Genomic DNA, 57,501 nt, shown 5'->3' with positions numbered 1-57,501 from the left:
GCCCTGCTCGCCGCGGCCGCCGTCGGCACCCTCGCGGTGGGCGGCCTGTTCACCGCCTTCCCGACCCTGTCCTGGGACCCCTGGCCGGACGCGTACATCTTCGTCGGCACCGTCGTCGCCATGTACGCCCAGGCACGCGGCATGGTCGAGTTCTGGTTCGCCTGGCTGCTGGTCGACCTGGTCGGCGTCCCGCTGAACTTCGCCAACGGCTTCGCCTTCTCCGGCTTCGTCTACGTCATCTACGGCGCGCTCGTCCTGTGGGGCCTGCGCGACTGGTGGCTGCGCTCCCGCACCGCGGCGCGGCCCGTCCCGGAAGGAGCGCCCGCATGAGCACGGCACCCATCCTCTACAGCACGGACGGCTACGAGGACCTCACCCTCGACCCCGTCGCACAGGCTGTCGCCGACATCGCCGCCGGCCGCCCGGTCGTGGTCGTCGACGACGAGAACCGCGAGAACGAGGGCGACCTCGTCATCGCCGCCGAGAAGGCGACCGAGGAGATCGTCGCCTTCATGATGAGCGAGTGCCGCGGCCTGATCTGCGCCCCCATGGAGGGCGAGGAACTGGACCGGCTCCGCCTGCCGCAGATGGTCGACGACAACACCGAGTCGATGAAGACCGCCTTCACCGTCTCCGTGGACGCCACCGCCGCGCACGGCGTGAGCACCGGCATCTCCGCCTCGGACCGCGCCACCACCCTCCAGCTCCTGGCGAGCGGCACCGCCGAGCCGGCCGACCTGGTCCGCCCCGGGCACATCTTCCCGCTGCGCGCCCGTTCCGGCGGCGTGCTCGTCCGAGGCGGCCACACCGAGGCCGCCGTCGACCTCGCCCGCCTCGCGGGCCTGCGCCCGGCCGGCGCGATCGTCGAGATCGCCGGCGAGGACGGGCGCATGTTGCGGTTGCCCGAGCTGATCCCGTTCGCCCGCAAGCACGGGCTGACGATCATCTCCATCGAGGACCTCGTCTCCTACCGCCGCAGCGAGGAGCCCACCGTCCGCCGCGAGGCCGAGGTCCGGCTGCCCACCCGGCACGGCGAGTTCACGGCGTACGGCTACCGCTCCACCGTCGACGGCGTCGAGCACGTCGCCCTCGTGCACGGCGACATCGGCGACGGGAAGGACGTCCTGGTCCGCATCCACTCCGAGTGCCTCACCGGCGACGTCTTCGGCTCCCAGCGCTGCGACTGCGGCCCCCAGCTGGACGCCTCCCTGGACCGCATCCAGGCCGAGGGCAGGGGAGTGGCCGTCTACCTGCGCGGTCACGAGGGACGCGGCATCGGCCTGATGTCCAAGCTGCGCGCCTACGAACTCCAGGAGCGCGGCCGGGACACCCTCGACGCCAACCTGGAACTCGGCCTGCCCGCCGACGCCCGCGACTACGGCGCCGGCGCCCAGATCCTCACCGACCTCGGCGTGCGCGCCGTGCGCCTGATGACCAACAACCCGGACAAGAGCGACGCCCTCGAACGGCACGGCATCGAGGTCACCGGCCGCGAGCCGATGCCCGTCCAGGCCGGCGAGCACAACCTCCGCTACCTGCGCACCAAGCGGGACCGGATGGGACACGACCTGCCCTGGCTGGACACGACGCCCGTGTCCACCTGCGGCAACCAGTAAGCAAGGGACACGAGGAGAGACGTGAGCGGCAAGGGTGCACCGGAGCTGTCCGTACGCAACGTGGGCGACCTGCGGGTCGCCGTCGTCGCGGCACAGTGGCACGACAAGGTGATGGACGGACTGGTGGACGGCGCCCTGCGCGCCCTGCGCGAGCTGGGCATCGACGAGCCGACCCTGCTCAGGGTCCCCGGCAGCTTCGAACTCCCGGTGGTGGCCAAGGTCCTCGCGGGCCGCGGCTACGACGCGATCGTCGCCCTCGGCGTCGTCATCCGCGGCGGCACTCCCCACTTCGACTACGTGTGCCAGGGCGTGACCCAGGGGCTCACCCAGGTCTCGGTCGACACCGGTGTCCCCATCGGCTTCGGCGTGCTCACCTGCGACACCGAGGAGCAGGCCCTGGACCGGGCCGGCATCGAGGGCTCCCGCGAGGACAAGGGCCACGAGGCGGTGACCGCGGCCGTCGCCACGGCGGCCACGCTCCGCTCAGTATCCGAACCGTGGCGTTAGGCCGGTCGGCACTACGCGTAAAGTGGGCGCCACCATGTCCAATAAGACTTTCGAGGAGCTCTTCACCGAGCTCCAGCACAAGGCCGCGAACGGCGACCCCGCCACCTCCCGCACCGCCGAGCTGGTGGACAAGGGGGTCCATGCCATCGGCAAGAAGGTCGTCGAGGAGGCCGCCGAGGTCTGGATGGCCGCCGAGTACGAGGGCAAGGAGGCGGCGGCCGAGGAGATCTCCCAGCTGCTGTACCACGTCCAGGTGATGATGGTCGCCCGCGGGATCTCCCTGGACGACGTCTACGCCCACCTGTAAAGCCGAACCCCCTTTTCTCCACCCCTTCACACAAAGGAAGCCGACCTCATGCTGCGCATCGCCGTCCCCAACAAGGGTTCCCTCTCAGGCCCCGCGGGGGACATGCTGCATGAGGCCGGCTACCAGCAGCGCCGCGAGTCCAAGGAACTGCGCGTCGTCGACCCGACGAACGAGGTGGAGTTCTTCTACCTCCGCCCCCGGGACATCGCGATCTACGTCTCCTCCGGCAAGCTCGACATCGGCATCACCGGCCGCGACCTGCTGATCGACTCCGGTGCCGACGCCGAGGAGATCCTCCCGCTCGGCTTCGCCCGTTCCACCTTCCGCTTCGCCGGCAAGCCGGGCACCGCGAACGGCATCGAGGACCTGGGGGGCCGGACCGTCGCGACCTCCTACGAGGGCATCGTCGCGGCGCACCTGGCCGACCGGGGCGTCGACGCCTCCGTAGTCCACCTCGACGGCGCCGTCGAGACCGCCATCGAGCTCGGTGTCGCCGAGGTCATCGCGGACGTCGTCGAGACCGGAACCTCCCTGCGCAACGCGGGCCTGGAGGTCTTCGGCGAGCCCATCATGAAGTCCGAGGCCATCGTGATCCTCCCCCAGACTTCGTCCGGGGGTGCCCCCAGCTCGGGCGCGGAGCCCGACGACACCACCGAGCCCAAGGTGCAGCAGTTCCTGCGCCGCCTCCAGGGCGTCCTGGTGGCCCGGACGTACGTGATGATGGACTACGACTGCCGGGTGGAGCAGCTGGAGAAGGCCGTCGCGCTCACGCCCGGCCTGGAGTCCCCGACCGTCTCCCCGCTGCACAACGAGGGCTGGGTCGCCGTCCGCGCCATGGTCCCGGCCAAGGAGGCCCAGCGGATCATGGACGACCTGTACGAGATCGGTGCCCGGGCCATCCTGACCACGGCCATCCACGCCTGCCGCCTCTGAACGGCCGTCCGCACCGTCGCCTGCGAGCACCACCCGGAGCCACGTCATGCCCGACACCACGCCAGGTACCACGCCGGACCTGCCCGCCCTGCCCGTCACCTTCCGGCCGGGGCGCACCCGTGTGGTCCTGTCCGTCCTCGCCGTCGGCACGTTCGTGACCATCTCGGCGGTCGGCATGCTGCTGGACGGCCTCGGCACGGGGGAGCGCCTCAGCTTCGCGCTGACGGCGCTCGTCCTCGCCGGGGTCCTGTTCCTGCTGGCCAGGCCCCGGATCACCGCCGACGACGCGGGCGTCACCGTCGTCAACCTCACCACCAAGCGGCGCCTCGCCTGGGCCGAGATCCTGCGGGTCAACCTCCGGCAGGGCGACCCCTGGGCCTTCCTGGACCTCAGCGACGGCACCAGCCTGCCCGCGCTCGGCATCCAGCCGGGCATCGCCCGGCAGCGCGCCATCCAGGACGCGCGTGCTCTGCGCGCCCTCGCCGAGGCCCGGTCCGGCGCCGCCCCCGAGGCGCCCCGCGGCTGACGCGCGGGCAGCGCCCCTGCCGCGGGCACCCTTCTCGTGATTGATCTGGGAACGAGGACGCGGCCGTCGCGTCCTCGCCCCTGTCGCTCCACCCGGTGCGCGGGGGTTCCCGCTGTCCGAGGAGTGACTCCCTCCGGCGATGGACGGTGCGTCCCGCGGTACCTGCGCCGCCCCCCCCGCTGTGACTCCCCACAGGCGGCGGCAACATGACCACCCCCTGCTGCTCCTCGCGGCCGCGTTCCCGCTGATCCTCGCCAACGGCTCCTTCGTCGCGGCCGAGTTCGGCCTGGTGACCGTCGAACGACCGGACGCCGAGCAGGCCGCCGCCGACGGTGACCGGCGCGCCCGCCGGGTCGTCGAGTCCCTCAAGGAGCTGTCCTTCCGGCCTCCGCCCGCACCCCCGGCGAACTGGTCTCCCTGGCCCGGCACTCCGCCCGGGCCGGCGCCCTGGAACAGGACACCGCCGGCCCTCTTCGTACGGACCCTGTCCCTGGGCGAACTGACCGCGCAGCACGTCATGACCCCGCGCGTGAAGGTCAGCGCCCCGCACTCCTCGGCCACCGCCCAGGATGTCGTCAACCTGACCCGCGCCACCGGCCTGTCCCGCTTCCCCGTCCACCGGGAGAGGATCGACGAGATCGTCGGGCAGGGTCCACCTGCGTTCCTCCGTGGATACCCGTGCAACCTCAACGACGTCTCCTCCGTACCCCTTGCAGCAGACACTTCGGCACCTGCAGAACGCGTTCACCCACTTCTTCGGCAAGCGGGCCAGGTACCCGCGCTTCAAGTCGCGGAAGAAGTCGCGGAAGTCGGCCGAGTACACCACCAGTGGTTTCCGCTTCCGCGACGGGAGACTGACGCTGGCGAAGATGGCCGGCCCGCTGGACATCGTGCGGTCGCGGCCCCTGCCCGAAGGGGCATCGCCGTCCACCGTGACCGTCTCGCGGGATCCGGCGGACGCTGGTTCGTCTCCCTGCTGTGTGACGACCCGACCGTGAAGCCGCTCCCGGCAACCGATACGGCGGTCGGCGTGGACGTGGGCCTGGAGCACCTGCTGACCCTCTCCACCGGGGAGAAGATCGCCAATCCCCGGCGTGAACGCGCCGACCGTGCCCGCCTGGCGAAGGCCCAGCGTTCCCTTGCCCGCAAGGCGAAGGGCGACGGAGCCGACCGGGCCAAGGCCCGCCGCGGGGCTGGCCGTGTCTGTCTGTGGAGCTGGTGCAAGACCTCAACGGACTCCCGCTCGACGACGCGCTCACGGTGATGCGCCGAGCGGCCACCCACCTGGCCCAGGTGACGGACGCGTCGGGAAGGGTCCTGGGCCTGGTCGCCCTGGAGGACGTACTGGAGCTGCTGGTGGGAGAGGTCGGGGACCCGGCCCGCAGAGAGGTCACGCTGGCGACCTAGGGCCGGCCGGGGCGGCGCCTCACAGTCCCGGAGGGTCCTGCGGCCCCCGCCCCGACAGCACCTCCCCGTACGCCTGCATCAGATCCGGCAACCGCAACGTGGCCAGGTCGTCCCGGGTCAGCACCCCGGGATACACCGACAACCGCAGATCCCGGTACGCGCAGCTCTTCTCGTACAGCGTCCGCAGGAACCGCCCGTTCCCCAGCTCGTCGATCCAGCCCTGGTCCACCACGTGCCCCGCGATCGACCGCAGCTCGTCGAGTGCCTCCTCGTCCCACCCGTCCCCGTTCTCGGCGGCGAGGACCTCGCCGATGGAGGTGAGTTCCAGCGGCCGGTACGAGGGGAAGTCGACCCGGGTGGTGAAGCGGGAGGAGAGCCCCGGGTTGGCGGTCAGAAGCCGGTCCATGCCCTCCGGATAGCCGGCCAGGATCACCACCAGGTGGTCGCGGTTGTCCTCGGCCCGCTTCAACAGCACCTGGAGGGCCTCGTCGCCGTACGCGTCGCCCTTGCCGTAACCGGAGTTGGACAGGGAGTACGCCTCGTCGACGAAGAGGACGCCGCCGAGCGCGGAGTCGATCAGTTCATTGGCCTTCACGGCGGTCTGGCCGAGGTACTCGCCGACCAGGTCGGCCCGCTGAGCCTCCACGAGGTGGTCGCCGCCGAGCAGGCCGAGGGCGTAGAAGACGCGGCCCAGGATGCGGGCCACGGTGGTCTTGCCGGTGCCGGAGGGGCCGGAGAAGACGAAGTGACGCTTGGGCGGCTGGACCGGCAGGCCCTGGCCGGCCCGCAACCGAGCCATGTTCAGCTGCGCGGACAAGGCCTTGACCTGCCGTTTCACCGGATCCAGCCCCACCATGCGCTCCAGCTCGGCGAGTGCCTCCTCCAGTAACGCGGGGTCGGTGGGCCCGGTGGGCAGGGACGGATCCGGTCCGTCGGCCTTCTCCCGCACGGAAGGTCCGGTCAGCGAGGGCAGCGCAGTGGTCAGCGGCGGCTCGGGGGCGGAGAGCTTGAGGCCGCGCTCCTCGGTGCCGAAGAGGGGGTCGAGTCCGTCGACACCGTCCAGGCCGTCCGGTCCCATACCGGCCTGCGCGAGCCCCGCGAGGTCGGCGGCGTCGTCGTAGCCGTCGCTCTCGGCGATCGCCGCCAGCCGGGCCGAGGTGTCCATGAAGGCGGGGTCGACGCGGTGCACGGCCCGGTACAGCGGCAGCGCGGCGGCGCTGCGGCCCGTGCCCTCGTGCGCCCGCGCCAGCCAGTACCGCAGTTCCTTGCGCTGCGGCTGCTCGCTGCGGCACCGCATGAGGGCCGCCGACAGCAGGGGCTCGGCCTGTCCGTACATCTCCAGGCGTACCCGGGCCATGCCACTGAACAGTCCGGCCTCGATGCCCAGCAGGGGATCGCCGAGCAACGGGTCGGTGTGCCGGACGAGCTGTTCCCAGTCCTTGACGAGGTAGGCGCGGCAGGCGTGCAGGAAGCGGACCTGGGGGTCGGCGTCCACCGGCGGCAGGCCGGCCAGCGCCCGGTCCAGCTCCGGGACGTGGCGGCCGTCCAGCCAGTGGGAGGCGTGCGCCAGCAGCAGATCGCGCGGGTGCTCCAGTACGGGCTGCACCCACCAGCCCAGCCAGTACCAGGAGTTGAGCGTACGGCGATGGCGGGCGCGCTGTTCGCCGAAGCGCTCCCGGTGCCGGAACATCCTGAGCAGCGCGTTGGTGGTGTCGACGCGCAGCGCGTGCAGACCCAGCCAGCCGTCGGCCATCGCGGGATCGACGCGTACCGCGGTGCGGAACTCCTCCTCCGCCTGCGGATAGGCTCCCATGGTGTAGGCGTCCACGCCGCGCAGCCAGGCGAGGTCGGCCGGGGCCTGCGGGCCCTGCGTGCCGAAGTCCATGCCGTCCCCCACGTACCGTGCCCCCGTCGGTATGCCGCCGAGCCGTCGCCCGTCGGCCGCCTCGGTCAACGGCTGCGCCGTGGACCGGAGTTGCAAGGTGCGCGCGGCAACCGCCCGTAGGTCGCACCGAGGTGCATCGTACCCGCGGCGGTCTTTCCTCCGAAGGGTGCCGGGACAGGCCGTTGCGCCAGGTGGGAGCGGACGGGGCGCACACGGATCGGTGACCGAGGGTGAGCGGTTCGCGCCATGGAGCAGCCGGAAAACGCGCTCAGGGCAGAACGAAGCCCCCGATCACGGGGGAACAACCGGGGGCTTCGCGTCTGCCGGCGGCTTCGAACTGCCGCACATTCAGAACGTAAGACCTGTACGGCCCCCGGGTCAAGCGGAGTTGAGGCTCTCCGGCCGACCGCCGGGCGGCGATCTTCACGAGTTCAGCACATTGCGGAGGGTCCGTCACCCTGCGTGAGGAACTGGGCCGGGGAAGCAGGTCCCGCGGGCCCCGGGAACACCTCGTACCCCCCTTCTCTCTGCCGTACCAGAAGGTGCGCGTAGGGGCGCGAGGGGTCGCCGGCGAAGTGCCGGCGCTCTGCCGGGATCCACCCGTCCCAGAACGTCCGCTGCTCCGCTCCGTCGCGCGCTCTGCCGCGCGCCCACGCCTCCTCGCGCGGCAGCTCCATCCAGAGCAGCCGGGCCAGGTGCGGACGCAGTGCCCCGCGCCCGGCGCCGACCCCCTCCACCAGGACCACCGGGGCCGGCGGCAGTGGGCGGGACGCCGCGAACGACCGGGCCCGCCAGTCGTAGGGGGCGTAGTGCGCGGTGTCACCGCGCCGCAGGGGCTCGATCACCTGGCTCAGCAGCCGCCCGGTCCAGTCGAACAGCTCGTCGTGACTGGCGATGTCGTCCAGGTGCAGCACCGGCGCGTCACCCAGCTCGGCGGCGAGCAGCCCGGCGAACGTGGACTTCCCGGAACCGGCGTACCCGTCGACACCGATCAGGCGCACCGGCCCGCAGGACGGGGGAAGCCGGCGGAGCCGGGCTGCGAGGTCGCGCATGGCGGGTCCTGGGCGGTGCGAAGGGACGGTCGGCGTTCGTCCCGCACTCTAACCGCGTCGCTCCACTCACTCTCCACGCCACCGGTCCACACCAATGTTCGTGGCGTGGCGTGCGCTCAAGTGCTGGCAGGAGCGGGCACCTGCGGCCATAGTTGGCGCACAACCGTGCAACGGACCCGCCCGACTCGGACACCTGGGGGTCTTCCGCCCATGAGCAGAGCCGAACAGCCGTCACGCAGAACCGTCCTGACCGCCGCCGTCGCGGCCGCCGTGGCGGGCAGCGCGATCCCGGCCACCGCAGAAGCGACGCCCGGCGCGGTCGCCGGCCGCGCGGACCCCGACCGGGCCCCCGCCGGACCGGTCGACTACCGCGCCTGGACCACGTTCCGCGACTGGCGGCGCGGCACCGCGCAGGGTGCCCGTCCCGTCGCGGGCGCGCGGCCCGGTGTCGTGATCGGCGCCCCGGCCGGCACCACCGAGTACACCGACCCGCACACCGGCAGCGCCGCCACCTGGGAGTACGCGACCTGGACCTCGCCCGTCCACCGGCTCGCCGTGCCCTCGACGGAGGTCATCGCCTCCTGGAACGCGCACACCCCGAGCGGCACCTGGATCCAGGTCGAGCTCAAGGGCACCTACTCCGACGGCACGGACACCCCCTGGTACGTGATGGGCCGCTGGGCGGCAGGCGACCAGGACGTCAAGCGGACCTCGGTCGACGGCCAGGGCGACGGCAGGAGCAGCGTCTGGACGGACACGTTCGCCGTCGACGACGCCTCCACCGGCCTGCGCCTGGCCTCCTGCCGGCTCAGGCTCACCCTCCACCGCCGCCCCGGCACGAGGGCGACGCCCACCGTCTGGCGGCTCGGCGCGATGGGCTCCGACGTGCCCGACCGCTTCACCGTCCCGGCCTCCACCCCCGCACTCGCCCGGGAGCTGCGCGTCCCGCGCTACTCGCAGGAGATCCACAAGGGCCAGTACCCCGAGTACGACAACGGCGGCGAGGCGTGGTGCAGTCCGACCTCCTCGCAGATGATCATCGAGTACTGGGGCGGCCGGCTCACCGAGGAGCAGCTCGCGTGGGTCGACCCCTCCTACGCCGACCCGCAGGTGTGCCATGCCGCCCGGTACACGTACGACCACCAGTACGCCGGCTGCGGCAACTGGCCCTTCAACGCCGCCTACGCGGCCACCTTCGAGGGCCTCCGGGGCGTGGTCACCCGCCTCGGTTCCCTCACCGACCTGGAGAGGCTGATCGCGGCCGGCATCCCGGTCATCACGTCCCAGTCCTTCCTGGAGGAGGAGCTGACCGGGGCCGGTTACGGCACCGCGGGCCACCTGATGACCGTGATCGGCTTCACCGCCGACGGCGACGTGATCGCCAACGACCCGGCCTCGGACGACAACGAGTCCGTGCGCCGCGTCTACGAGCGGCGCGAGTGGGAGAACATCTGGCTCCGTACGAAGCGCTACGACGCGAACGGGCAGGTCAGGAGTGGTACGGGAGGGATCTGCTACATCTACTTCCCCGCTGAGCCGGCACCGAGTCAGCGCAGGGTCCTGAAGTCGTTCGGCTTGCTGTGAGCATGTGCGGCGCCACGGCCGCCCCTTCCGGCCCGACCTCGCTCCGGTCGGGCCGGAACAGGGACACCCCGCCGCGCGGCAGGACCCGGCCGTAGTCGGACACGGTCACCGTTCAGGCGCCGAGCCGGGACGTCAGGCCGTCGAGGACCCGGTCGAGCCCGGAAGCGAAGTCGTCGTCGCGGATCTGTTGTGGGGGCAGGTCCCGCTGGGCAGAGCACTGGGACGGCGTCCAGGGTCACGGCCACGACGGCGCGTCGATCGGACAGTACGCCCACCTGCGCGTGGTTCCCTCGGCGGGCGTCGCGGTCGCCCTGCTCACCAACGGCGGGGCGCGCGAGCTGTACGCGGCCCTCTACCGGGAACTGCTCGCCGACCTGGCGGGCGTGACGATGCCTGAGCCCTTCGCCCCTCCGGCCGAACCGCCGGTGGTCGACCTCGCACCGCTTCTCGGCACCTACAGGCGCGAGGGCGTGGTCATCACTGTGACCGAACGGGACGGTGCGGGACACGCGCTGTACGAGTTCGTCGACGGGATGAAGGACTTCTCCGAGCCTTTGGAGATCGATCTGCTGCCGGTGACGGAGTCGGTGTTCGCCGGTACGGGAGTGGGTGCCGCGTTCAGTGAGGACTACATGCCCGTGGTCTTCTCCACCCTGCGGGACGGCACAGGCTGCGTCTACATCGGTAGGCGCTGCGGCCCCAAGGTCACCGGCGACCTCGGTCCCCGGCCGCCGGCGGCCTCGGAAGCGTGACCTCGATCTACTGGTCGAAGTGCCGGGTGAGGACGGACGCCCCGTCCGAGCGGCCCGTCTCCCCTTGGTGGTGCCGAGGTTCGTCCGCCGTGGTCCACCGGCCCACTGTGACCAACGTCTCCGCCGCAAAAGCCGCCCACGGTGGCAAGGTGGACAGGGTTACCGCCGGGGGAGGCGGTGTGCCGGGGGGAGCCGGGGGAGTCCACCGAACGTCGAGATCAGTGAGAAGCCATGAGCGCACACACCGCCACCGCCGCCCGTGTCCGTACCGGCGGGCCCAAGGACGACGGTCCGAAGATCCTCGAGCACGTCATGGGATGGACCCTTGTCGTGGTGATCGCGATGCTGGTGGTCCAGCTGGGTCTGCTGTGACCCTGTAGGTCCGCTGTGACGTGACCCTTGTGTGACCTGCTGTGTGACCTGCCCCACGACCCGGCCCTGCCATACTGCGGATGTCCTGCCACTCGTAGGAGATCAGGGTCGGAATTGAATATTGGTCAACAGCGTGCCGACGCCCGTCCCCGGGCGCGCGGTACCGAGCGCTCGCTGACACGCCGCGCCGAACTCATCGCCATCGGGCGGATGCTGTTCGCCGACACGTCGTACGACGCGCTCTCGATGGATGACATCGCCCGTCAGGCGCATGTCGCCAAAGGGCTGATCTACTACTACTTCCAGTCCAAGCGGGGCTACTACCTGGCGATCATCCAGGACTCGGTCGCCGGTCTCGTCACCACCGCCGCGGGGGGCACCGAACTGGCGGAGGTGGACCGCGTCCACCGCGCCATCGACGGCTACCTGCGCTACGCCGAGTACAACCAGGCCGCCTACCGCACGATCGTCAGCGGCGGAGTCGGCTTCGACACCGAGGTGCACGCCATCCGGGACGGGGTGCGCGAGGCGATCGTCGTCACCATCGCCGAAGGAGCGTACGGGCGTTCCGACGTCGGACCACTGGCCCGCATGGGCCTGCTCTCCTGGGTGTGCGGCGTCGAGGGCGCCACCCTGGACTGGATAGGTCGCCCCGAACTGCCCCGCGAGGCCATGCGCGACCTGCTGGTGAAGTCGCTCGGCGGCACCCTGCGCGCCATCGAGGAGCTGGACCCCGCCTGCCCCTCCCCGCCCGCCGCCCGCCGGGACGCCTGACGACGGGGCCGCAACCTTTCTCGAAGTAAGCGGTCGTTAACTGGTGACTCCATGCCTCCGATCGGGCATACTCACAGCGCACAGTCGCTGGTCAGCCGCTTCCGTGACCCGGGAGTGCGAGCATCGGCCAGGCCCGAACGACCCGGCGGAACCGCCTCCACCCAAGGCGCACATCCGCCGATGTGCCCGACAGGGAGGAGAGCGTCGCCATGCCCGACCGCGCCCCGCAGCCGGTGGACCGGCAACTGCCCACGGACGAGGCACGGGATCTGATCTCGCTCGTCCGCGACATCGCGCAGCGTGAGATCGCCCCGAGCGCGGCCGAGGAGGAGGACGCCGGACGCTTCCCGCGCGAGGTCTTCACCCTGCTCTCCGTCTCCGGCCTGCTCGGGCTTCCCTACGACGCCGAGTACGGCGGTGGCGAGCAGCCGTACGAGGTCTACCTCCAGGTCCTCGAAGAGCTCGCCGCCCTCCGGCTCACCGTCGGTCTCGGCGTGAGCGTGCACACGCTCGCCTCCTACGCGCTCGCCGCGTACGGCACCAAGGAGCAGCGGGGCGAGCACCTGCCCGCGATGCTCGGCGGTGGCCTGCTCGGCGCCTACTGCCTCTCCGAACCCGCCTCCGGATCGGACGCCGCCTCGCTGCGCACCAAGGCCGTCCGTGAAGGCGACGACTGGGTGATCAACGGCACCAAGGCGTGGATCACGCACGGCGGCATCGCCGACTTCTACACCGTGATGGCGCGTACGGGGGAGGACGGCCCGCGGGGGATCACCGCGTTCCTCGTCCCCGGCGACGCCGAGGGGCTGAGCGCCGCGGTGCCCGAGAAGAAGATGGGGCTGAAGGGCTCGCCCACCGCGCAGGTCCACCTCGACGGTGTGCGGGTCTCCGACGCCCGGCGCCTCGGAGACGAGGGGCAGGGCTTCGCGATCGCCCTGTCCGCGCTCGACTCCGGGCGGCTGGGCATCGCCGCCTGCGCCATCGGTGTGGCCCAGGCGGCGCTGGACGAGGCGGTGTCGTACGCGGCCGAGCGGCGGCAGTTCGGCAAGCCGATCGCCGACTTCCAGGGGCTGCGCTTCATGCTCGCCGACATGGCGACCCAGATCGAGGCCGGCCGCGCGCTGTACCTGTCGGCGGCACGGCTGCGCGACGCCGGGCTGCCGTTCGCCAAGCAGGCCGCCATGGCCAAGCTGCACTGTACCGACACGGTGATGCGGGTCACCACCGACGCCGTGCAGATCCTCGGCGGGTACGGCTACACGGCGGACTTCCCGGCCGAGCGGTACATGCGCGAGGCCAAGGTGCTGCAGATCGTCGAGGGCACCAACCAGATCCAGCGGATGGTCATCGCCCGTCACCTCGCGGGTCCCGAGGGACGCTGAGGCCGCCGACGGCGCCGGCTTCCGCGGTGACGCGGAAGCCGCCGGTGGCGGAGAAGTCCTCGAGCCCGCGCCCAGGCGCCGCGAGCCGGACCCACTCCGGGTCGTGGCGCCCCGGCAGGGTACGGCCGCGGTCTGCCCAGGTCCGCATCAGCTCACGGTAGATCGGCGGGTCCGGGGGCTGCGGAGCCGGCGGAACCAGTCCCGCGGGCACCGGGACGAACGCGCGGCGCCGACGCGCGGTCGCCGAGTACATGGGGGTCATACCCGGGCAACGCGGCGACGGCGGGCAGGACACCGGCCCACGGAATCGAGCGTGAGTTCGCGGGCGTCCGTCGCCGAGTCGTCGTCGCGAGACCGGGGCTGACGTGCGTCACCCGGTGGCGGCACCTCACGGCCGACCGGGCAGCGCACACCGGCGCGTGCCACGGCGGCCCCGCGGGCCGTGGCACACGTCGGTGTGCGGAATCGGGCTACGCCCCCCCGGGCGGTGGGTGCTCGGGCGGCTCAGGCGGCCTCGCGCCGCATCGTCGGCACACGCATCGGGCGTGAGCCCGGGCCGCCGACGTGGGAGAAGGGCTGGGTCCGCCAGTCGAGGCCCTGGGGGAGCGTCAACAGCAGGGCCGTCTCCTGCTCGTGGGGCTGGAACGACTCGTCCGCGGGCCGGGCCTCGGTGGCCCTGCGGCCGGTGCCGGCGCAGACCGAGAGCCCGAACGGATTCCACGGAGAGGCGCACAGCGCGTGCTCCGGCAGCACCTCCTCGTCCGCCAGCAGGGCGATGGGCTGCGCGCAGTCCGGGCAGATCACCCGGTACATCTCGAAGGTGTCGTAGGTGTCGAGTTCCTCGTCGAAGACGTCGGGTTCGACGCCCTCCGGGACGAGCTCGACGACCGGCTGCTGCCGCTTGGGCGTGGTACGTCCAGGGCGCTTAAGACTCTGCATTGGGTTCTCCCCCTCGGGCTGGGTCGTGACGGCACTGCGGCCTCGACCACAGCAAGCACTTCCCGTCCCCCCTACGGGGTAATCACGAGGACATCACGGAGACCGTTCGGAGGGTGTGGTCTTCGTCACATGCCGCTCGTAAGTGCCCCCTGCGGCGTATTTGTCCCCACTCGGCCGTCGGCCGACTCCACGTCACACCATGAACCGGGCATGACCTGGACCGCTCAGGTATCCGAGGAGATCAACCGCACTGTAGGTTCTTGCGCCATGGAGGAGCTGGACCGACAGATCGTGCAGCTGCTCGTCAAGGACGGGCGGATGAGCTACACAGACCTGGGCAAGGCCACGGGCCTGTCCACGTCGGCCGTGCACCAGCGGGTGCGGCGGTTGGAGCAGCGCGGCGTGATCCGCGGCTACGCCGCGGTCGTCGACCCGGAGGCCGTCGGGCTGCCGATGACCGCCTTCATCTCGGTGAAACCGTTCGACCCCAGCGCCCCCGACGACATCGCGGACCGTCTGGCCGGAGTCCCGGAGATCGAGGCCTGTCACAGCGTGGCGGGCGACGAGAACTACATCCTCAAGGTGCGCGTGTCCACCCCGCACGAGCTGGAGGAACTGCTCGCCCGGGTCCGCTCCCTCGCCGGGGTGTCGACCCGGACCACCGTGGTGCTGTCCACACCGTACGAGTCCCGGCCGCCACGCGTCTGACGGGCGGCCGGTCCGTCCCCGCCGTCCCGGGCGCCGGGGCGTCCCGACGTGCCGGGCTCCTCGCTCCCGCGGCGTGGCGCGGCTGACCCGCCTGCCAAGTGGCCCGCGCGAGGGGCGAGACTGGTGCGCATGAGTGAGTCCACCACCCCGCCCACGACCGTCCTGCTGCGCCGCGGCGAGGTCCACAGTCCCGCCGACCCCTTCGCGACGGCCATGGTCGTCGAACGCGGCCAGGTCGCCTGGGTCGGCTCCGAGGGCGCCGCGGACGCCTTCGCGGACGGCGTGGACGAGGTGATCGATCTGGACGGCGCCCTGGTCACCCCGGCGTTCACCGACGCACACGTGCACACCACCTCCACCGGCCTCGCCCTCACCGGCCTCGACCTGTCCGGTGCCCCCACCCGCGAGGCGGCCCTCGCCCTCGTACGGGACTTCGCCGCCGCCCGCCCGGACGACCGCGTCCTCCTCGGCCACGGCTGGGACGCCGCCCGCTGGCCCGACGGCCTGCCTCCGACCCGCGCCGAGCTGGACGAGGCCGCGGGCCGCCGCCCCCTCTACCTCAGCCGTATCGACGTCCACTCGGCCGTCGTCACCACCGCCCTGCTCGACCTGGTCCCGCAGGGCGCCGGCCGCGGGGAGGGACCGCTCACCGCCGACGCCCACCACGCCGTACGCGCCGCCGCCCTCGGGGCCGTCGCCCCCGCCCAGCGCACCGAGGCCCAGCGCGCCGCCCTCGCGCACGCCGCCTCCCTGGGCATCGGAACCGTTCACGAGTGCGCAGGCCCGGAGATCTCCTCCGAGGACGACCTCACCGGCCTGCTGCTCCTCGCGGCCCAGGAGCGCGGGCCGCGAGTGATCGGATACTGGGCCGAACAGGACGTCGACAAGGCGAGGGAACTGGGCGCCGTCGGCGCCGCGGGCGACCTCTTCGTCGACGGCTCCCTCGGCTCGCACACCGCCTGCCTGCACCAGCCGTACGCCGACGCGGGCCACACGGGCACCGCCTTCCTGGACGCCGCCGCCGTCGCCGCCCACGTCGTCGCCTGCACCGAGGCGGGCCTCCAGGCGGGCTTCCACGCCATCGGCGACGCCGCCGTGACCGCCGTGGTGGAAGGGGTGCGCGTCGCGGCCGACAAGCTCGGCCTCGCCCGGATCCGCGCCGCCCGCCACCGCGTCGAGCACGCCGAGATGCTCACCCCCGAGACCGTCGCGGCCTTCGCGGAGCTGGGCCTGACCGCCTCCGTGCAGCCCGCCTTCGACGCCCTGTGGGGCGGCGAGGACGGCATGTACGCCCAGCGCCTGGGCGCCGCACGGGCCGGCACCCTCAACCCCTTCGCGGCCCTGCTGCGGGCCGGCGTCCCCCTCGCCTTCGGCTCCGACAGCCCGGTCACGCCCCTCGATCCGTGGGGCACCGTCCGGGCCGCCGCCTTCCACCGGACGGCGGAGCACCGCGTCTCCGTGCGCGCCGCGTTCACGGCGCACACGCGCGGCGGCTGGCGGGCGGTCGGACGCGACGACGCGGGCGTCCTGGTGCCGGGCGCGCCCGCCGACTACGCCGTGTGGCGCACCGGGGAACTCCTGGTCCAGGCCCCCGACGACCGGGTGGCGCGCTGGTCGACCGACCCGCGCTCCGGCACCCCCGGCCTGCCCGATCTGACGCCGGGCCGGGACCTGCCCGTCTGTCTGCGCACCGTGGTGGGCGGCCGGACGGTGTTCGTACGGCCGGGCGAGTGATCTCGACGGCCGACGGGGCGATGATCTTCTTCCGCGTACGACCTGCGCGTCCACCGCTCTGACCTGCGCGTTGACACGGAAGCCGCAGGTCGAACGACTGTTGACAGGCGACGGCAGGGGGCCGGTAGGTTCGGCCGAGTCCACCACCGGACGCCCGACCGGGGAACCTTCCGCGCACACGTCGCGGCGCCGCTGGGTCAGGGACGGTGTGCCGCACCGGGGCACTGTCCCTGGGAGCCAGGCTCAGCGCTCGCGCCGCGACGAGGGGACGTTCCGGCCGGTCGGGAGGTGTGACCCGGGTGGGGCCCGGGCGCTCAGTAGACAACGGCTTTCGGTCGACCCGCAGCCAGCGGGCCCCAGGTCGGCCCGAAGGGCGCCGGGCCCCCATCCGCAGTGGAAACGGTCCTTAACCGCGCATCCCTACCCCGGTACCGGGGAAATGACACCGCCATACGAACGTCCTGTCACGTCACCGCAGGCCGCGGCCATTATGGTGGTCCTCTGCGTACGGACATGAAGGGGCAGCGGTGAACGACGGCGACGGGACGCCCGCGGAAGCGGGGCGGGGGAGGCGGTTCGGCCCCCTGGGGACAGCCTTGGTGATCGTTCCGACCTACAACGAGGCGGAGAACATCAAGGCGATCGTCGCGCGTGTGCGCGAGGCGGTCCCTCAGGCGCACGTTCTCGTGGCCGACGACAACAGCCCCGACGGCACCGGCAAGCTCGCCGACGAACTGGCCGCCGAGGACGACCACGTCCAGGTCCTGCACCGCAAGGGCAAGGAGGGCCTGGGCGCCGCCTACCTGGCGGGCTTCCGCTGGGGCCTGGAGCACGGCTACGGCGTACTGATCGAGATGGACGCCGACGGCTCGCACCAGCCCGAGGAGCTGCCCCGTCTGCTGACCGCGCTCAAGGGCGCGGACCTGGTGCTCGGTTCCCGCTGGGTGCCCGGCGGCCGGGTGGTGAACTGGCCCAAGTCCCGCGAGTTCATCTCCCGCGGCGGCAGCATGTACTCGCGCCTCGCGCTCGACCTGCCGCTGCGCGACGTCACCGGTGGCTACCGCGCGTTCCGCCGCGAGACCCTGGAGGGGCTCGGCCTGGACGAGGTCTCCTCGCAGGGCTACTGCTTCCAGGTCGACCTCGCCCGCCGGGCGATCAAGGCGGGCTACCACGTCGTCGAGGTGCCGATCACGTTCGTCGAGCGCGAACTCGGCGACTCCAAGATGAGCCGCGACATCCTGGTGGAGGCGCTCTGGCGGGTCACCACGTGGGGCGTGGGGGAGAGGGTCGGAAAGGTCCTGGGCCGCGGCGACAGGCAGCCCCACAGGGTGGCTGGTGAGCCGGCCGGCGTGCCGGCCGAAGCGCCCGTGGACGAGACGGTGGGCGAGCCGGTGGGCGAAGGCCCCGGTACCGAGCCCGCCGAGAAGCCTGAGCCCGCCGAGAAGTCCACCGACAAGCTGGAGGACAAGGCGGTCGAGGCGCCCGCCGAAAAGCCCGCCGAGCCGGGCGACACGTCGGCACAGGCGCCTGACAAGAACACCTGATCGTCCCCTTATGCCGCGCTGAGCCGGGGCCAGGCACACTGGGGGTATGACGACTGGCGCTCAGACCCCCAGGTCCCCCGCCCGGCCCACGCGCTCCAGGCTGCGCACCTTCGTGCCGCTCGGCATCGCCGCGTGGCTCGTTCTGGAGATCTGGCTGCTGACCGTGGTCGCGGGTGCCTCCAGCGGGTTCGTTGTCTTCCTGCTGCTGGTCGCGGGCATCGTCCTCGGCTCCGTGGTGATCAAGAGTGCGGGCCGCCGGGCCTTCAGGAACCTCACGGAGACGCTGCAACAGCAGCAGGCCGGTGTCATGCCCGAGGCTCGTCCGAACAGCGAGGGCAACGGCCTGATGATGCTGGGCGGTCTCCTCCTGATACTTCCCGGTCTCGTCTCGGACGCGCTGGGCCTGCTCATGCTGCTGCCGCCGGTCCAGAAGGCCGTGAGCCGCTACGCGGAGCGGACCGTGGAGCGCAAGCTCCGCGAGGCCGGCCCGGGCACCCTGGGCGACGCCTTCCGCCAGGCCCGCATGCACCAGCCGGACGGCAAGGTCGTCCAGGGCGAGGTCATACGGGACGACCCGGACGACGCACCGCGGGACCCCCGCCCTCCGCTGACGCGCTGAGCCCCGCGCCGGGACCCGGACACACCAAAACCGCGGGTGCCGTACGTGAAGCTCACGTACGGCACCCGCGGTGTTCGGTTGTGCTGTTTACAGTTTCCCGCTACGCACTCTTGCGGCTGTCTCGCGGATGTACCGCGATGTTCATCGCGCCGGAGCGCAGAACGGCCAGCCGCTCCTCGAGGACCTCTTCGAGTTCCTCGCGGGTGCGTCGCTCCATCAGCATGTCCCAGTGCGTACGCGCGGGCTTGGCCTTCTTCTCCTCAGGGCCGTCGCCGTCCACGAGGAGTGCCTGAGCCCCGCAGACCTTGCACTCCCACTCCGGCGGAATCTCCGCTTCGACCGAGAAGGGCATCTCGAATCGATGCCCCTTCTCGCATGCGTACTCCACGGCCTGGCGCGGGGCCAGGTCGATGCCGCGGTCCGTCTCGTAGCTGGTCACCACGAGGCGCGTGCCGCGAAGAGCTCGCTCACTCATGAATCGTGCCTCCCGGGCTTGTCGCCCACAGGACAGGTGTCGCTGTCGTCGTCATCCGGTCAACGTCCGGGCGGCGGTAAAGATTCCCGTCCCGACTCCCGTTCCGGGCGTCTGCGTCGCCGTCGCAGTCGCAGCCTTGCAACCAGTGCAGTACCCGCCGCCGTCCGGTTTGTCACCTCTGCTGGCAGATGCGACATGGCGTTTCGGCACCTTTGACGCGCAGTAACGGTACGCCTGGCAGGCCAAACGCGTACACTACAGCCCTTTCGCGCCGAGTGCTAAATCCTTTCGGGTACCGGGTTGCCCGCGTCGCCGATCGCCCGCCGCACCGGCACCCGCGCGAGCAGCACGAAACCGAGGACGAAGAAGGCCACCAGCGAGATGATCGCGTCCCGGTAGCTGCCGGTCAGCTGGTAGGTGAGCCCGAAGATGAGCGGCCCGAGCCAGCTCATCCCGCGGTCGCTCAGCTCGTACGCCGAGAAGTACTCGGCCTCCTTGCCGGGCGGGACCAGGTGCGAGAACAGGGAGCGGGACAGCGCCTGGCTGCCGCCCAGGACGAGCCCGATCCCGGCGGCCAGCGCGAAGAACCACACGGGCTCCCCGGCCGGCAGGAAGTACCCGGCCGCGAGCGTGACCGTCCAGGCGACCAGCGACCCGAGGATCGTGCGCTTCGCCCCGTACGTCCGGGCCAGCCGCCCCAGTGCCAGCGCGCCCGCCACCGCCAGCAGCTGGACCAGGAGTACGGCCACGATGAGGGTGGACTGCCCGAGGTCCAGCTCCTTCGAGCCGTAGACCGAGGCCTGGGAGATCACCGTCTGGATACCGTCGTTGTAGACGAGGTACGCCAGCAGGAACGCCAGGGTGAGCGGACGGCGGCGCATGTCGCGGATGGTCGCCGCGAGCTGCCGGAAGCCGGGCAGGGCGGCCGCCCGCGTGCTCTCGCGCCCCCTCGCGGGTGTACGGCGGTCACGCAGCCGCCTCAGCGGGATGAGCGCGAAGGCGCCCCACCACAGGCCGGCCGACGCCAGGCAGACGCGGACCGCCGCGCTCTCGCTCAGCCCGAAGGAGTCGTGGGCCGTGTAGAGGATCAGGTTCGCGACCAGGACCAGGGCCCCGGCCGCGTACCCGAAGGCCCAGCCCCGGGACGAGACCGCGTCACGCTCCTCGGGAGGGGCGATCTGGGGCAGGTAGGAGTTGTAGAGCATCATCGCCACCGACTGCGCGGCGTTGGCGACGACCAGGAGCAGTCCGCCCAGCAGATAGCGGTCGCCGTCGAGGAAGAACATGCACGTCGTGGCCGCGGCCCCGGTGTACGCGGCGGCGGCCAGCAGTGGCTTCTTGCGGCCCGAGCGGTCGGCCGCGGCGCCCACCAGGGGCATCACCAGCACCGCCACGATCACCGACAGGGACACCGAGTACGCGAAGAACGAACCGGCCCGCACGGGTATGCCCAGCGGGTGGACATACCCGTCCGCGTCCGCCGCCGCTTCGGCGACCGACGTCAGATAGGGGCCCAGGAACACGGTGAGCACGCTCGTCGAGTAGACCGAGCACGCCCAGTCGTAGAAGTACCAGCCGCGCTGCTCGCGCCGTCGGTCGTCGGCGCCGTCGGCCGCGTCCGTCCGCAGGGTGTCGGTGCCCACCCGTGCCCTCGCTTCCCCGTGCAGGCGCGACGTCCCGGGGGCTCGGCCGCGGGTCTCGGACGGTCCCGGACGGTCCCGGACGGACTCAGACCCAGGTGCCGCGGTCCTCCATGACCTTGCGCAGTGTGTCGATGTGATCGGTCATGATGCCATCCACCCCGAGGTCCAGGAGGCGGTGCATGCGGTCGGCGTCGTTCACCGTCCAGACGTGCACCTGAAGGCCGCGCGCGTGGGCGGTGCGCACGAAGCGGTGATCCACCACCTGGATGCCCGACTGGACCTCGGGCACCTGCGCGGCCACCGCCGAGCGGCGCGGCGCGGCCGGGACGCCCCAGGAGCGCAGCCGCAGGTTGACGACGCCCCGGGTGCCGTACGAGGTGGCCAGACGCGGTCCGGCCAGGCGCTGGGCGCGCACGACGCGGGCCTCGGAGAAGGAGCCGACGCAGATCCGGTCCCAGGTGTTGGTCCGCCCGATCAGCTCCAGGAGCGGCAGCAGCGCGGGCTCCGCCTTGACGTCGATGTTCCAGCGCACCTCGGGGAAGGTCTCCAGAAGCTCCTCGAAGAGGGGCACCGGCTCCTGGCCCGCCACGCGCGCGCGGCGCACCTTCTCCCATCCGAGGTCGGCGATCCGGCCGGCCCCGTCGGTCACCCGGTCCAGGGTCGCGTCGTGGAAGGCGACGAGTTTTCCGTCCCGCGTGGCGTGGACGTCCGTCTCGATGTAGCGGTAGCCCGCCTCCACCGCCCGCCGGAACTGCCGCAGCGTGTTCTCCAGGCCGTCCGCCGCACCGCCCCGGTGGGCGAAGGCGATGGGGCCGGGATGGTCCAGGTAGGGGTGGCGTATCGCGGTGGTCACCGACGCAGTATCGCGCCCCGGGGTCGACCGGCGGCAACGACCGTGCTGCCGCCCGGTGCCGGGGGAACGGCGAACACGCGCAGGAACACCTGGGCGAGCGGGCCGATCGCCACCGCGTACAGCAGGGTGCCGACACCGACCGTGCCGCCGAGGGCGAAACCCGTCAGCACGACGGTGATCTCGACGGCGGTCCGCACCAGGCGCACCGACAGCCCCGTGCGCTGGTTCAGCCCGGTCATCAGACCGTCGCGTGGGCCCGGACCGAAACGTGCGGCGATGTACAGCCCGGTGGCCGCGCCGTTCAGGACGATCCCCGCCGTCATCATGGCGATCCGCGATGTCCAGCCGTGGGCGTCGGGCACCACGGCCAGCGTCGCGTCCATCGCGGCGCCGATCACCAGCACGTTGGAGACGGTGCCGAGGCCCGGACGCTGACGCAGTGGGATCCACAGCAGCAGCACCGCCGCGCCCAGCAGGGTCAGCACCACGCCCATCGACAGGCCGGTGCGCTCCGCGAGGCCCTGGTGCAGCACGTTCCACGGCTCCAGGCCGAGGCCCGACCCGACCAGCAGGGCCGAACTCGCGCCGTACAGCACGAGACCGCCGTAGAGCTGGGTCAGTCGCCGCGCGAGATGCCGGTGCCCGGACTGCCCGGACTGCACGGACTGACTGGACTGGCTGGACTGCCTGGACAAGTTGTGCCCCCTGTGTGGTGATAGTGGCCTGCTGCATGACACTCTGTGGCTTGAGAAGGAGAGCCAACCATGGCCAATTCGGGGAAGGTGGACTGATTTCCATGGCTCAGTGGACCTCGGCCGTGGGGGCGGGGCAGCTCGCCCGGCTGCTCGGCTCCCAGCAGGACCGCCCGGCCGGGCCCGGCACCCGCCGCCCGCCCGCCTACCGCGCACTCGCCGACGGCATCCGGCTGCTGGTGCTGGAAGGGCGCGTGTCGGTCGCCGCCCGGCTGCCCGCCGAACGCGAGCTGGCCATGGCCCTGACCGTCAGCCGCACCACCGTCGCCGCCGCCTACGAGGCGCTGCGCGCCGAGGGTTTCCTGGAGTCGCGGCGCGGTGCGGGCAGCTGGACCGCCGTGCCCGCCGGGAACCCGTTGCCGGCGCGCGGTCTGGAACCGCTGCCGCCCGAGGCCCTCGGTTCGATGATCGACCTGGGCTGCGCGGCGCTGCCCGCGCCCGAACCCTGGCTCACCCGTGCCGTGCAGGGCGCCCTGGAGGAGCTTCCCCCCTACGCGCACACCCACGGCGACTATCCGGCCGGGCTGCCCGCACTGCGCGCGATGATCGCCGAGCGCTACACCGCGCGCGGGATCCCGACCATGCCCGAGCAGATCATGGTGACCACGGGGGCGATGGGCGCCATCGACGCCATCTGCCACCTCTTCGGGGGGCGCGGCGAGCGCATCGCCGTGGAGTCGCCCTCCTACGCCAACATCCTGCAGCTGATGCGCGAGGCGGGGGCCCGGCTGGTCCCCGTCGCGATGGCCGAGGGGCTCACCGGCTGGGACGTGGACCGCTGGCGCCAGGTGCTGCGCGAGGCCGCGCCCCGGATCGCGTACGTGGTCGCCGACTTCCACAACCCCACCGGCGCGCTCGCCGACGACGACCAGCGGCGGCGGCTCGTGGACGCGGCCCGCTCGGCGGGGACGGTGCTCGTGGCCGACGAGACGATGAGCGAGCTGCGGCTGGAGGACGAGGTCGAGATGCCGCGCCCGGTGTGCGCCTTCGACCCGGCCGGGTCCACGGTCGTCACCGTCGGCTCCGCCAGCAAGGCGTTCTGGGCCGGGATGCGCATCGGCTGGGTCCGCGCCGCGCCCGACGTGATCCGCAGCCTGGTCGCCGCGCGCGCGTACGCCGACCTGGGCACGCCCGTCCTGGAGCAGCTGGCCGTGAACTGGCTGTTCAGCACCGGCGGCTGGGAACAGGCCGTCCAGGTGCGGCGCGAGCAGGCCCGCCACAACCGGGACGCGCTGGTGGCCGCGGTACGGCGGGAGCTGCCCGACTGGGAGTTCGAGGTGCCGCGGGGCGGGCTCACCCTGTGGGTGCGCACCGGGGGCCTGTCCGGCTCACGGCTGGCCGAGGCGGGGGAGCGGGTGGGGGTACGGGTCCCGTCCGGGCCGCGCTTCGGGGTCGACGGGGCCTTCGAGGGCTACGTCCGGCTGCCGTTCACCGTGGCCGGCGTGGTGGCCGAGGAGGCGGCGGTACGCCTGGCCGCGGCGGCCCGGCTGGTGGAGAGCGGGGGCGTCGGGGGCGGCGAGGCGCCGCGGACCTTCGTGGCGTAGCGGGGGTGACGCGGGCTCCGGTGGCGGAGCCCGGGCCCGGGGCGTGGGCGGCTCCGGCCTTCGTCGGGTGTCAGGAGGTCTCCGCCGCGACCGCCTTCGCAGGGACCGTCTCAGCCGGGGCCGGTTCCACGGCTGTCTCCACCGCGACCGGCGTCGGTTCGGCGCCCGCCGCGGGCTCCCTCGGCGCGGTCCGGGTCCCGGTCACCCTCAGAGTCCCCGTCCCGGTCATGGTCTCGGCCGGCAGGTCCTCCTTCTTGATGGAGATGATCTCAGGCTCAGGCTCAGGTTCCGCCGCCTCTGCCTCCGCCGCCTCTGCCTCCGCCGCCTCTGCCTCCGCCGCCTCTGCCTCCGCCTCCGCCGCTTCCGCGGGAATCGGCGCCCGCTCGCCGTCCGCCGGTGTCGTGCGCGGCGGGAGCAGGTCGAGTACCGCCTGCCGGTGGGCGTCACTCGTCGCGTCGTCGTAGGGGTCCGGCGTGGCCGGCACCTGGAGGCGGTGCACCGGGCCGGTGCCCAGGCGGGCGTAGCCCCGACCGGGCGGGACCTGGTCGACGGGCGTGGTGTGCGGAGGAGCACCCAGTGCGGTCGTCAGCTCGTCCGCCGTGGCCGGGCCGAGAACGGCACGCGCGCGTGTGTGCTGCCGTACGGCGTCGCTCAGGCTGTCCAGGGCGTCCAGCTGGTCGGCGACGACCACGGTCACGTTCGCGGCTCGGCCGTGCCGCAACGGGACCTGGAGCAGGGACTGCGGATCCTCGCGGCCGTCCGCGGCGGCCAGGTGCGTGAAGGCGCTCGGCCGGTCCACGAAGACCCACAGCGGCCGCCTGGTGTCGTCGGGCGTCGGCCGGCCTTCCTGACGGGCCCGGTTGACGGAGATCAGCCGTCGTTCCGTCTCCGCGGCGGCCCACTCCAGGCTGGTCAGCGCTCCGGTGAGGCCGCACTCGACGGCCAGGACGCCGTCCCGGCCGACCAGGCAGGCGTACTCGCCGGTGCCGCCGCCGTCGACGACCAGCAGGTCGCCGTGGTGCAGGGCCTGCAACGCGACCGAGCGCAGCAGGGTGGACGTGCCGGTTCCGGGCTGCCCCAGGACCAGCAGGTGGGGCTCGGTCGAGCGGATGCCGGTACGCCAGACGACCGGCGGCACGTCGCGCCGCTCCTCGCCGTGGGTGAGCGGGAGGGTGCGCTGGACCCGGGTCGGGTCGGTGAAGCCGAGGACGGTCTCGCCGGGCGCCGTCACGAAGCGCTGGGCGGCGATGTCGGTGGGCAGTGCGGGGAGCACGTCGACGGAGAGGTGGTTGGCCTCCTCGTCCCACGTGAAGTGGTACTCCCGGCCCCGGCCGGACTTCGCGGTGAGCAGGTGCTCGATCCGGGAGCGGGCCTCGGCCTCCCCGTCGGTGAAGTACGCGGGGTAGCGGATCACCAGGTGGGCGAAGCGGCCGGTGTCGTCGAACTCGTACGCCGGGAACGCCTTCTCCCACGCGCCGCCGTGGGCGTACAGGGGATCGGGGTCCTCGGCGAGGGAGAAGTACGGGACCAGCGCCTCGTAGAGGGAGTGCAGGCGCTCGGTCTGGGAGTCGTCGGGGCCCTCCGGCTCCGACGGGGCGCGGTCCCTGCCCTGCCAGGCTGCCGCCGCCATCAGAGCGATGACGGCGAGCAGCGGGCCGTACGGCACGAGTGCCACGACCAGGACCACCGAGGCCACCAGGAACAGCAGCGCGCCGCGCCGGTCCTTGGGGGTCTCGGCCCATCTGCGCCGCGCGGCCGCGGCCAGGCGGCGCAGACCGCGGGCGATCGTGATCAGCGGCTGGAGGACGTCGGTGGCGCTGTCGGCCGCCGTCCGGGCCAGCTCCCGGCTCCGGGCGAGCTGTGCGCCGCCGTTGCTCAGAATGCGGGGGAGGGGCCGCCGGGCCACTGCTGCCTCCTGGAAGTGCGTACGTGCGGATGTCGGGCGGGCGAGACGGGCGTCAGAACTTGATTCCGCCGAGGAGGCCCGCCAGGCTCTCGCCGCCTGCCTTGATGCTCGGGGCGATGGCCGTACTCGCCAGGTAGAAGCCGAAGAGGACCGCGACCAGCGCGTGCGAGGCCTTCAGGCCGTCCTTTCGGAAGAAGATGAAGACGACGATGCCGAGCAGGACCACGCCTGAGATCGAGAGGATCATGTGAGTTCTCCTGGTTCGCGGGGACAGTCACCATGAGTACTTCCAGGATCACAGCATGTATCCATACGATAAAAGGTGCAAATGGGGGAAATTCGCCCGAATTACCCCGTGCGGCGGAGCGGCTCGTTGGGCCGGTTGAGCAGGGCTGTTGCGCCCCGCCGGGTCCTTGCTGATCTTTACCTCGGGCACCTCGGCCCATGTGTCGCGCGAGCCAGTACCCTGGCGATTCACTCGCACGGCGGCACCGCTCGCGGCCGTGCGCCCACGCAGTCCCCGACGTTTGTCACGTTCGACGCGCCGTCGCGTCCGAAACGTCCGTAGTGAGAGGTGGTCCGGCCGATGAGTGAAGCCCCCGACCCGGAGGTCGTGGAGCTGGCGACCAAGATCTTCGATCTGGCCCGGCAGGGGCGGACCGAGGAACTGGTGGCGTATGTGGACGCCGGCGTTCCGGCCAATCTCACCAACGACCGCGGGGACTCCCTCGTCATGCTCGCCGCGTACCACGGCCACGCCGAGGCGGTGCGCGCGCTGCTGGCCCGTGGCGCCGAGGCCGACCGCGTCAACGACCGGGGCCAGACCCCGCTCGCCGGAGCGGCCTTCAAGGGGGAGACGGATGTGACCAGGGCGCTTCTGGAAGCCGGCGCGGACCCGTCCGCGGGCACCCCGTCGGCCGTCGACACGGCGCGGATGTTCGCCCGGACGGAGCTGCTGGAGCTGTTCGGCGTCCAGTGAGCGGACATCGGCCCGGATCGGCTCCGGGTCTGCTCCGCACATTCTGACCAGGGAAAACACCAAAAACGGGGGAGGCGGTACCGGGCCGCCGAAATTTCGGTCGCGGCAGATGTGACCGCCGGGTCATCATGACGACGTGGTTCACGGACGCGATGGCTGGGCAGGTGTTGCCGCACCGCGCGGGCCGTGACACGGCCCGCACGGGCCATCGACGAGAGGCAGAGGAACATGGTCTTCGGCAAGCAAGAGACGGCGGGCGCTCCGACGTGTTGGCACACGGCCAGGTAACGCGTGTTCCCCGGTTGCGTCGACGCTTGATGTGAGGCTGTTTCCCATGTTCGATCCGGTCATAGCGCCCAGCGGTACGCTGCTCGGCCTGCTTCAGCGGGGTCGCGGCGACGGCACGCTGCATGCGCTCACCGCTCCGCGCTCCGAAGCGCTCGCGGCACTGAACCACTGTGTGCTGCGCGATCCCCGCCACGACTGGCAGGTGGAGAACCGCTCCCTCTACTACGCCCGCCTCTACCTCGACCTGAACGGCGAGCTGGACGCGATCGAGGCCCACCTCTTCGACCCCGAGGACGTCCTCGACGCCGACGAGTCACGTACCGGGCTCGCCCTCGCGGTTCTCGGCCACCTCGCCTCCTACGGGAGGCTGGACGCGCTCGCGCTGCTGCGCAGGTACGCCGCCCACGGCGTCAACTGGGCATGGGCGCTGGACGAGCTGGCGCTGCGCGACGACGACGCAGGCCTGCGCTCCCTCGCCGCGCCCGTCCTGGCACGCTTCCCGCGCGACCCCGAGGGCGACGCCGAACTGGCCGTCGCCGTGCGGGACGCCTTCGAACCCCGGCCCTGGCGGCTGTGGGCCGAGGATCCGCGCGAATCGATCGCCACGCGTGTGCGTGCCGCCCACGAGACGGGCAGCTTCGACCGATGGCAGCGCCAGATGAGCCCCACCGGTCCGCGTCCGGGCTGGAGCGTGCGGGCCGTGTTCGAGTGGGCCCAGCAGGGCGTCGAGCGCGGCGTCCCGCTCCATGTGCCGGCCGCCCGGTGTCTCACGGCCGTCGCCGGGCCCGATGACCGGCCCGAGATCGTCGAGGCCGCGCGGTCCGGCGACGAGGGCGCCCGCTGCACCGCCCTGCGTTATCTCGCCGACGGCAATGATCCGGACGCCCTCGACCTGATCGAGGGTGCCGTGGGCACCGGCTCGGCGCCGGTCGTGGAGGCCGCCGTCGCCGCCTTCGAGCGCATGCGCGGCCTCGCCGCCGTCGACCTGGCGCGCCGCTGGGTGCACCGGCCCGACGCCCTGGGTGCCGCCGCCGGGCGCGTCCTCGCCTGCCGGGGCGGAGCGCGGGACCGCGACCTCGTCCTCGCCGCGCTGCGGGAGGCGGTGCGCGGAGAAGGCCCCGACGCGCCGACCCTGTGGACCCTCGTCGACGGCACCGGCCGGCTCGGCATCGTCTGCGCCGCCCCCGTACTGCGCCACATCTACCGCGAGACCGCCTCCTCCCACCTGAGAGGCCGGGCAGCCCGTGCGCTGGCCGCCACCGACCCGTCCTTCGCCGCCGCCTTCGCCATCGAGTGCCTGTGGGACTGCGAGGAGACCACCCGCGAACTCGCCGCCCGCCATGCCGAGACCGGCGACAACCGCGTCGTCGAACGGCTGCGCAGGCTCGCCGCCGACCCGGCCGAGGAGGACGAGGTCCAGACGGCCGTACGCAGCCGCTTCGGACCGGACGCACCCGCCGTGTGAGCCGGACGCACCCGTGGTGCGAGGCGGACGCACCCGCCGTACGAGGCGGCCGGAGAGGCTGGGTGAGCCGGCCGGGGACCGCTGTGCGGGCGGGTGCGACGCCGTGTGCCGCCCGGTCGACGTCGTGTGCTCGCCCGGCCGTTGCATGTGCTCGCCAAGCCCTCGCCGTGTGCTCGCCGGCCCTCCCGCGACGGTCCGTCGGGCGGCGGGCCCTTCCGTCCCTCCCGTGTGAACGACGGATGACCCGCGGGCCAGGCGGGTATGGCCGCGGACCGGCCCGCTCGGGCGGGCAGGGCAACGCTCATGACACGTTCCTCGGCCGGAAAGATCGACGTTGACGCGAGCACGTCCAGTCCGGCGACAACACCGGTATGCGTGTCGTCATCGTGACCGAATCCTTTCCCCCCGATGTGAACGGCGTGGCCCACTGCACGCTCCAGACCGCCCGGCACCTCGTCGACCGGGGCCACGACTGCGTCGTCGTCGCCCCGGCCACCGCCCCCGGCGACGCGGCGGACTCCGCCGCGCCGTGCCCCCTCGTCCGGATCCCCTCCCTCCCGCTCCCCGGCTACCCCCAGGTCCGCGTCGCGCTGCCCAGCCGGCGGGTGGCCGCCGCGATCGCCGGGCACCGCGCCGATCTCGTGCACCTGGCCAGTCCCTTCGTCCTCGGCGTCCGGGGCATGGCTGCCGCCGCCCGGCTCGGTGTCCCCGCCGTGGCCGTCTACCAGACCGACCTCGCCGGGTACGCCCGTACGTACATGGGGGCGGGCGAGGCGGCCGCCTGGCGGCGCATCCGCTCCGTGCACGCCGCCGCCGACCTCACCCTCGCCCCGTCCGGCGCGGCCCTGCACGACCTCCAGGCGCACGGCGTGCCCCGGGTCGCCCTGTGGCCGCGCGGGGTGGACACCGCCCGCTTCCGCCCCGACCGTCGTGACGAGACGCTCCGCCGCGAACTGGCCCCCGACGGCGAGCTGATCGTCGGTTACGTCGGACGGCTCGCCCCCGAGAAGCAGGTGGAGCTGCTCGCGGGTGTCTGCGCCCTGGACGGCGTGCGCGTCGTGGTCGTCGGTGACGGGCCCGGCCGGCCCGGCCTGGAACAGGCGCTGCCGGGCGCGGCCTTCCTCGGCCGCCGTACCGGCGACGACCTCGCCCGGGTCTTCGCCTCACTGGACGTCTTCGCGCACACCGGCCCCTTCGAGACGTTCTGCCAGACCGTCCAGGAGGCCATGGCGAGCGGGCTGCCCGTCGTCGCGCCCGCGGCGGGCGGTCCGCTGGACCTCGTCGTGCACGGGCGCACCGGACTGCTGGTGCCGCCGCGCGACGCCGCCGCCGTACGGGACGCGGTCTGGTCCCTGTCGGCCGACCCCGGGCTGCGGGCCGTGTACGGGGCGGCCGGGCGAGCCGCCGTGGAGGGGCGCACCTGGGCGGCCGTCGGCGACCGGCTGATCGGGCACTACACGGACGTACTCGCCTCGCGGAAGGCGGTGCTGGCGGCATGAGCGCGCTGCGGATCGTCCGGCTCGCCAACTTCGTCGCCCCCGCGTCCGGCGGCCTGCGCACCGCCCTGCGGGAGCTGGGCGAGGGCTTCCGGGCGGCGGGACACGAACCCGTCCTCATCGTTCCCGGAGAGCACGCCGACGACCGGGAGACCGCGCAGGGCCGGGTGATCACCCTCCCGGGACCGCTGCTGCCGGGCACCGGCGGATACCGGGTCCTGACCGACCGGCGGCGCGTGGCCGCGCTGCTGGAGGGGCTGGCACCCGACCGCCTGGAGGTGTCCGACCGCACGACGCTGCGCTGGACCGGCAGGTGGGCCCGGCGGGCCAGGGTCCCGGCCGTGGTGGTCTCCCACGAGACCACCGACGGGGTGCTGCGCACCTGGGGCCTGCCCGAGCGGACCGCCCGGCGCACGGCCGACGCCCTCAACATCCGCACGGCGCACACCTACGCGCGCGTGGTGTGCACCACGGAGTTCGCCGAGCGGGAGTTCGTCCGCATCGGGGCCCGCAACGTCGTACGGGCGCCCCTGGGCGTCGACCTGGCCGGGCGGCACCCGGCGCTGCGCGATCCGGCGCTGCGCGCCCGGCACGCGCGCGGGGACGAGACCCTGCTGGTGATGTGCTCCCGGCTGTCCGTGGAGAAACGGCCCGGTAGGGCACTCGACGCGCTGTCGGCGCTCCGGCGGCGCGGCGAACGGGCGGTACTGGTGGTGGCCGGCGACGGACCGTCGCGCCCGCGGCTCGAACAGCGGGCCCGGGAGCGCGGGCTGCCGGTGACCTTCCTCGGACACGTCGCCGACCGCGCTCTGCTCGGCGCGCTCCAGGCGTCCGCCGACGTGTGCCTGGCGCCCGGACCCGCCGAGACCTTCGGACTCGCCGCGCTGGAGGCGATGGCGTGCGGCACGCCCGTGGTGGCGAGCGCGTCGTCGGCGCTGCCGGAGGTGATCGGCGCCGCCGGAGCCGTCGCCGACGACCACGGGGAGGCCTTCGCGGACGCCGTGGGCCTGCTCCTCGAACGCCGGGAGGCGGACCGGCGGGAGGCGGCACGCGCGCGGGCGGAGTGCTTCGGCTGGGGCGCGGCGGTCGAGGCGTTCCTGGCCGCGCACGACGCGACGGCGCCCGCGCACGACGTACTGCCCGGGGCCGTGTCCTGACACGCGTCCGGTTCGTGGCTCTCGGCGACTCGCTGACCGAGGGAGTGGGCGACCCACTGGGGGACGGGTGGCGCGGCTGGGCCGCGCTGCTCGCCGCCGGGCTCGCCGAGGAGCCCGCGGAGGTCACCAACCTCGCCCTCGGCGGGGCGCAGACCCGTGACGTGGCCCAGCGGCAGCTGCCCGCCCCTCTCGCCCTGCGGCCCGACGTGGTGTCCGTGGTCGTCGGCGTCAACAACACCCTGCGCCGCGCCTTCGACCTCGGCGCCGCCCGGCTTGACACGGTGTACGCCGCCTTCACCGAGCAGGGGGCGCTGCTCCTCACGGCGTGTCTGCCGGATCCCGGGGCGATGCCCGGGCCGGCGGGCGCGCCGGCCCGCTCGCCGGTCCGGCGGCAACGGGTGGTCAACGCCGTGATGCACGCCCTGTCCGACCGGTACGGGGCCGTGCACCTGCACGCGTGCGAGGGCGACTCGATCACGGACCGCGCGATACGGACCGCGCGATACGGAGCGCGGACCGGCTGCACCCCGGCGAGCGGGGGCCACCGGCAGCTGGCCCCGCGCTTCCACGCGCTGCTCGCCGCGAGCGGCGACGCGACGGGACCCGCGCCCTCGCCCGAGAACGACGTTCCCGCTCCCACCAGGTCGGCGAGCCTGTGGCGGCCGGCCACCGCCGGCACCGGCTGGGCGGCCCGGCGCTGCGCCGACCTCCTGCCCAGCCTGCTCACCCTGGCCGCCGACGAACCGCGCCACCACGCGCGCGGGACGAGTGCCCGGCTCGACCTGCGCACGTCCGCCGCGGTCTCCGCCGCCCTGGCGGCCCTGTCGACGACGAAGCGCCCGGAGGCGGCGTGAAGCCGCAGTCGGCGGGGCATCCTCGCTCGGATCCAGGACTGTGGGGGATCGCTCAACGATCCCTCAGTACCCACATTGTTTCGTTCAGGCATCTGCGATTGAATTCCGGGCATGGCAGAGCAGTTGACGGGACTGGCGGACGACCGGGCCCTCCTCGGGCGGACCAGCACCGCCGAGCGCGTTTCCGACATCCTCCGGAGCCGGATCGCCGAGGGCTACTTCCCGCCCGGGACCCGGCTGTCGGAGGACAGCATCGGGGGCGCGCTCGGGGTCTCGCGCAACACGCTGCGCGAGTCGTTCCGGCTGCTCACCCATGAACGTCTGCTCGTCCACGAGCTGAACCGGGGCGTCTTCGTCCGGGTCCTGACCGTCGAGGACGTCGAGGACATCTACCGCACCCGCGCCCTCGTCGAGTGCGCCGTGGTCCGGGGTCTCGGAGAGCCGCCGTACGTCCTGGACGGCCTCGCCGGGGCCGTCGAGGACGGGCGGCTGGCGGCCCGCGAAGGCGACTGGAAAGGTGTGGGTACCGCCAACATCCACTTCCACCGGGAACTGGTGGCCCTCGCCGGCAGCGAACGCACGGACGAGCTGATGCGCAGCGTCTTCGCCGAACTGCGCCTCGCCTTCCACGTAGTGGACGACCCGCGGCGCCTGCACGAGCCGTACATCGCGCGGAACGCCGAGCTCCTCGAGGTCCTGGAGACCGGTGGGCGGGAGAGGGCGGAGCGGCTGCTCGCGGTCTACCTCGAGAACTCGCTGAAGCGGGTCGTGGAGGTCTACCTGCGGCGGGTCGGGGACGAGGGATAGGCCCAGCAGGTCACACCGCGGGCGGGACCGCGAACCGGGACCGCGAACCGGAACCGGGAGCGGGCGGCGCCTGTCGCGTCGGGGCCCATCTGTGCCGTTTGGGAGGTTGTCAGACCGAGGACCTAGTCTGTGCACCGTGACTTCGCCTGCATCGACGGACAGCGTTCCGCCCCAGCTCAGCGCGGGGCCGCGCCCTGCCCCGGGCCCGGCCGCCGACGAGGGACTGGCGCGGCGGCTGCGCGCGCTCGCCTGCACGGCGCCGCTGCACGACCTCGACGCGCGCAAGGCCAACCTCGCCGGCGAGTACTCGGTGTACGGCATGGCGGAGGTCGCCCTCTCCGCCATCGACCTCGTCACGCTGAACATGGACTTCGACACGGGCGCCGACCACGACCAGATAGTGGCCCGGCTCATCCCGCGCGTCGCCGCCCAGGCACCGGCACGGCCCGCCGCCGAGCACGAGCGGGTGGCCCGCTGGGTCCTGGAGAATCTGATCAACGTCGGCAGCGTCGACCGAGGCTTCCGCGCGGTGTACGGCACCTTCGGACCGGACGGCACCTACGTGCGCCGCGACTACGACTTCAAACTGCTGGAGGAGGTCCCCGGCCCCGGCGGCACCGTTTACCTGCGCACCACGGACGAGGCGGTCAACGTCCTCGTCGGCGCCCTGGACACCGACGTCACCAGCGCCCAGATCGCCGCCGAGGTCAAGCTGGAGGTGCTGATCAGCCGCGGCCGCCTCGCCGACGCCCAGCTCGCCGCCGAGCAGGCCCGGTACCGGACCGTGCAGTACTCGGAGACCCTGCGCAGAGCCCTGGACGCCACCCGGCGCAACGTCCGCGCGGTGGACTGGCTGAGCGCCGTCCCCGACATGATCGCCGAGGCCCTGGAGCACGTCGCCGACCGGTACCGCCACGAGAACGCGATCCTCACCAACATCCGCAAGGCCCGCGACGAGTCCGAGGACCCCGAGCAGAAGCGCCGCGCGGCCGAGCTCGTCGACATCGTCAAGGACTGCATCCGCCGCCACACCCAGCTCCAGTCCCGGCTCCTGGAAGCGGGTCCGCTCTTCCGCGCCGAACAGGACCGGCAGGCCTTCGCCACCCCCCTGACCACCTCGGGCCTGGACCTCTACGGCCATCTCGTCGCCCCCGTCCTGCCGCTGCCCCTGGAGCGGGCACTCCGCGTCACCGACGCCTTCTTCGCGCGCGGCACCGGTCTGCGCACGCCCGTCTCCGTCCGGGTCGGCGACCTCGTCGACATTCTCCTGACGCCGCCCGTGGAGCGGGAGCACCTGGGCGCCGAGATGCCGGAACCCGACCTGATCGCCACTCCGGACGACAGCCGCTTCAGCGAGGAACAGCTCGCCGCGGCCATGGAGTTGCTCGACCTGCCGCACGACGCGCCACGCCGGCTGTCTGGGCTGCTGGCCGACGCGCGCGCCCGGGACACGGAACTGCCCTACCTCGTCGCCCTGCTGGCCGTCCACGCGGCCAGCCCACCGGTCGGCACCGCCTACCGGCAGGGCGAGCCGAAGCTGTTGTTCGCCGTGGACGACGGCACCGAGCTGGACGACCCCGAGTTCGGCGGCGCCGACCTCATCGTCGGCACCGCACTGCTGGACGCGGCAGGGATGGCCGCGGACCGCACGGAGGCGGCATGACCGGCTCCCACGACCTCGACCCCGAGCAACAGCACAGCGAGCGACAGCACAGCGAGCAAGAGCCCAGCAAGGAGTACCGACCGTGACCGAGCACGTCGACCGGAGCGAACCGGAGGCGGGTGCCACGCCGGCCACGGCGGCCGTCACGCCCGCCGACGCCGCCGACGCGGCGCGGCTCGTCGCCTTCGGCCTCCAGCCCAAGCTGCTGCCCGCGCGTGACCAGGAGTACGCCGACCTGCTGCGCCGGTACCGCGAGGACCCGCCCTTCGCCCGGCTCGCCGACGCCGTGGCGGCCGGCCTCGGGCTGATCGTCCTGGAGGTGTCCCCGCGCGCGGGGATGGCCGTGACCGCAGCCGAGGACTCGGTGTTCGCCGTCCGCATGGGCGACTACGCGCGGCGTGCCGCCACCGACTCCGGCGACCGCTTCCTGCACGGCCTCGCCCACCTCGCGCTCGCCGCCATGGCCTACCCGCGCCCCGAGGACCTCGCCGACGACGGCTACATCGGCCGCGTCACGGTCAACGGCGTCGACGCCTTCGTCCGCCAGGCCTGCCGGCGACTGGAGGAGCGGGCGGAGGAGCAGGGCGAGAACACCGACCCGGCCACCGACGCCCCGGGGCTGGAGGCCGCCTGGCGGATCTGGGCCAGACGCAGTTCGACCGGCGCCACCAAGGACGCGCGCAGACTCCCGGGCTCCACCACCGGCATCGTCGGCAAGGCCGCGGCGTTCCTCACCGAGTCCGGCTTCCTCCAGCGCACCGGCGACGACAACGGCGGCACGTACCGCACGACCGCCCGCTACCAGCTCCAGGTGCGTGACATGGCGGGCAGCGCGGCCATGGCCGAGCTCCTCGGCCTCGGCGTCGTCCCGGTGACCGACGGCACCGCGACGCTGCTGCCCGCCGAGGAGACGGAAGACCTGGAGCTGGTCGCCGACGCCGGACTGCCCTTCCACTCCTCCTGACACCCCTCACGTCCCCGCACCCCACTGTCACGAAGACTTACGAGAGTCCGCCATGTACGAGCTGTCCCGGGTCCGCCTCTACTCCATCGGACCCGCCGGTGCGCGCTACGCCGACACCGTGCTTGACCTGCGTGGTGTGGGCGAGCCCGTGCCCGACCCCGCGCCCACGCAGGCGGAGTTCTTCGAGGAGGAGCCCGTCGGCCCGCCGCGCCGCCCCGCGCCCGCCGGCGTCCTGTTCCTGGAGAACGGCGGCGGCAAGTCCGTCCTGCTCAAGCTGATCTTCTCGGTGATGCTGCCGGGCCATCGAAACACCCTGGGCGGCGCCAGCTCCGGAGTGCTGCGCAAGTTCCTGCTCGCCGACGACTGCGGCCACGTGGCGCTGGAGTGGCAGCACGTGCAGACCGGCGAGTGCGTCGTCGTCGGCAAGGCCAGCGAGTGGCGCGGACGTCAGGTCTCGGGCGACCCCCGTAAGTTCGCCGAGGCCTGGTACTCCTTCCGGCCCGGCCCCGGACTGACCCTGGACAACCTGCCCGTCGCCGAGGCCACCGCCGTCCGCCCGCCCGTCGAGGGCGTCTCCGGCGCCCACGGCCGACGGCGCACCATGAAGGGCTTCCGGGACGCGATCACCGAGGCAGGCAAGGCCTACCCGCACCTGGAGGTGCACTGGGAGGAGATCCACGACCGCTGGGTCGAGCACCTCACGGAGCTCGGCCTCGACCCCGAACTCTTCCGCTACCAGCGTGAGATGAACGCCGACGAGGGCGAGGCCGCCGGCCTCTTCGCGGTCAAGAAGGACTCCGACTTCACCGATCTGCTGCTGCGCGCCGTCACCGACACCCGCGACACCGACGGACTCGCCGACCTGGTCGGCGGCTTCGGCAGCAAGCTGGGCCGGCGCGCCGAGCTGATCGCCGAACGCGACTTCACCGCCGGGTCCGTCGATCTGCTCGGCCGGATCGTCGAGGCCGCGGACGCACGCTCGCGCGCGCGGGACGTCCACACCGCCGCCGAACGCCGGACCAGGACCCTGGCCCGGCGGCTCACCGCCCGCGGCACCCGGGAACGGGCCCGGGCCGGCGACCTCGCCCAGCGGGTCACCGCCGCCGCGTACTCCGTCACGCACACCGAGTCGGCCCGCGACCGCAGCGGCCTCATCGCCGCCGAACTCGCCTACCGGCACGCCTCACTGGCCCTGACCGCGGCCGAGAAGTCGGCCGCCGCGCAGAAGCGCGAACTCGCCGACGCGCGCACCCTGCACTCCGCCTGGCAGGCCGCCGAGGCCGTCCTGCGGCACCGCGTCGCCGCCGACCGCGTCGCCCGCGTGTCCGCCGCGATCCAGGAGGCCGAGCGGGACGCGGCCCCCGCGCTCGCCGCCCGCGCCAAGGCGGCCGTCGAGCTCGTCCGCGCCCTGCACGCGGCGGCCGGCAAGGCCGAGCACCACGCCAACGAGGAGGAGGAGCGTTCCGCGTCCCTCCAGGAGGTCAGCGACGCCGCGCACCGCGACTCCACCACCGCCGCCACCGAGGTCCAGCGGGCCCGCAGCGAGGCCGGACACCTGCGCCAGCGACTCACCGAGGTCGAGCAGGAGACCGCCGAAGCGGTCCGGGCCGGCTGGCTCGACGACACCGCGCCCGACGCCGACCCCGCCCGTGCCGCCCTCGCGGCCAGTGACGCCGAGAGGAGCGCGGTCGAGGCATGGGACACGACCCGCGAGACGGCACGCCGGGCCACGGAGCACGCGCGCGAGGCAGCCGCCGCCGAGAGCCGCGCCGAACTGACGGCGGCCCGGGCGGCGGACGCGGCCACCGCGGCCGGACACGCCCACGAGGCCGAGCGCCGCACGGCCGAGGCACTGGCGGCCGAGGAGCGGCTGGCGGACCTGCTCGGCCTGGCCGCCGAGACCCGCCCCGGCATCCCCCGGCCCCGCCAGGACACCGGCCACGATTCCGCCGCCGAGGCCGAGGGCGTCGACGGCGCGCTGACCCCCGAGGAACTCGACCGCTTCGCCGACGAACTGCGCGAACTGCTCGACGACACCGTCACCTCCGCCGAACGCCAGCTGTTCGACCTGCGCACCGCCGCCGCCGACGACTCCCGCATCCTCGGCGCGCTCGGCGACGGCGGACTGCTGCCGCCCGGCCCGGACGTACTGGCCACCGTGGAGTTCCTCGGTGAGCACGGCATCCCCGCCCTGCCCGGCTGGCGCTACCTCGCGCAGGCCGTCGACCCCGCCGACCACGCGCGCGTGCTGGCCGCCCGCCCCGAGCTGGTCGACGGCGTGATCATCACCGACCCCGACTCGCACACCCGGGCCCGCGACGTCCTCGGCGACGCGGCCCTGCTGCCCCGCTCCGCCGTCGCCGTAGGCACGGCCGCCGCCCTGCTCGCGCCCACCCCGGCCCCGGACTCCGACACCGGGGACGTCTTCCTCGTACCGCCCAACCCCGCCATGCACGACGAGCACGCCGCCGACGAGGAGCGGCACGCCCTGCGCGCGCGGGCCACGGAGCGGGACGAGGAGATCCGCACCCTCGCGGCCCGGCTCGGCAAGGACCGGGAACTGGCGGCCCGGCTCGCCTCCTGGCGCACCGGCTGCCCCGCCGGACGCCTCACCGAGCTGGCGCGGACCGCCCAGGAGGCGCGCGCCTTCGCAGCGGAGACCGAGGCCGAGCTGACCGAGGCGCGCACGCTGCGGGCCGAGGCCGACGAGAGCGCCGCCGAGGCCGTACGGATGCGGGACGAGAGGCAGGAGACCGCGCAGAAGGCCCGCCGCGCCGCCGACGCTCTCGCCGGACTCGCCTTCCGGCTGCGCGAGCGAGCCGGCTGGCAGGTCAAGCTCCGTGAACTGGCCGACGAGGGCGCCGAGGCCGAGGCCCGCGCCCAGGCCTGCCTGCAGCGGGCCCGCGCCGCCGACGAGGACCGCCGCGCCGCCCAGCGCGCCGCCGACGACGCCCGCCGCACCGCCCGCGCGCTGCGCGCAGAGCGCTCCGAGATCGCCGGCGCCCCCGACGACGTACCCCCCGAAGCGCCCGAGAACGGCACGGACGCGCCGAAGGCGTCCCTGCCCGCCCTCCGGGAGGCCTACCGCGCGGCCTCCCAGCTCTACGAGAAGGTGGGCGTCGGCGCCGACCTGCGGGCCGAGCAGGCCCGCGCGGAGAGCGACGAGAGCGCGGCGCGCGCCGAGCTGGACCGGCTCAGCAACAAGGTCCGTACCCGGGCCGCGCAGTTGCTGGAGTCGCCCGACGGCTCCGACGGACCGTCCCGGCAGGCCGCCACCGCCCGCGCCGAGGAGCTGGTCCAGCTCCTGGAGACCCGCATGTCCAGCGCGAGCGAACAGCTCGGCCGGCTGCGCGGCGAGGCGGAACGGCACGCGCCCGAGGACGGCGACGCCCACACCGAACTCCCCGAGGAACTCCTCCCGCGCGACGCAGAGCACGCCCAGACCCTGCTGCGCACGGCGACCGCCGAACTCGCCTCCCGTACCGAGGCCCTCACCCAGGCCCGCGAGGCCCACGCCGAACTGCTCGACGCCCACCGCGCCGCCGAGGACGCGGCCGGCGGTTTCGACGAGATCGCCGTCATGCTCCGCGACCTGCTGCGCGAGCACGCGTCCGAGGAGGAGCCGGAGGAGCCGGAGCCCTACCCGGGCGGTCTGGAGGAGGCCCGCCAGTCCGCCGCCGAGGCCCGCCGCTCGCTGCGCGGCTGTGCCGCCGACCTGTCCGCCGCCGAGGCCGCTGTACGCGAGGCGAGCGACATCCTCGTCCGGCACGCCAACTCCACCCGCTACGAACAGGTCCGCACCCCCGCGCGCCAGCAGATCCGCGAGCTGCCCGCCGCCGCGCTGCCCGAGCACGCGGGCAAGTGGGCGGACGCCTTCGCACCCCGGCTCCGGGTCCTCACCGACGAACTGGCGCAGCTGGAGCGCAACCGCGACTCGATCGTGGACCGGCTGCGCGGCCTGGTCGAGTCGGCCCTCGCCACCCTCCGCTCCGCCCAGCGGCTGTCCCGGCTGCCGGAAGGTCTCGGCGAGTGGTCCGGGCAGGAGTTCCTGCGCATCCGCTTCGAGGAACCCGACCAGGCCACCCTGACCGAGCGGCTCGGCGAAGTCGTCGACGAAGCCACCCGCGCCGCCGTCAAGAAGAACTCCGACCTGCGCCGCGACGGCATGTCCCTGCTGCTGCGCGGTGTCGCCGCCGCCCTGGCGCCCAAGGGGGTCGCCGTCGAGATCCTCAAGCCCGACGCCGTACTGCGCGCCGAGCGCGTCCCCGTCGGCCAGATGGGCGACGTCTTCTCCGGCGGCCAGCTGCTCACCGCGGCCATCGCCCTGTACTGCACGATGGCCGCGCTCCGCAGCAACGACCGGGGCCGCGACCGGCACCGCCACGCCGGCACCCTGTTCCTCGACAACCCCATCGGCCGCGCCAACGCCACCTATCTGCTGGAGCTCCAGCGGGCCGTGTCCGACGCGCTGGGCGTCCAGCTCCTGTACACCACCGGCCTGTTCGACACGACCGCGCTCGCCGAGTTCCCGCTCGTCATCCGGCTGCGCAACGACGCCGACCTCCGGGCGGGCCTGAAGTACATCAACGTGGAGGAGCACCTGCGGCCGGGACTGCCCCAGCCGGCCCCGGCCGCCGAGGGCGGCGGCGAGGCGGTGCACAGCGAGATCACGGCGACCCGGATGTTCAAACGGCCCACCCAGTCACCCGCCTAGCCGTGCCGGGACTGCCCGGCTGATCCCGGCCGTCGAACCGCTGGTGGAACGGCTTCACCGACCGTGACAGGTACGCCCCGGACGCCACGACGTCCGGGGCGGACGGCCAGTCGCCCGAAACCCGGCCACTCAGGAGTGCGACAACCGCCCCGCGCCGCCCCGCCGGCGTATCCGCTCCTGCGTCCGCTCCGCGGAGCGGGCCTGCCGCCTGGCCCGGCGACGCTCCCGTCGCATGGCCCGCGCGGTGCTGCTCGGCATCGACACCACGCCGTGCCGCTGGTTCCAGACCTGCCGTGTCACCCAGACGTCCAGCACGCCCCACGTGGCCACCACCGTGCCCGTCACGCTGCCGATCACCATGGGGAACGCCAGCCAGGACCCCGCCATCGTGCACAGGAAGGCCACCATCGCCATGATCAGTGTCACGGCGACGACGAGCACCGCGCGTACGGCCGCGGTACGCACCGGATCCGGCAGGCGACGCCGCCGCGCGGGCTCCTCCGCCCACAACGGCCGGTAGGCCGACTGCCGCTCCCGCGCTTCCCGCCGGTCCGACTGCTTCGACCGGTCCGACTGCCTCGTCCGCTCCGGCCGTTCACGCGTCGGCGCGTCCGGCCCAGCCGTCATCGTGCCGCGATCCGGTTCCTCGGGGACCGAGGGGGCCGTCGATCCGGCCGCGCCGTCGTCCTCGGGCGCCCTGCGTCGCTCCGCCGTGCCCATCAACATGTCACTCCCCACCGCCAGCAGACAGCTCGCCCGCGTCCGAAGACCCGGCTCCCCTCTGGCTGCCCGGCTTGCGCTGCTTTACGCCGCCCGGGGGCGGGATGCGGCTCCTGTGGCCGATTCCGCCTCCATTTCCCGTAGTGAAGGACGAACGACGGACCTTCAAGATTCCCGAAAAGACGGCGCAGCCGAAGAATTTCGGCCAATTCGCTCGCCACACCGCGAGAACGCCCCGGCCTGCCCGCCACCCGATCCCGGGCGGCAATCTCCCGCAATGACCGGACAACTGACCATCACCGACCGCCGGTGCGCGGGTTCGCCCTCCGGACGGGTCTTCGAGTTACCCGTGCGTCAGTAGTAGGCTCGCGCCGTTTGTTGACGTACACGCGTACCCCCCTGCCGGTGGGGTCGAGCTGGGGGAGGCCATGCGCTTTCGCGGGAAGTCGATCCGCCGGAAGATCGTGGCGCTGCTTCTCGTGCCGCTCGTGTCCCTGACCGCGATCTGGGCCTTCGCCACGGTGCTCACGGGACGCGAGGCCAGCCGGCTGTTCAGCGTCTCGACCGTCGTCGAGGAGATCGGCTACCCGGTCGAGGACACCGTCCGCGTCCTCCAGCAGGAACGCCGCCAGACGCTCGTCCACCTCGCCGACCCGCGCGCCTCCGACGGACTCTCCGCCCTGCGGCGCAGCCGTACCGCCACCGACGAGGCCATCGCCGAGATCCGCCGCAACGCGGCGGACGCCGACGTACGCGACGCGCTGGGACAGGCCGAGGAAGAGCGGCTCACCGCCGTACTGGACGCCTTCGACGGCATCGGTGCGCTGCGCCGCAGCGTCGAGGACGGCACCGTCGACCGCGAGTTCGCCCTGGGCCTCTACAACCGGCTGGTCGATCCCTGTCACGAGCTGCTCGCCAACCTGTACGTCGTCGACAACGTGGCCCTGGACAAGCAGTACCGCGCACTCGTCAACGTCTCCCGGGCACGCGAACTGCTCTCCCGCGAGGACGCCCTCCTCGGCTCGGCCCTGGTCGCGGGCCGGCTCACCCGCAGCGAGGTACGGGACATCTCCGACCTCGTGGCCCAGCGGACCATGATGTACGACACCAACCTCCCGCAGTTGCCCGCCGCCGACCGCGGGCGGTACCAGCGCTTCTGGAAGAACGCCTCCTCGGCCCCCCTGCGGGCCGCCGAGGAGGCGGCCGTCTCCACCGAGGCGGGCGCGCCCCACGGCGTCACCGCCAAGAGCTGGGACACCGCCGCCGGCAGCGTCCTCGAGGAACTCGGTTCCCTCGACGACCGGGCCGCCGACCGCTACCAGGACCGTGTCGACCCGGTCGCCACGAACGTCATCGCCAAGGTGGTCATCGCCGGCGTACTCGGCCTGCTCGCCCTGCTGTACTCCCTCTTCCTGTCCGTACGCGTCGGCCGCTCCCTCATCCGCGACCTCAAACAGCTGCGGCTGGAGGCCCACGAGGCGTCCGGCGTCCGGCTGCCCAGCGTGATGCGCCGCCTCTCCGCCGGCGAACAGGTGGACGTGGAGACCGAGGTGCCGCGCCTGGAGTACGACAAGAACGAGATGGGCGAGGTCGGCCAGGCCCTCAACACCCTCCAGCGCGCCGCCGTGGAAGCCGCCGTCAAGCAGGCCGAGCTCCGTGCCGGCGTCTCCGAGGTGTTCGTCAACCTCGCGCGCCGCAGCCAGGTGCTGCTGCACAAGCAGCTCACCCTGCTCGACACCATGGAACGTCGTACCGAGGACACCGAGGAACTCGCCGACCTGTTCCGCCTGGACCACCTGACCACCCGTATGCGCCGGCACGCCGAGGGCCTGGTCATCCTCTCCGGAGCCGCCCCGTCCAGGCAGTGGCGCAAGCCCGTCCAGCTCATGGACGTGGTGCGGGCCGCCGTCGCCGAGGTCGAGGACTACGAGCGCATCGAGGTCCGCCGGCTGCCCCGTATCGCCGTCACGGGACCGGCCGTCGCCGACCTCACCCATCTCGTGGCCGAACTCCTCGAGAACGCCACGGTGTTCTCGCCGCCGCACACCGCCGTGCAGGTCCTGGGCGAGCGCGTCGCCAACGGTTTCACCCTGGAGATCCACGACCGCGGCCTCGGCATGGCGGCCGGCGCCCTTCTCGACGCCAACCTCCGGCTCGCCGAGACGCCGGAGTTCGAACTGTCCGACACCGACCGGCTCGGTCTCTTCGTCGTCAGCCGGCTCGCCCAGCGGCAGAACGTCCGGGTGTCCCTGCAGCCTTCGCCGTACGGCGGCACCACCGCGGTCGTCTTCGTGCCCGACGCGTTGCTCACGGACGACGCCCCGGACACCAACGGCGTCGGCTTCCGCCTCGACCGCCCCCAGCACGCCAAGGAGAAGGAGCGGGCGGAGAGCCGCCGTTCCGCCCTTGCGCACGTGCCCGCACGGCTGCTGGAGCGGCCGGCACCGATGCTGGACGGTCCGGTCGAACTGGAGGCGCCCGTCGACCTGGACGCCCTCGACGACCAGGACAGCGAACGGGGCGGCCTGTTCCGACCGCACCGCCCGCTCGTCGCGGCGGAGGACGACCAGGTGACCCGACGCGCCGAACGGCGGCGCCAGGGGGCCGACCGCGACGCCGAGTCACCCCGGAGCGGGGACGAGACGGGTACGCTGCCTCGCCGCCGTACCCCCAAGCTGGTCAGTTCGCACGGGCGTCCGGTCACCGCACGGGCCCCCCAGGACACCGAGGGCGGGGCGGCTCCGGCAGGCGGGGAACGGACGGGGGCCCGGACCGGACCTCAGGCACGAACCGGTGAGCCGCCCGCGCTGCCGGCCCGCCGCCGTCGCGACGACCGACGCGGCGACGGCCCGGACGCCCGGATCGACGACCGCGCCGACGACCGTGCCGACGACCGCGCCCATGGCCGTGACGCCGACCGTACCGACGGTCGTGACACCGAGCGTGCCGGCCCCGACGCGCTGCCGTCCCTCCCGGCCCGCCGACGCGGCGCGTCCCCTGTACGAGGGGGCTTCGCGTCCGGCGGCGACACGGGGAACGGCGTGCGCCCCGTCGGCCGCAGACCCGCCGACCAGGGAGGCGCCCCGGACGGCGCCGAACCCGGTACGGGCGCGCTGCCCCGGCGCGTACGGCAGGCCAATCTGGCACCTCAGCTCAGGCAGGGCCCCGAGCCGGCCCCGGAAGACCGCTCCGACCCCGCCGACCGGGACGCCGAGGAAGTACGCAGCCGCATGGCCTCGCTCCAACGCGGCTGGCGGCGCGGCCGCGAGGAGAACGCCGCGCAGGACGACGTGTCCGGCGGCACAGCACCACGAGCACCACAAGGAACGAACAAGGGGGACGGTCGATGACCGCACCGAAGGCGACCGGCCACACCGCGACCAAGTCGGGGGAGCTCAACTGGCTCCTCGACGACCTGGTGGACCGTGTCGCGAGCATCCGCAAAGCCCTCGTCCTGTCCGGCGACGGTCTGGCGACCGGGGCTTCCAAGGACCTCACCAGGGAGGACAGCGAACACCTGGCCGCCGTGGCATCCGGTTTCCACAGCCTTGCCAAGGGCGTGGGCCGCCACTTCGAGGCGGGCAGCGTCCGGCAGACGGTCGTCGAACTCGACGACGCCTTCCTGTTCGTCACCGCCGCCGGTGACGGCAGCTGCCTCGCCGTCCTGTCGGACGCCGACTCCGACGTCGGTCAGGTCGCCTACGAGATGACCCTCCTCGTCAAGCGGGTCGGCGTGCACCTGGGCACCGCTCCGCGCACCGATCTGCCCTCGGGCGGGTAAGTGGGATGACATGAGCGCAGACGGTCTGGGAAGAAACCACTGGTTCGACGACGAGGCCGGGCCCGTCGTCCGTCCGTACGCCATGACGCGCGGCCGCACGACCAGCGCGGCGCAGCACCGCCTCGACCTGATCGCGGTGGTCGTGGCGGAACCCCACGCGGACGACCCGGAGGCGGACGTCACGCTCTCCCCGGAGCACGTGGACATCGTCGGACTGTGCCGGGACACCCCGCAGTCGGTCGCCGAACTCGCCGCCGAACTCGACCTGCCCATCGGGGTCGTGCGGGTCCTGGTCGGCGACCTCGTCGACGTCGAGCTCGTGCACGTGAACCGCCCCGTGCCGCCTGCCGAGCTGCCGGACGAGAACATCCTGCGCGACGTGATCAGCGGACTGAGGGCACTGTGAACCGGCCTCCGGCCACGATGAGCGGCACCCCGTGTGGCACGTTGGGCCACACGGCAAGTGGCACGTTAAGGAGAAGAGATCGATGATCTTCGGGCGTTCTCAGCGCGGCAAGCCGCCGGTCGAGCCCGTCACGCTCAAGATCCTGGTGGCCGGCGGCTTCGGCGTCGGCAAGACCACCCTCGTCGGCGCGGTCAGCGAGATCCGTCCGCTGCGCACGGAGGAACTGCTCACCGAGGCCGGGCGGCCCGTCGACGACGTCAGCGGGGTGGAGGGCAAGCACACCACCACGGTGGCCATGGACTTCGGACGGATCACGCTGCGCGAGGACCTGGTGCTGTATCTCTTCGGCACACCCGGGCAGGAGCGGTTCTGGTTCATGTGGGACGAGCTCTCCGAGGGCGCGCTCGGTGCCGTGGTGCTGGCCGACACGCGTCGCCTGGAGGACTGCTTCGCCGCGATCGACTACTTCGAACGCCGCTCCATCCCGTTCGTGGTCGGCGTCAACTGCTTCGAGGGATCGGCCCGCTACCCGACGGACACCGTTCGCCAGGCCCTCGACCTCGACGCCGACGTGCCCCTGGTGATGTGCGACGCCCGTGACCGGGAGTCGGTCAAGGAGATACTCATCGGCGTGGTCCAGCACGCCATGACCCAGGCGGCGGACCGCCGCCGGGTCGTCACGACCTGACCCCCCGACGCCCGCTGCCGAGCGCCGGGGCACGGAGGCGACACCTGCGCGCGCGTGCCCCAGCCCGCCCGGCGCCTAGCGGTCCTCCCCGTCCTGCGTCCAGCCCAGGCTCTTCTCCACCGCCTTGCGCCGGTTGCGGTACTCCCGGCCCCGTACCGACGCCTCCGCGTCCGCGCGATCTCTCGCGTCCCCGCGATCTCTCGCGTCCGCGCGATCGAACGCGCACGCCGGCCCGGTCGACGACGGCCGCCCCGTCACGCGTCGGCGGCCACGGCGCCGACCCGGCTCAGCCTGCCGGTGCCGTCGCCCGGTCCGAGCCACGCCGGACCTCGTGACCCGGTACGCCCACCCGGCCCAGCACCCAGCTCGCCCCGTGCAACGTCTTCGCGGCCTTCTTCAGCGGGGCCAGCCAAGCCGCCGCCTGTCGGTGGTCCGGCACGCTGCCCGGCGCGCACACGACCGACGCCAGAGAGAGGGTCACGGGCCGCCCACCGGCCGACCAGGGCGCGTCCAGCACGGAGGCGGCCAGCGGATCCAGCTCTTCCGGATCGGTGAGCACCAGGAAGTCGTCACCGCCGATGTGCCCCACGCGCGTGGAGCCCGCCGCCGTGCGCAGCAGCGCCCGCCCGACGGCCCGGATCAGCTCGTCGCCCGCCGCGAACCCGGCCCCGTCGTTGACCTGCTTGAAGTGGTCCACATCGAGCCAGCTCAGGGTGAACGCCCGTCCGTCCGCGATCCGCCGGTCCACTTCACCCGTGATCGCGTCCGAACCGGGCAGCCGCGTCAGCGGATTGAGCCCGGCCGCCTCCTCCACCCGGCTCTCGGCCAGCGCCCGCACGAGATCCGCCAGCCGTACGACGCCCACGCACCGCCCGCACGCGTCGACCACGGCCACATCGTCCGACGTACGGCCCGGGCCGCCGACCGCCACCACGTCCAGTACCTCCCAGGCCGTCGCGTCGGCACCCACCGTCCGAGGCGGGTCACCGAGCTTCAGGGCGGGCCGGTCGGCGTACAGCGCATGCCCGTAGCGCCCCGACATCGACAGCAGGAAGCGGAGACGGTGCACCGACCGCACCGGCACCCCGTCCCGGTCCACGAGCAGCACCCCGGACACGTCGGGCGAACCGGTCAGCAGCGCCCGCACCTGCCCCGCCGAAGCCGTCGCCGGCAGCAGCGCGGCCGGCCGCACGAACTGCCGTACCGAAGGCCCCGAGCGCGGTGCCGGTACGACACCGGCCGGGCCGGGCGGGACGTACACGTCCGCCGCGGGCAACCGCGCCGGCGGCGCGAACAACTCGCCCTGTGCCAACTGCGCCCCGGCCGACCGCGCGGCAGCGCACTGCGACTCCGTCTCCACCCCCTCCACGGACAGCAGCGCCCCCAACTCGTCGCACATCACCCGCATCGCCCGTACGGCGGCCGGCCGCGCCAGCAGCGACGCGTCGAGTTTGACCAGCTCCGGTGCCAGATCCGTCAGCAGCCGCAGCGGCGCGTCCCCGTCACCGACCCCGTCCGCACAGATCCGGAACCCCTGGCCCCGCAACGCGGTCACCGCCTCCAGCAGCGCCTGACGCGGCACATGCGCGTACGGAGGACAGACGTCGACCGTCACCTCCCACGGCATCCGCCCCGCCTCACGTACGGCGTCGTGCAGCCCCCGCAGGCCACCGAGGTCGGCGAGGGTGCCCGCGAACACGTTGAGGTGCAGCGGCAGCAGCGTCTCCTTGCGTACCGCCGCGCGAAACGCCGCCACCGCCAGCCGACCGTCGAGTTCCGGGTCGCGGCGGGCCTCGGCCAGGATGTCGCCGGTCTCCGGGCGGACGAGTATCTCCAGCGCCGCAACCCCGCCGGTCAGCAGGTTGACCACCGGTTGGAAGGCGAAGCGGAGAGTGTCCGTCCAGGAGCGCACGGGAGCAGAATGGCGCCGCCGGTGGTCCCACGGGCCCAGTTCACGTGACGTTCACGCAGGATTCCGACCCGCGCACGCGGTGTACGAACCGGGGGAGCCGCCGACCCGCCCCCTTCCCCCGTGGAACCTCCACCTGATAGATGCAGGGAACATGACACGACTCTCCACCGCTCTCCGCGGTCTGGCCGCCGCCTTCGCCGCCCTGCTCGCCGTCACGGCCGTCCCCGCCACCGCCCAGGCCGAGCCGGACCCGAAGGCCCCCGAGGACTTCGTGGCCCTGAGAAGCGTCGACCCGACGATCATCCAGGAGATGCGCTACGTCACCCCGCACAACTTCGTCGGCGAGCGCGTCGACGGCTACCGGCAGCCCCTGTGCGTCCTCACCCGCCCCGCGGCCAACGCCCTCCACCGGGCCCAGACCCGCCTGCTGCGCCAGGGCTACTCGCTCAAGGTGTACGACTGCTACCGCCCGCAGCGCGCCGTCGACCACTTCGTCCGCTGGGCCGAGGACCTCGACGACCAGGACATGAAGGCCGAGTTCTACCCCGACGTCGACAAGACCCGTCTGTTCGCGGACGGCTATATCGCGGCGAAGTCCGGGCACAGCCGCGGCTCCACCGTCGACCTCACGATCGTGAGGCTCCCGGCGAAGCCCACCCGGCCCTACCACCCCGGACAGCCCCTGGTGCCCTGCTTCGCCCCCCAGGACGAGCGCTTCCCCGACAACTCCGTCGACATGGGCACCGGCTACGACTGCTTCGACACCCGCTCGCACACCCTCGACCCCCGCGTCCAGGGAACCCAGCGCGCCAACCGGCTGCTGCTCAAGAACACCCTGGAGGACGTCGGCCTGGTGAACCTCCCCGAGGAGTGGTGGCACTTCACGTACAAGCCCGAGCCCTACCCGGACACCTACTTCGACTTCCCGGTCTCCGCGAAGTCCCTCGCCGGCCGCCACTGAGCCGGCTGCCGGAGCCGCCCCCTCAACGATCGGATACAGTCCGCCGCGTGTCCGTAACCGAAACCTCCTCTCCCAACTCCGCACCGGACTCGCACTGTTCGAGCTGCGGAACGCCCTACGGAGAGGGCGTCTCCGGCTGGCCCCGCCCCTGTCCCGCGTGCGGCACCGTGGCCTACCGCAACCCGCTGCCGGTCGCGGTCGCCCTCCAGCCCGTGTACGACACGCAGGGCGCCGCCCTGGTCGTCATCACCCGCACCGTGGCCCCCGCGCGCGGGGGCGTCGCACTGCCCGGCGGCTATGTCGACGACCGGGAGGACTGGCGGCGGGCCGTCGTCCGCGAGCTCGGGGAGGAGACGGGCATCGACGCGGCCGACCACGACGTACGGCTCGCCGACGCCATGAGCTCGCCCGACGGCCACCTGCTGCTCTTCGGACTCCTCCCCGAACGGCCGGCCGAGGCCCTCCCGCCGTCCGCCGCCACGAACGAGACCCAGGGATGGCATCTGCTGCGCCGCCCGGAGGAGCTCGCCTTCCCCCTCCACACCCGGGCCGCGCGGGCCTGGTTCGAGGGCCGCTACGTCTGAGCGGAGCGCTCCTCGAGCCCACGGACGCGCACGGGACAGGACGGCTCGCGCACGCCGTCCTCGCACTCCCGCTCCACGACGACCCGCCGCCCCTCCCAGCGGGACACGTACCGCTCGATCTCCGGTTCCACCCAGCCGTCGCCCGCGTCCGGAACGACCAGACCGCCGCCGGTCCGCCCCCGCGCGGGCGCCCACACCTCCAGCTCCGTCCCGCCGTCCTCCCCACGCACCGGAACCACCGCCCCCGCCCGCGCGAACACCGGAATCCGAGCCGGCGGAGCATCGGCGAGAACCCGCGCGGGCCCTTCGTACGCCCGCTCCGTCACCACGTCGTACCAGCGCCCACGCGGCAGCCGTACGGCCCGCCGGTCCACCCCCGGATCGAGCACCGGCGCCACCAGCAGACGGTCGCCCAGCAGAAAGGCGTCCTCGCAGTCCCGCAACGCCCGCTCCTCCGGCGTCGACCACCACACAGGACGCACGTACGGCGCGCCCGTCCGCCGGGCCAGATGCGCCAGTGTCAGGAAGTACGGCAGCAACCGCCGCCGTTCGACGAGCGCCACGCGCGCGTGCTCCACCACCTCGGCACCCAGTTCCCACGGCTCCCCGCCTGCCGCCCGCGAGCCCCCGCGCGTGCGGAACAGCGGCAGGTGGGAAGCCAGCTGGAGCCACCGCAGATACAGCTCCGGCGACGGACTCGCGCCCACGTCCGGCCCCGCGTACGGCACTCCGCACAGCCCGAGCCCCAGCACCGCCGACAGCGACGCCCGCAGCCCGGGCCAGCCCGTGGCCACCTCCCCGGACCACGTGCCGCCGTACCGCTGCATGCCGGCCCACCCCGACCGCGAGAGGACGAACGGCCGCTCCCCGGGGACCAGGGACCGCAGCCCCTCGTAGCCGGCCCGTGCCATGCAGAGCGCGTACACGTTGTGCGCCTCTCTGTGGTCACCGGCCCGGCCCTCCAGGGAATGCCGGGCCGAACGCGGCAGCGTCGACTCCCCGAAGGCGGCGAACGAGGTGGGCTCGTCCAGGTCGTGCCAGAACCCGGCGAACCCGCGCCCGAGCCGCTCCTCGTAGAGCCCGCCCCACCACGCACGCGCACGCGCGTGCGTGAAGTCCGGGAAGACCACGTCCCCGGCCGACGCCACACCCCGGACGACCGGACCCGAGGCGTCCCGCACGAACACGCCCTCGCTCGTCCCACTGTCGTACACGGCGTCGCCGGGCACGGCCGGGACCGCGGGACCGACCACCGACACCAGCCGGATCCCGTCCCGCCGCAGCTCCTCGGCGAGGACGGGCAGTTTGGGAAACCGCTCCTCGTCCACGGTGAAGACCCGATGTGCGTCGAGATGGCCGATGTCCAGGTGTACGGCGTCGAGCGGCAGGTCACGCTCCTGGTGACCGGCCACGACCCGGCGCACCTCCTGCTCGTCGCCGGGACCCGACCACACGTGATGGTGACCGAGCGCCCACGCGGGCGGCAGCGCGGGCGCACCGGTGAGCGACGCCCAGGTGAGCAGCACGCGCGCGGGAGTACCCACCGTCATCCAGCACCGCAGCGGACCGCCGTCCATCCGCAGCACACTCCGCCCGGGCCGGTCGTGTCCGGACCCCGACCCCTCCTCGCCCTCCCGCAACGCCACCGTGCCGTCCCACGAACTGTCGTGGAACACCAGATGCGTCCCCGCGTCGGCCACCACCAGCTGCACGGGCATCGTGACGGACGACCGATCCTCCCCCGAAGCGGAGGCCGGACCCGGCGAGGTGTTCCACAGCCGGTACGTGCCCTGCCGCAGCCGAGGGCCGGCCGCCCGTCCACCGAGCCCGAAGAACCGGGCGTCCGCCGCCACCTCCGACCGCTGGGTCCAGCGCGCCGGCCCCCCACCGGCCGGTTCCCACCAGCGGGGCGGCAGCTCACGGCGCAGGACCACACCCCCGGGCGTACGAACCTCGACCGCACCGTGCCGGGACACGGCCACCGTCGCCCGCTCGGCCACCACCCTCCAGCCGCCGTCCTTGTCGGGCTCCAGCACCGCCCGCGGATCCGGCTCCGGACAACGGCCCGCCAACGCGTACGACGGCTCCGGGCCGGCCCCGTCCCAGCCCCAGAAGACGGCACCGTTCACGGCCACCAGGACGCGCAGCTCCGAACGGGCGAACCGGACGACACCGCCCCCGGGCCCGGGCTCGACCTCCCGCACCGGCCCCGGCACCCGCGCACGCTCCGCCCCCCGCGGCGGCAGCCCCGCGGCGTCGGCACGCCGCCTCCGCCACGCCGCCCGTACGGTACGCAACCCCTGCGCCGCCCCCGCAGAACCGAACGCTTTCATCGAACGCACCAGGTCACGACCGTCCATGCCGCTCACCCTGCCATCGACGGCCTCTCGCGCGGGCGTCGTTCAACTGCCGTTCACCCGTGACGGGACCACATCTTCATGACACCGACTATGTGGGGCGCGCCCTGGTGTAGAAGTCGATCACATGGCATCGTCCGTGTCAGCCGCGTCACGCGCACACCCCAGCGCGTGCGCGCAGGACGCACACGACGCGCACAGTCCGGGAGCCGCCCCATGTCGACCGTGAACCCCCAGCCGCTCTGGCAGCCAGACGCGCAGCGCATCGCCCAGGCCCGGATCACCAGGTTCCAGACCTGGGCGGCCGAGTACCACGGCGCCCCCGCCGAGGGCGGATACGGCACCCTGCACCGCTGGTCCGTCGACGAGCCGGCCACCTTCTGGAAAGCCGTCACGGAATGGTTCGACGTACGCTTCTCGACCCCCTACACGCGCGTGCTGGGCGACCGCTCCATGCCCGGCGCCCAGTGGTTCCCCGGTGCCACGCTCAACTACGCCGAGCACGCCCTGCGCGCGGCGGCCACCCGCGCGGACGAACCGGCCCTGCTGCACGTCGACGAGACCCACGAACCGAGCCCCGTCACCTGGGCCGAACTGCGTCGCCAGGTCGGCTCGCTCGCCGCCGAACTCCGCGCTCTCGGTGTACGCCCCGGCGACCGCGTCAGCGGCTACCTCCCGAACATCCCCCAGGCCGTGGTCGCCTTCCTCGCCACCGCCGCCGTGGGCGGTGTCTGGACCTCCTGCGCCCCCGACTTCGGCGCCCGCAGCGTCCTGGACCGCTTCCAGCAGGTCGAACCCGTGGTCCTGTTCACCGTCGACGGCTACCGCTACGGCGGCAAGGAACACGACCGCCGCGACACCGTCGCCGAACTGCGCCGCGAACTGCCCACCCTGCGCGCCGTCGTCCACGTCCCGCTCCTCGGCACCGAGGCCCCCGAGGGCACACTGGAATGGGAGACGCTGACCTCCGCCGACACGGACCCCGTCTTCGAGCAGGTGCCCTTCGACCACCCCCTGTGGGTGCTCTACTCCTCCGGCACCACCGGCCTGCCCAAGGCCATCGTCCAGTCCCAGGGCGGCATCCTGGTCGAGCACCTCAAACAGCTCGGCCTGCACTGCGACCTCGGCCCCGAGGACCGCTTCTTCTGGTACACGTCCACCGGCTGGATGATGTGGAACTTCCTCGTCTCCGGCCTGCTCACCGGCACCACGATCGTCCTCTACGACGGCAGCCCGGGCCACCCGGACACCGGCGCCCAGTGGCGCATCGCCGAACGCACCGGGGCCACCCTCTTCGGCACCTCCGCCGCCTACGTCATGGCCTGCCGCAAGGCCGGCGTGCACCCGGCCCGCGACCACGACCTCTCCCGGATCCAGTGCGTCGCCACCACCGGCTCCCCGCTGCCGCCCGACGGCTTCCGCTGGCTGCACGACGAGTTCGCGGACAGCGGGGCCGACCTGTGGATCGCGTCCGTCAGTGGCGGCACCGACGTGTGCTCCTGCTTCGCGGGCGCCGTCCCCACGCTCCCGGTGTACATCGGCGAACTCCAGGCCCCCGGCCTGGGCACCGACCTGCAGTCCTGGGACCCCGGCGGCGCACCCCTCACCGACGAGGTCGGTGAGCTCGTCGTCACCAACCCCATGCCCTCGATGCCGATCCGCTTCTGGAACGACCCCGACGGCAGCCGCTACCACGACAGCTACTTCGACACCTACCCCGGCGTCTGGCGGCACGGCGACTGGATCACCCTCACCTCCCGCGGATCCGTCGTCATCCACGGCCGCTCCGACTCCACCCTCAACCGGCAGGGCGTCCGCATGGGCTCGGCCGACATCTACGAGGCCGTCGAGCGGCTGCCCGAGATCAGGGAGTCCCTCGTCATCGGCGTCGAACAGCCCGACGGCGGCTACTGGATGCCCCTGTTCGTGCACCTGGCCCCCGGAACCGCCCTCGACGAGGACCTGCTGAACCGCGTCAAACAGACCATCCGCGAACAGCTCTCCCCGCGTCACGTCCCCGACGAGGTCATCGAAGTGCCCGGCATCCCGCACACCCTGACCGGCAAGCGCATCGAGGTCCCGGTCAAGCGCCTCCTCCAGGGCACCCCACTGGACAAGGCCGTCAACCCCGGCTCCATCGACAACCTCGACCTGCTCCACTTCTACGAGGACCTCGCCCGCAAACGCGCCTGACCAGGCCCTCAACGATCCGGCCGACCCGAACGGCGGCCGGATCGCGGGCCCGCCCCGACGCCGTTGTCAGTGCCGCCGGTTACTGTGAGTGAGCATTGATCGACTGCGCACAGGGGGAAACATGGCGCACACCGACCAGACCACACGAAGCGTCCTGCGCCGGGAGATCGCCGGCACCATCGGACTGCTCACCGACGAACACGACTTCCGCGCCATGCGGCGCTACCGCAGCTTCACCTTCGACGACCACGCGACCTACCTCCACGAGGTGGAGGCCCTGCTCAGGGCACGCGCCTCACAGGGCACGCACACCACCGTCGCCCTCTTCGACCCGGAGGAGTACGCCGACTTCTGCTCGGCTTCGGGCCTCGACCCCGACGCCCACGCCAGCCGCTCCCGGTTCACCGCCGAACTCGCCGCCGGCGGCCCCACCGTCCCGTACGAGGGGCAGCCCCTCTCCGACCTCCTCCCGGACCTCGTCGACGAAGCCGTCCGGCAGGCCACGTGGGAGTACACGTCCACGCTGCTCGCCCGCCTCGGGAGCTGCTCCACCTGCGGCGAGGACCTCGGCCGAGCCGCCTTCACCCGGGCCACGCGACTGCTCCTGCGCGTCCTCGAAACGGCTCCACCGGGCGACCGGCACCTGGTCTGCAGCGTCTCCGGCTCCCCGGAACCCCTCGTCTCCGTCCTGCACGCCGACGAGGACATCGACGGCGTCCCGCACATGGACGAGGCCGAAGCCCTGGAATTCACCAGCGTCCTCGCCCTCGGCCTCGCCACCCACAGCCCCGGCGGACTCGTCATGCGCGTCAGCACCCCGGGCGGTGCCGACCGCGTCCACGGCTGGCGCCTGCGGGGATACTGTCTGGACCCCCTCACCGCCGGTGAGGTCTTCGACGCCTACTGCACCGACATCGAGTCCGGCGACCTCATCTCCCCGGAGTCCAACGTCGACTACTGCGCGCCGCCCGACCTCGGCGACGACCACCTGCCACCGGGGCACCATCACTGAACGCGAGCGGGGCGCCCCACCCGAAGGTGGAACGCCCCGCACCACAGCCGACGGCGGCCTCGCCCGGCCCTACTCGCCGGACAGCACCGCCTGAGCGGCGTTCCGCGCCTCCTCGGCGCTGTCCGCCGCACGGGCGGCCGCCGCGGCACGCTCGCACTGCGCCAGCGTGAACTTCGCCAGCGTCGCCCGGACGTAGGGAAGAGACGCCGCACCCATGGAGAGGGAGGTGACGCCCAGACCGGTCAGCACGCACGCCAGCAGCGGGTCCGACGCGGCCTCACCGCAGACACCGCAGCTCTTGCCCTCGGCCCTGGCGGCGTCGGCGGACAGCGCGACCAGGTCGAGCAGGGCAGGCTGCCACGGGTCCTGCAGCCGGGACACCGCGCCCACCTGCCGGTCGGCGGCGAAGGTGTACTGCGCGAGGTCGTTCGTTCCCAGCGACAGGAACTCGACCTCCTGCAGCACCGAGCGCGCCCGCAGCGCGGCGGACGGGATCTCCACCATCGCGCCGAACTTCGCCCGCAGCCCGGCCTCGCGGCACGCGTCCGCGAACGCCTTGGCGTCCGCCCGGTCCGCCACCATCGGGGCCATGACCTCGAGGTAGACGGGCAGCCCCTCCGCCGCCTTCGCCAGCGCCGTCAGCTGGGTGCGCAGCACGTCCGGGTGGTCGAGCAGAGTCCGCAGCCCGCGCACGCCCAGCGCCGGGTTCGGCTCGTCGCCCGGGGTCAGGAAGTCCAGCGGCTTGTCCGCACCGGCGTCCAGCACCCGCACGACGACCCGGCCCTCGGGGAAGGCCTCCAGCACCTGCCGGTAGGCGGTGACCTGCCTCTCCTCGGACGGCGCGTTCTCGCTGTCGTCGAGGAAGAGGAACTCGGTACGGAACAGACCGACACCCTCCGCACCGGCCTCGACCGCCGCGGGCACGTCCGCGGGACCGCCGATGTTCGCGAGTAGCGGCACCTTGTGACCGTCCGAGGTCGCACCCGGCCCCGTCGACGCGGCCAGCGCCGCCTTGCGCTCGGCCGCCTCCGCCCGCAGCCGCGCCTTCTGCTCCTCGCCGGGATTCACGAAGATCTCGCCGGTACTGCCGTCCACGGCGACGACCGTGCCCTCCGGTAGTTCCCCGGCGCCCGGCAGCGCCACCACGGCCGGCACGCCGAGCGCCCGCGCGAGAATCGCACTGTGGCTGGTCGGCCCGCCCTCCTCGGTGACGAAACCGAGGACCAGCGTCGGGTCCAGCAGCGCCGTGTCCGCGGGCGCCAGATCCCGCGCGATGAGAACGTACGGCTCGTCGCTGTCCGGCACGCCCGGCATCGGTACCCCGAGCAGACGGGCGACGATACGATTCCGCACATCGTCGAGATCGGCCACCCGGCCGGCCAGGTACTCACCGGCACCGGCCAGCAGGGCGCGGTACGCGGCGAAGGCGTCGTACACCGCGCGCTCGGCCGTGCTGCCGACGGCGATCCGCCGGTCCACGTCCGACATCAGCTCGGGGTCCTGGGCCATCATGGCCTGGGCCTCGAGCACCGCCTGGGCTTCGCCCCCCGCCAGATTGCCGCGCGCCATCAGGTCGGCCGCCACAGCCTCCACGGCCTTGCGGGCGCGCCCCTGCTCGCGCTCCGCGTCCTCAGCCGGAATCTGCTTGGCCGGCGGCTCGAGCACCGCCGTGCCCATGTGCCGAACCTCGCCGATCGCCACACCGTGGCTCACACCGACGCCTCGCAGCGTTGTCTCCATCTCACCCGTCCCGATAGTGCGGCGGGTCCCGCCGCCGCGGTGGTTGTCCTACCAGCCGTCGTACGACGGCGTCGACGTCACTTCCAGAGGAAGAGACTCTCGCCGGCCGTCACTTCGCCGTCCTCACGGAGATCGGTGAGGGCCTCGGCCGTCGCCTCCAGGGCCACGATCGGACAGACCGGCGACTTGCCCGCGGCCTCGACGGCGGCCGGGTCCCAGCGGACCACGCCCTGCCCACGCACGACGGTGTCGCCCTTGTTCACCAGCAGCTCGAAACCCTCACCGTTGAGCTGCACGGTGTCGATGCCGAGATGAGTCAGCACACCGTGTCCGCTGTCGTCGACGACGACATAGGCGTGCGGGTGCAGAGAGACGATCACCCCGTCCACGGGGGCGACCGCCTCGGAGGGCTCCCTCACGGGGTCGATGGCGGTACCCGGGCCGACCATGGCCCCGGAGAAGACGGGATCGGGCACAGCGGCCAGTCCGATGGCACGTCCTGCGAGCGGGGACGAGACGGTGGTCATGGGAAGCCTCCCAGGTGGCGGAGATATATACGGGCCGTCACTGCCTGTCCCGGACGGCGCACTGAGCAGCAGCGTATGTCATAGGAAGTACCGGTTCCGCATGAGTGTTCCGATTAGAGGTCTAGACCACAGTCCCCACGGATTTGCACCCGTTCCACGGCTCCGTGTACAGTCGTTACTCCTGCCTGAGGTTGAGCGACGCGAAGCAAGGCATCCTCGCCCCGGCAGTACCCAACTTGTCAGATCCTATCGCTGGATCGCCTTCTGCATGCCCGCAGGACGGTGGTCAGAAGCACCGGGAAAGCCTGATAGTGTTGGGAACAACGAAGGGAAGCGCCCGGAGGAAAGCCTGAGAGAGTCTCTCGGGTGAGTACAAAGGAAGCGTCCGTTCCTTGAGAACTCAACAGCGTGCCAAAAGT

At 73.0% G+C, this 57,501-nt stretch carries 47 protein-coding genes and 4 pseudogenes (1 of these 51 only partly in view); 36 read left to right on the top strand and 15 right to left on the bottom strand.

The genetic code is table 11. The annotated features are described in order from the left end of the window. The 9 genes and pseudogenes from ACH4NX_RS31565 to ACH4NX_RS31525 form a co-directional block, all read left to right on the top strand. On the top strand, positions 1 to 330 hold the 3' portion of the coding sequence (locus ACH4NX_RS31565) for a nicotinamide riboside transporter PnuC (protein WP_398128363.1). It extends 315 nt beyond the left edge of the window; only the last 330 of its 645 coding nucleotides appear in the window; its start codon lies beyond the left edge, outside the window; it ends in the stop codon at positions 328 to 330. Next, the gene (locus tag ACH4NX_RS31560; protein ID WP_351394441.1) at positions 327 to 1,616 is read left to right on the top strand and encodes a bifunctional 3,4-dihydroxy-2-butanone-4-phosphate synthase/GTP cyclohydrolase II; all 1,290 of its coding nucleotides are present in this window, start codon (positions 327 to 329) and stop codon (positions 1,614 to 1,616) included. Before ACH4NX_RS31565 ends, ACH4NX_RS31560 begins: the two co-directional genes overlap by 4 nt. Positions 1,617 to 1,637: 21 nt before the next feature. Continuing rightward, positions 1,638 to 2,123, top strand: coding sequence for a 6,7-dimethyl-8-ribityllumazine synthase (gene ribH, locus ACH4NX_RS31555; protein ID WP_279565742.1), 486 nt, complete (start codon positions 1,638 to 1,640; stop codon positions 2,121 to 2,123). Between the two features lie 34 nt (positions 2,124 to 2,157). Further along, complete coding sequence (locus ACH4NX_RS31550; protein ID WP_122617146.1) at positions 2,158 to 2,430, top strand: phosphoribosyl-ATP diphosphatase; 273 nt, start codon at positions 2,158 to 2,160, stop codon at positions 2,428 to 2,430. Between the two features lie 48 nt (positions 2,431 to 2,478). Further along, positions 2,479 to 3,363, top strand: a complete 885-nt coding sequence (hisG, locus tag ACH4NX_RS31545) for an ATP phosphoribosyltransferase (RefSeq protein ID WP_398128362.1) — start codon at positions 2,479 to 2,481, stop codon at positions 3,361 to 3,363. Positions 3,364 to 3,409: 46 nt separating this feature from the next. After that, entirely contained in the window at positions 3,410 to 3,889 is a 480-nt protein-coding gene (locus ACH4NX_RS31540) for a PH domain-containing protein (protein ID WP_351394447.1), read from the top strand. Between the two features lie 181 nt (positions 3,890 to 4,070). Beyond that, positions 4,071 to 4,772: pseudogene (locus ACH4NX_RS31535) on the top strand (hypothetical protein); the annotation flags it as partial. A 111-nt stretch (positions 4,773 to 4,883) separates the two neighbouring features. Further along, positions 4,884 to 5,153 (top strand): transposase, encoded by a 270-nt coding sequence (locus tag ACH4NX_RS31530; RefSeq protein WP_398128438.1) that lies wholly within the window; start codon positions 4,884 to 4,886, stop codon positions 5,151 to 5,153. Then, a pseudogene (locus tag ACH4NX_RS31525) lies at positions 5,126 to 5,296 on the top strand (CBS domain-containing protein); the annotation flags it as partial. The gene ACH4NX_RS31530 and the pseudogene ACH4NX_RS31525, both read left to right, overlap by 28 nt. 19 nt (positions 5,297 to 5,315) lie before the next feature. Here ACH4NX_RS31525 and ACH4NX_RS31520 read toward each other — a convergent pair. Continuing rightward, the gene (locus ACH4NX_RS31520) at positions 5,316 to 7,181 is read right to left on the bottom strand and encodes an AAA family ATPase (protein ID WP_351394523.1); all 1,866 of its coding nucleotides are present in this window, start codon (positions 7,179 to 7,181) and stop codon (positions 5,316 to 5,318) included. A gap of 431 nt (positions 7,182 to 7,612) precedes the next feature. Beyond that, positions 7,613 to 8,233 (bottom strand): hypothetical protein, encoded by a 621-nt coding sequence (locus tag ACH4NX_RS31515; protein WP_351394450.1) that lies wholly within the window; start codon positions 8,231 to 8,233, stop codon positions 7,613 to 7,615. Between the two features lie 210 nt (positions 8,234 to 8,443). On the opposite strand from ACH4NX_RS31515, the gene ACH4NX_RS31510 reads away from it, so the two are divergent. The 5 genes from ACH4NX_RS31510 (at position 8,444) to ACH4NX_RS31490 (ending at position 13,097) form a co-directional block, all read left to right on the top strand. Further along, positions 8,444 to 9,817, top strand: a complete 1,374-nt coding sequence (locus ACH4NX_RS31510) for a peptidase C39 family protein (protein ID WP_398128361.1) — start codon at positions 8,444 to 8,446, stop codon at positions 9,815 to 9,817. Positions 9,818 to 10,098: 281 nt separating this feature from the next. Further along, entirely contained in the window at positions 10,099 to 10,569 is a 471-nt protein-coding gene (locus ACH4NX_RS31505) for a hypothetical protein (RefSeq protein WP_398128360.1), read from the top strand. Positions 10,570 to 10,800: 231 nt separating this feature from the next. After that, entirely contained in the window at positions 10,801 to 10,941 is a 141-nt protein-coding gene (locus ACH4NX_RS31500) for an SCO1431 family membrane protein (RefSeq protein WP_398128359.1), read from the top strand. Between the two features lie 114 nt (positions 10,942 to 11,055). Continuing rightward, positions 11,056 to 11,715, top strand: coding sequence for a TetR/AcrR family transcriptional regulator (locus ACH4NX_RS31495; RefSeq protein ID WP_398128358.1), 660 nt, complete (start codon positions 11,056 to 11,058; stop codon positions 11,713 to 11,715). Between the two features lie 209 nt (positions 11,716 to 11,924). Next, complete coding sequence (locus tag ACH4NX_RS31490) at positions 11,925 to 13,097, top strand: acyl-CoA dehydrogenase (RefSeq protein WP_398128357.1); 1,173 nt, start codon at positions 11,925 to 11,927, stop codon at positions 13,095 to 13,097. On the opposite strand, the gene ACH4NX_RS31485 is transcribed toward ACH4NX_RS31490, so the two are convergent. Both ACH4NX_RS31485 and ACH4NX_RS31480 read right to left on the bottom strand, forming a co-directional pair. Continuing rightward, the gene (locus ACH4NX_RS31485; RefSeq protein WP_398128356.1) at positions 13,060 to 13,359 is read right to left on the bottom strand and encodes a hypothetical protein; all 300 of its coding nucleotides are present in this window, start codon (positions 13,357 to 13,359) and stop codon (positions 13,060 to 13,062) included. The genes ACH4NX_RS31490 and ACH4NX_RS31485 overlap by 38 nt on opposite strands. 242 nt (positions 13,360 to 13,601) lie before the next feature. Continuing rightward, positions 13,602 to 14,036 carry a hypothetical protein gene (locus ACH4NX_RS31480; RefSeq protein ID WP_351394467.1) on the bottom strand — a complete coding sequence of 145 codons (435 nt, stop codon included), beginning with the start codon at positions 14,034 to 14,036 and terminating at the stop codon, positions 13,602 to 13,604. Positions 14,037 to 14,303: 267 nt separating this feature from the next. Between ACH4NX_RS31480 and ACH4NX_RS31475 the strand changes: the two genes are divergently transcribed. The 4 genes and pseudogenes from ACH4NX_RS31475 to fxsA all read left to right on the top strand — a co-directional run bounded on the left by ACH4NX_RS31475 (position 14,304) and on the right by fxsA (position 18,641). Then, positions 14,304 to 14,744: an Lrp/AsnC family transcriptional regulator gene (locus ACH4NX_RS31475; protein WP_279565770.1), complete on the top strand. Its 441-nt coding sequence runs from the start codon at positions 14,304 to 14,306 to the stop codon at positions 14,742 to 14,744. Between the two features lie 129 nt (positions 14,745 to 14,873). Then, positions 14,874 to 16,478, top strand: a complete 1,605-nt coding sequence (locus ACH4NX_RS31470; protein WP_398128355.1) for an amidohydrolase — start codon at positions 14,874 to 14,876, stop codon at positions 16,476 to 16,478. Positions 16,479 to 17,005: 527 nt separating this feature from the next. Continuing rightward, positions 17,006 to 17,801 (top strand): annotated as a pseudogene (locus ACH4NX_RS31465) (polyprenol monophosphomannose synthase); the annotation flags it as partial. A 267-nt stretch (positions 17,802 to 18,068) separates the two neighbouring features. Next, positions 18,069 to 18,641: an FxsA family membrane protein gene (fxsA, locus tag ACH4NX_RS31460; RefSeq protein ID WP_351394476.1), complete on the top strand. Its 573-nt coding sequence runs from the start codon at positions 18,069 to 18,071 to the stop codon at positions 18,639 to 18,641. Positions 18,642 to 18,741: 100 nt separating this feature from the next. Here fxsA and ACH4NX_RS31455 read toward each other — a convergent pair whose 3' ends face one another. The 4 genes from ACH4NX_RS31455 to ACH4NX_RS31440 all read right to left on the bottom strand — a co-directional run bounded on the left by ACH4NX_RS31455 (position 18,742) and on the right by ACH4NX_RS31440 (position 22,307). Further along, positions 18,742 to 19,116, bottom strand: a complete 375-nt coding sequence (locus ACH4NX_RS31455) for an RNA polymerase-binding protein RbpA (RefSeq protein ID WP_003977404.1) — start codon at positions 19,114 to 19,116, stop codon at positions 18,742 to 18,744. Positions 19,117 to 19,394: 278 nt separating this feature from the next. Beyond that, entirely contained in the window at positions 19,395 to 20,759 is a 1,365-nt protein-coding gene (locus ACH4NX_RS31450) for an MFS transporter (RefSeq protein WP_351394479.1), read from the bottom strand. Positions 20,760 to 20,844: 85 nt separating this feature from the next. After that, entirely contained in the window at positions 20,845 to 21,612 is a 768-nt protein-coding gene (locus ACH4NX_RS31445) for a glycerophosphodiester phosphodiesterase (protein WP_351394482.1), read from the bottom strand. Next, on the bottom strand, positions 21,609 to 22,307 hold the full coding sequence (locus ACH4NX_RS31440; protein WP_398128354.1) for a YitT family protein: 699 nt from the start codon (positions 22,305 to 22,307) through the stop codon (positions 21,609 to 21,611). The genes ACH4NX_RS31445 and ACH4NX_RS31440 overlap by 4 nt, the downstream gene beginning before the upstream one ends. A gap of 101 nt (positions 22,308 to 22,408) precedes the next feature. Between ACH4NX_RS31440 and ACH4NX_RS31435 the strand changes: the two genes are divergently transcribed. After that, the gene (locus ACH4NX_RS31435; RefSeq protein WP_351394485.1) at positions 22,409 to 23,908 is read left to right on the top strand and encodes a PLP-dependent aminotransferase family protein; all 1,500 of its coding nucleotides are present in this window, start codon (positions 22,409 to 22,411) and stop codon (positions 23,906 to 23,908) included. Positions 23,909 to 23,978: 70 nt separating this feature from the next. On the opposite strand, the gene ACH4NX_RS31430 is transcribed toward ACH4NX_RS31435, so the two are convergent. Together ACH4NX_RS31430 and ACH4NX_RS31425 are read right to left on the bottom strand one after the other, a co-directional pair. Continuing rightward, positions 23,979 to 25,814 (bottom strand): hypothetical protein, encoded by a 1,836-nt coding sequence (locus ACH4NX_RS31430; RefSeq protein WP_398128353.1) that lies wholly within the window; start codon positions 25,812 to 25,814, stop codon positions 23,979 to 23,981. A 52-nt stretch (positions 25,815 to 25,866) separates the two neighbouring features. Beyond that, positions 25,867 to 26,061, bottom strand: coding sequence for a hypothetical protein (locus ACH4NX_RS31425; protein ID WP_003977410.1), 195 nt, complete (start codon positions 26,059 to 26,061; stop codon positions 25,867 to 25,869). Positions 26,062 to 26,400: 339 nt separating this feature from the next. Here ACH4NX_RS31425 and ACH4NX_RS31420 point away from each other — a divergent pair, with 339 nt between their 5' ends. The 9 genes and pseudogenes from ACH4NX_RS31420 to ACH4NX_RS31380 all read left to right on the top strand — a co-directional run bounded on the left by ACH4NX_RS31420 (position 26,401) and on the right by ACH4NX_RS31380 (position 40,201). Then, entirely contained in the window at positions 26,401 to 26,793 is a 393-nt protein-coding gene (locus ACH4NX_RS31420; RefSeq protein WP_351394491.1) for an ankyrin repeat domain-containing protein, read from the top strand. 334 nt (positions 26,794 to 27,127) lie between these two features. Next, positions 27,128 to 28,546, top strand: a complete 1,419-nt coding sequence (locus ACH4NX_RS31415) for a HEAT repeat domain-containing protein (protein ID WP_351394494.1) — start codon at positions 27,128 to 27,130, stop codon at positions 28,544 to 28,546. Between the two features lie 371 nt (positions 28,547 to 28,917). Next, entirely contained in the window at positions 28,918 to 30,045 is a 1,128-nt protein-coding gene (locus ACH4NX_RS31410) for a glycosyltransferase family 4 protein (RefSeq protein WP_398128352.1), read from the top strand. Continuing rightward, positions 30,042 to 31,199 (top strand): glycosyltransferase, encoded by a 1,158-nt coding sequence (locus tag ACH4NX_RS31405; protein ID WP_351394500.1) that lies wholly within the window; start codon positions 30,042 to 30,044, stop codon positions 31,197 to 31,199. The genes ACH4NX_RS31410 and ACH4NX_RS31405 overlap by 4 nt, the downstream gene beginning before the upstream one ends. Further along, positions 31,196 to 32,053, top strand: a pseudogene (locus ACH4NX_RS31400) (SGNH/GDSL hydrolase family protein). The gene ACH4NX_RS31405 and the pseudogene ACH4NX_RS31400 overlap by 4 nt, the downstream one beginning before the upstream one ends. Before the next feature lie 111 nt (positions 32,054 to 32,164). Next, entirely contained in the window at positions 32,165 to 32,860 is a 696-nt protein-coding gene (locus ACH4NX_RS31395) for a GntR family transcriptional regulator (RefSeq protein ID WP_351394503.1), read from the top strand. Between the two features lie 136 nt (positions 32,861 to 32,996). After that, positions 32,997 to 34,523: a hypothetical protein gene (locus tag ACH4NX_RS31390; RefSeq protein WP_351394506.1), complete on the top strand. Its 1,527-nt coding sequence runs from the start codon at positions 32,997 to 32,999 to the stop codon at positions 34,521 to 34,523. Positions 34,524 to 34,605: 82 nt separating this feature from the next. Then, positions 34,606 to 35,487 (top strand): hypothetical protein, encoded by an 882-nt coding sequence (locus ACH4NX_RS31385; protein ID WP_351394509.1) that lies wholly within the window; start codon positions 34,606 to 34,608, stop codon positions 35,485 to 35,487. 52 nt (positions 35,488 to 35,539) lie between these two features. Continuing rightward, the gene (locus ACH4NX_RS31380) at positions 35,540 to 40,201 is read left to right on the top strand and encodes a hypothetical protein (RefSeq protein ID WP_398128351.1); all 4,662 of its coding nucleotides are present in this window, start codon (positions 35,540 to 35,542) and stop codon (positions 40,199 to 40,201) included. Positions 40,202 to 40,330: 129 nt separating this feature from the next. Here ACH4NX_RS31380 and ACH4NX_RS31375 read toward each other — a convergent pair whose 3' ends face one another. Next, positions 40,331 to 40,921 (bottom strand): hypothetical protein, encoded by a 591-nt coding sequence (locus ACH4NX_RS31375; protein ID WP_398128350.1) that lies wholly within the window; start codon positions 40,919 to 40,921, stop codon positions 40,331 to 40,333. Between the two features lie 428 nt (positions 40,922 to 41,349). Here ACH4NX_RS31375 and ACH4NX_RS31370 point away from each other — a divergent pair, with 428 nt between their 5' ends. The 4 genes from ACH4NX_RS31370 (at position 41,350) to ACH4NX_RS31355 (ending at position 45,796) form a co-directional block, all read left to right on the top strand. Beyond that, positions 41,350 to 44,271, top strand: a complete 2,922-nt coding sequence (locus ACH4NX_RS31370; protein ID WP_398128349.1) for a nitrate- and nitrite sensing domain-containing protein — start codon at positions 41,350 to 41,352, stop codon at positions 44,269 to 44,271. Beyond that, a complete protein-coding gene (locus tag ACH4NX_RS31365; RefSeq protein ID WP_351402300.1) occupies positions 44,268 to 44,702 on the top strand; it encodes a roadblock/LC7 domain-containing protein in 435 nt (144 codons plus the stop codon). The genes ACH4NX_RS31370 and ACH4NX_RS31365 overlap by 4 nt, the downstream gene beginning before the upstream one ends. Before the next feature lie 10 nt (positions 44,703 to 44,712). Further along, positions 44,713 to 45,108 (top strand): DUF742 domain-containing protein, encoded by a 396-nt coding sequence (locus tag ACH4NX_RS31360; RefSeq protein ID WP_279566495.1) that lies wholly within the window; start codon positions 44,713 to 44,715, stop codon positions 45,106 to 45,108. Positions 45,109 to 45,190: 82 nt separating this feature from the next. Continuing rightward, positions 45,191 to 45,796 carry an ATP/GTP-binding protein gene (locus ACH4NX_RS31355; protein WP_351402297.1) on the top strand — a complete coding sequence of 202 codons (606 nt, stop codon included), beginning with the start codon at positions 45,191 to 45,193 and terminating at the stop codon, positions 45,794 to 45,796. 286 nt (positions 45,797 to 46,082) lie between these two features. Here the strand turns inward: ACH4NX_RS31355 and ACH4NX_RS31350 are convergent, their stop codons facing one another. Beyond that, entirely contained in the window at positions 46,083 to 47,708 is a 1,626-nt protein-coding gene (locus ACH4NX_RS31350) for a GGDEF domain-containing protein (protein ID WP_351402294.1), read from the bottom strand. Between the two features lie 151 nt (positions 47,709 to 47,859). Between ACH4NX_RS31350 and ACH4NX_RS31345 the strand changes: the two genes are divergently transcribed. After that, entirely contained in the window at positions 47,860 to 48,669 is an 810-nt protein-coding gene (locus ACH4NX_RS31345) for a M15 family metallopeptidase (protein ID WP_351402292.1), read from the top strand. 47 nt (positions 48,670 to 48,716) lie between these two features. Continuing rightward, a complete protein-coding gene (locus tag ACH4NX_RS31340; protein WP_351402290.1) occupies positions 48,717 to 49,253 on the top strand; it encodes an NUDIX domain-containing protein in 537 nt (178 codons plus the stop codon). Here ACH4NX_RS31340 and ACH4NX_RS31335 read toward each other — a convergent pair. Then, positions 49,244 to 51,613: a glycoside hydrolase family 31 protein gene (locus ACH4NX_RS31335; RefSeq protein ID WP_398128348.1), complete on the bottom strand. Its 2,370-nt coding sequence runs from the start codon at positions 51,611 to 51,613 to the stop codon at positions 49,244 to 49,246. The genes ACH4NX_RS31340 and ACH4NX_RS31335 overlap by 10 nt on opposite strands. 213 nt (positions 51,614 to 51,826) lie before the next feature. Here ACH4NX_RS31335 and ACH4NX_RS31330 point away from each other — a divergent pair, with 213 nt between their 5' ends. Both ACH4NX_RS31330 and ACH4NX_RS31325 read left to right on the top strand, forming a co-directional pair. Beyond that, positions 51,827 to 53,803, top strand: a complete 1,977-nt coding sequence (locus ACH4NX_RS31330; protein WP_398128347.1) for an acetoacetate--CoA ligase — start codon at positions 51,827 to 51,829, stop codon at positions 53,801 to 53,803. 121 nt (positions 53,804 to 53,924) lie between these two features. Next, on the top strand, positions 53,925 to 54,815 hold the full coding sequence (locus tag ACH4NX_RS31325) for a hypothetical protein (protein ID WP_398128346.1): 891 nt from the start codon (positions 53,925 to 53,927) through the stop codon (positions 54,813 to 54,815). Between the two features lie 69 nt (positions 54,816 to 54,884). On the opposite strand, the gene ptsP is transcribed toward ACH4NX_RS31325, so the two are convergent. Next, positions 54,885 to 56,555, bottom strand: a complete 1,671-nt coding sequence (gene ptsP, locus ACH4NX_RS31320) for a phosphoenolpyruvate--protein phosphotransferase (RefSeq protein ID WP_398128345.1) — start codon at positions 56,553 to 56,555, stop codon at positions 54,885 to 54,887. Positions 56,556 to 56,632: 77 nt separating this feature from the next. Continuing rightward, positions 56,633 to 57,082, bottom strand: a complete 450-nt coding sequence (locus tag ACH4NX_RS31315) for a PTS glucose transporter subunit IIA (protein ID WP_351402278.1) — start codon at positions 57,080 to 57,082, stop codon at positions 56,633 to 56,635. Between the last annotated feature and the right edge of the window lie 419 nt (positions 57,083 to 57,501).

The sequence above is a fragment of the Streptomyces sp. NPDC017225 genome, assembly GCF_044331465.1.
Taxonomy (GTDB): Bacteria; Actinomycetota; Actinomycetes; order Streptomycetales; family Streptomycetaceae; genus Streptomyces.
The sequence above is the reverse complement of the archived record's forward strand: the minus strand, read 5'-3'. Positions and strand labels throughout refer to the sequence as shown.

Coding starts and splice junctions, on each gene's coding strand:
- ACH4NX_RS31560 (WP_351394441.1), top strand. CDS start 327: ATGAGCACGGCACCCATCCTCTACAGCACGGACGGCTACGAGGACCTC.
- ACH4NX_RS31550 (WP_122617146.1), top strand. CDS start 2,158: ATGTCCAATAAGACTTTCGAGGAGCTCTTCACCGAGCTCCAGCACAAG.
- hisG (WP_398128362.1), top strand. CDS start 2,479: ATGCTGCGCATCGCCGTCCCCAACAAGGGTTCCCTCTCAGGCCCCGCG.
- ACH4NX_RS31540 (WP_351394447.1), top strand. CDS start 3,410: ATGCCCGACACCACGCCAGGTACCACGCCGGACCTGCCCGCCCTGCCC.
- ACH4NX_RS31520 (WP_351394523.1), bottom strand. CDS start 7,181: ATGGACTTCGGCACGCAGGGCCCGCAGGCCCCGGCCGACCTCGCCTGG.
- ACH4NX_RS31515 (WP_351394450.1), bottom strand. CDS start 8,233: ATGCGCGACCTCGCAGCCCGGCTCCGCCGGCTTCCCCCGTCCTGCGGG.
- ACH4NX_RS31510 (WP_398128361.1), top strand. CDS start 8,444: ATGAGCAGAGCCGAACAGCCGTCACGCAGAACCGTCCTGACCGCCGCC.
- ACH4NX_RS31500 (WP_398128359.1), top strand. CDS start 10,801: ATGAGCGCACACACCGCCACCGCCGCCCGTGTCCGTACCGGCGGGCCC.
- ACH4NX_RS31490 (WP_398128357.1), top strand. CDS start 11,925: ATGCCCGACCGCGCCCCGCAGCCGGTGGACCGGCAACTGCCCACGGAC.
- ACH4NX_RS31485 (WP_398128356.1), bottom strand. CDS start 13,359: ATGACCCCCATGTACTCGGCGACCGCGCGTCGGCGCCGCGCGTTCGTC.
- ACH4NX_RS31480 (WP_351394467.1), bottom strand. CDS start 14,036: ATGCAGAGTCTTAAGCGCCCTGGACGTACCACGCCCAAGCGGCAGCAG.
- ACH4NX_RS31475 (WP_279565770.1), top strand. CDS start 14,304: ATGGAGGAGCTGGACCGACAGATCGTGCAGCTGCTCGTCAAGGACGGG.
- ACH4NX_RS31470 (WP_398128355.1), top strand. CDS start 14,874: ATGAGTGAGTCCACCACCCCGCCCACGACCGTCCTGCTGCGCCGCGGC.
- fxsA (WP_351394476.1), top strand. CDS start 18,069: ATGACGACTGGCGCTCAGACCCCCAGGTCCCCCGCCCGGCCCACGCGC.
- ACH4NX_RS31455 (WP_003977404.1), bottom strand. CDS start 19,116: ATGAGTGAGCGAGCTCTTCGCGGCACGCGCCTCGTGGTGACCAGCTAC.
- ACH4NX_RS31435 (WP_351394485.1), top strand. CDS start 22,409: ATGGCTCAGTGGACCTCGGCCGTGGGGGCGGGGCAGCTCGCCCGGCTG.
- ACH4NX_RS31425 (WP_003977410.1), bottom strand. CDS start 26,061: ATGATCCTCTCGATCTCAGGCGTGGTCCTGCTCGGCATCGTCGTCTTC.
- ACH4NX_RS31420 (WP_351394491.1), top strand. CDS start 26,401: ATGAGTGAAGCCCCCGACCCGGAGGTCGTGGAGCTGGCGACCAAGATC.
- ACH4NX_RS31415 (WP_351394494.1), top strand. CDS start 27,128: ATGTTCGATCCGGTCATAGCGCCCAGCGGTACGCTGCTCGGCCTGCTT.
- ACH4NX_RS31410 (WP_398128352.1), top strand. CDS start 28,918: ATGCGTGTCGTCATCGTGACCGAATCCTTTCCCCCCGATGTGAACGGC.
- ACH4NX_RS31405 (WP_351394500.1), top strand. CDS start 30,042: ATGAGCGCGCTGCGGATCGTCCGGCTCGCCAACTTCGTCGCCCCCGCG.
- ACH4NX_RS31395 (WP_351394503.1), top strand. CDS start 32,165: ATGGCAGAGCAGTTGACGGGACTGGCGGACGACCGGGCCCTCCTCGGG.
- ACH4NX_RS31380 (WP_398128351.1), top strand. CDS start 35,540: ATGTACGAGCTGTCCCGGGTCCGCCTCTACTCCATCGGACCCGCCGGT.
- ACH4NX_RS31375 (WP_398128350.1), bottom strand. CDS start 40,921: ATGGGCACGGCGGAGCGACGCAGGGCGCCCGAGGACGACGGCGCGGCC.
- ACH4NX_RS31370 (WP_398128349.1), top strand. CDS start 41,350: ATGCGCTTTCGCGGGAAGTCGATCCGCCGGAAGATCGTGGCGCTGCTT.
- ACH4NX_RS31365 (WP_351402300.1), top strand. CDS start 44,268: ATGACCGCACCGAAGGCGACCGGCCACACCGCGACCAAGTCGGGGGAG.
- ACH4NX_RS31360 (WP_279566495.1), top strand. CDS start 44,713: ATGAGCGCAGACGGTCTGGGAAGAAACCACTGGTTCGACGACGAGGCC.
- ACH4NX_RS31355 (WP_351402297.1), top strand. CDS start 45,191: ATGATCTTCGGGCGTTCTCAGCGCGGCAAGCCGCCGGTCGAGCCCGTC.
- ACH4NX_RS31345 (WP_351402292.1), top strand. CDS start 47,860: ATGACACGACTCTCCACCGCTCTCCGCGGTCTGGCCGCCGCCTTCGCC.
- ACH4NX_RS31335 (WP_398128348.1), bottom strand. CDS start 51,613: ATGGACGGTCGTGACCTGGTGCGTTCGATGAAAGCGTTCGGTTCTGCG.
- ACH4NX_RS31330 (WP_398128347.1), top strand. CDS start 51,827: ATGTCGACCGTGAACCCCCAGCCGCTCTGGCAGCCAGACGCGCAGCGC.
- ACH4NX_RS31325 (WP_398128346.1), top strand. CDS start 53,925: ATGGCGCACACCGACCAGACCACACGAAGCGTCCTGCGCCGGGAGATC.
- ptsP (WP_398128345.1), bottom strand. CDS start 56,555: ATGGAGACAACGCTGCGAGGCGTCGGTGTGAGCCACGGTGTGGCGATC.
- ACH4NX_RS31315 (WP_351402278.1), bottom strand. CDS start 57,082: ATGACCACCGTCTCGTCCCCGCTCGCAGGACGTGCCATCGGACTGGCC.